54 protein-coding genes and 1 pseudogene (1 of these 55 only partly in view) are annotated in these 55,797 nt (G+C 71.9%); 25 read left to right on the top strand and 30 right to left on the bottom strand.

All coding sequences use genetic code 11. The features are described 5' to 3' along the window. Positions 1–151, bottom strand: partial view of an ATP-binding cassette domain-containing protein gene (locus ABZ622_RS33740; protein ID WP_360549815.1) — the 5' portion only. The gene continues 788 nt to the left of window position 1, outside the view; the window shows 151 of its 939 coding nt (coding positions 1–151); it begins with the start codon at positions 149–151; the stop codon falls past the left edge of the window. A gap of 108 nt (positions 152–259) precedes the next feature. Here ABZ622_RS33740 and ABZ622_RS33735 point away from each other — a divergent pair, with 108 nt between their 5' ends. The 3 genes from ABZ622_RS33735 to ABZ622_RS33725 all read left to right on the top strand — a co-directional run bounded on the left by ABZ622_RS33735 (position 260) and on the right by ABZ622_RS33725 (position 3,519). Beyond that, complete coding sequence (locus tag ABZ622_RS33735) at positions 260–1,453, top strand: histidine kinase (RefSeq protein WP_360549813.1); 1,194 nt, start codon at positions 260–262, stop codon at positions 1,451–1,453. Positions 1,454–1,610: 157 nt separating this feature from the next. Then, positions 1,611–2,261: a response regulator transcription factor gene (locus tag ABZ622_RS33730; RefSeq protein WP_360549811.1), complete on the top strand. Its 651-nt coding sequence runs from the start codon at positions 1,611–1,613 to the stop codon at positions 2,259–2,261. Positions 2,262–2,361: 100 nt separating this feature from the next. Then, the gene (locus ABZ622_RS33725; protein ID WP_360549833.1) at positions 2,362–3,519 is read left to right on the top strand and encodes an ROK family protein; all 1,158 of its coding nucleotides are present in this window, start codon (positions 2,362–2,364) and stop codon (positions 3,517–3,519) included. 107 nt (positions 3,520–3,626) lie between these two features. Here the strand turns inward: ABZ622_RS33725 and ABZ622_RS33720 are convergent, their stop codons facing one another. Together ABZ622_RS33720 and sigJ are read right to left on the bottom strand one after the other, a co-directional pair. Further along, positions 3,627–4,394 carry a GntR family transcriptional regulator gene (locus ABZ622_RS33720; RefSeq protein WP_360549809.1) on the bottom strand — a complete coding sequence of 256 codons (768 nt, stop codon included), beginning with the start codon at positions 4,392–4,394 and terminating at the stop codon, positions 3,627–3,629. Positions 4,395–4,645: 251 nt separating this feature from the next. Continuing rightward, positions 4,646–5,560, bottom strand: coding sequence for an RNA polymerase sigma factor SigJ (sigJ, locus tag ABZ622_RS33715; protein WP_360549807.1), 915 nt, complete (start codon positions 5,558–5,560; stop codon positions 4,646–4,648). Positions 5,561–5,714: 154 nt separating this feature from the next. Here sigJ and ABZ622_RS33710 point away from each other — a divergent pair, with 154 nt between their 5' ends. After that, the gene (locus tag ABZ622_RS33710; RefSeq protein WP_360549805.1) at positions 5,715–6,545 is read left to right on the top strand and encodes an alpha/beta fold hydrolase; all 831 of its coding nucleotides are present in this window, start codon (positions 5,715–5,717) and stop codon (positions 6,543–6,545) included. Between the two features lie 75 nt (positions 6,546–6,620). Here the strand turns inward: ABZ622_RS33710 and ABZ622_RS33705 are convergent. After that, a pseudogene (locus ABZ622_RS33705) lies at positions 6,621–7,469 on the bottom strand (DMT family transporter); the annotation flags it as partial. A gap of 47 nt (positions 7,470–7,516) precedes the next feature. Between ABZ622_RS33705 and ABZ622_RS33700 the strand changes: the two are divergent. From ABZ622_RS33700 to ABZ622_RS33680, 5 genes are all read left to right on the top strand, one after another. Continuing rightward, complete coding sequence (locus ABZ622_RS33700) at positions 7,517–9,007, top strand: PLP-dependent aminotransferase family protein (RefSeq protein WP_360549803.1); 1,491 nt, start codon at positions 7,517–7,519, stop codon at positions 9,005–9,007. A 92-nt stretch (positions 9,008–9,099) separates the two neighbouring features. Beyond that, on the top strand, positions 9,100–10,680 hold the full coding sequence (locus ABZ622_RS33695; RefSeq protein WP_360549801.1) for an alkaline phosphatase D family protein: 1,581 nt from the start codon (positions 9,100–9,102) through the stop codon (positions 10,678–10,680). Between the two features lie 73 nt (positions 10,681–10,753). Next, entirely contained in the window at positions 10,754–12,127 is a 1,374-nt protein-coding gene (locus ABZ622_RS33690) for an SWIM zinc finger family protein (RefSeq protein ID WP_360549799.1), read from the top strand. Then, on the top strand, positions 12,124–14,781 hold the full coding sequence (locus ABZ622_RS33685) for a DUF6493 family protein (RefSeq protein WP_360549797.1): 2,658 nt from the start codon (positions 12,124–12,126) through the stop codon (positions 14,779–14,781). Before ABZ622_RS33690 ends, ABZ622_RS33685 begins: the two co-directional genes overlap by 4 nt. A 216-nt stretch (positions 14,782–14,997) precedes the next feature. Further along, on the top strand, positions 14,998–16,428 hold the full coding sequence (locus ABZ622_RS33680) for a GNAT family N-acetyltransferase (RefSeq protein ID WP_360549831.1): 1,431 nt from the start codon (positions 14,998–15,000) through the stop codon (positions 16,426–16,428). Here ABZ622_RS33680 and ABZ622_RS33675 read toward each other — a convergent pair. Beyond that, the gene (locus tag ABZ622_RS33675) at positions 16,396–17,673 is read right to left on the bottom strand and encodes a PLP-dependent transferase (protein ID WP_360549795.1); all 1,278 of its coding nucleotides are present in this window, start codon (positions 17,671–17,673) and stop codon (positions 16,396–16,398) included. The two genes, ABZ622_RS33680 and ABZ622_RS33675, sit on opposite strands and share 33 nt — an antisense overlap. Positions 17,674–17,732: 59 nt before the next feature. Between ABZ622_RS33675 and ABZ622_RS33670 the strand changes: the two genes are divergently transcribed. Next, complete coding sequence (locus tag ABZ622_RS33670) at positions 17,733–18,230, top strand: Lrp/AsnC family transcriptional regulator (protein ID WP_360549793.1); 498 nt, start codon at positions 17,733–17,735, stop codon at positions 18,228–18,230. 48 nt (positions 18,231–18,278) lie between these two features. Next, positions 18,279–19,964: a DUF885 domain-containing protein gene (locus ABZ622_RS33665; RefSeq protein WP_360549791.1), complete on the top strand. Its 1,686-nt coding sequence runs from the start codon at positions 18,279–18,281 to the stop codon at positions 19,962–19,964. Between the two features lie 81 nt (positions 19,965–20,045). Here ABZ622_RS33665 and ABZ622_RS33660 read toward each other — a convergent pair whose 3' ends face one another. Further along, positions 20,046–20,534 carry a rhodanese-like domain-containing protein gene (locus ABZ622_RS33660; RefSeq protein ID WP_360549789.1) on the bottom strand — a complete coding sequence of 163 codons (489 nt, stop codon included), beginning with the start codon at positions 20,532–20,534 and terminating at the stop codon, positions 20,046–20,048. A gap of 94 nt (positions 20,535–20,628) precedes the next feature. On the opposite strand from ABZ622_RS33660, the gene ABZ622_RS33655 reads away from it, so the two are divergent. Further along, positions 20,629–21,075 (top strand): Lrp/AsnC family transcriptional regulator, encoded by a 447-nt coding sequence (locus ABZ622_RS33655; protein WP_360549787.1) that lies wholly within the window; start codon positions 20,629–20,631, stop codon positions 21,073–21,075. Here ABZ622_RS33655 and ABZ622_RS33650 read toward each other — a convergent pair. The 3 genes from ABZ622_RS33650 to ABZ622_RS33640 form a co-directional block, all read right to left on the bottom strand. Further along, complete coding sequence (locus ABZ622_RS33650; protein WP_360549784.1) at positions 21,065–24,229, bottom strand: SMC family ATPase; 3,165 nt, start codon at positions 24,227–24,229, stop codon at positions 21,065–21,067. The genes ABZ622_RS33655 and ABZ622_RS33650 overlap by 11 nt on opposite strands. Further along, complete coding sequence (locus ABZ622_RS33645; protein WP_360549782.1) at positions 24,226–25,392, bottom strand: exonuclease SbcCD subunit D; 1,167 nt, start codon at positions 25,390–25,392, stop codon at positions 24,226–24,228. Before ABZ622_RS33645 ends, ABZ622_RS33650 begins: the two co-directional genes overlap by 4 nt. A 224-nt stretch (positions 25,393–25,616) precedes the next feature. Next, on the bottom strand, positions 25,617–26,243 hold the full coding sequence (locus ABZ622_RS33640; protein ID WP_360549780.1) for a YigZ family protein: 627 nt from the start codon (positions 26,241–26,243) through the stop codon (positions 25,617–25,619). A gap of 57 nt (positions 26,244–26,300) precedes the next feature. Between ABZ622_RS33640 and ABZ622_RS33635 the strand changes: the two genes are divergently transcribed. Continuing rightward, positions 26,301–26,711, top strand: coding sequence for a CoA-binding protein (locus tag ABZ622_RS33635; protein ID WP_259934561.1), 411 nt, complete (start codon positions 26,301–26,303; stop codon positions 26,709–26,711). Positions 26,712–26,782: 71 nt separating this feature from the next. Further along, positions 26,783–27,631 (top strand): AAC(3) family N-acetyltransferase, encoded by an 849-nt coding sequence (locus ABZ622_RS33630; RefSeq protein ID WP_360549777.1) that lies wholly within the window; start codon positions 26,783–26,785, stop codon positions 27,629–27,631. Positions 27,632–27,651: 20 nt separating this feature from the next. On the opposite strand, the gene ABZ622_RS33625 is transcribed toward ABZ622_RS33630, so the two are convergent. Beyond that, entirely contained in the window at positions 27,652–28,212 is a 561-nt protein-coding gene (locus ABZ622_RS33625) for a YbaK/EbsC family protein (RefSeq protein WP_360549775.1), read from the bottom strand. 44 nt (positions 28,213–28,256) lie between these two features. Beyond that, positions 28,257–28,829: an XRE family transcriptional regulator gene (locus ABZ622_RS33620; RefSeq protein ID WP_360549773.1), complete on the bottom strand. Its 573-nt coding sequence runs from the start codon at positions 28,827–28,829 to the stop codon at positions 28,257–28,259. A gap of 93 nt (positions 28,830–28,922) precedes the next feature. On the opposite strand from ABZ622_RS33620, the gene ABZ622_RS33615 reads away from it, so the two are divergent. After that, complete coding sequence (locus ABZ622_RS33615) at positions 28,923–29,789, top strand: DMT family transporter (protein WP_360549771.1); 867 nt, start codon at positions 28,923–28,925, stop codon at positions 29,787–29,789. Between the two features lie 6 nt (positions 29,790–29,795). On the opposite strand, the gene ABZ622_RS33610 is transcribed toward ABZ622_RS33615, so the two are convergent. Then, positions 29,796–30,551 (bottom strand): acyltransferase, encoded by a 756-nt coding sequence (locus ABZ622_RS33610; RefSeq protein ID WP_360549769.1) that lies wholly within the window; start codon positions 30,549–30,551, stop codon positions 29,796–29,798. A gap of 182 nt (positions 30,552–30,733) precedes the next feature. Between ABZ622_RS33610 and ABZ622_RS33605 the strand changes: the two genes are divergently transcribed. Beyond that, the gene (locus ABZ622_RS33605; protein ID WP_360549767.1) at positions 30,734–31,264 is read left to right on the top strand and encodes a gamma carbonic anhydrase family protein; all 531 of its coding nucleotides are present in this window, start codon (positions 30,734–30,736) and stop codon (positions 31,262–31,264) included. A 60-nt stretch (positions 31,265–31,324) separates the two neighbouring features. Here ABZ622_RS33605 and ABZ622_RS33600 read toward each other — a convergent pair whose 3' ends face one another. Both ABZ622_RS33600 and ABZ622_RS33595 read right to left on the bottom strand, forming a co-directional pair. Next, positions 31,325–31,978 (bottom strand): DedA family protein, encoded by a 654-nt coding sequence (locus ABZ622_RS33600; protein WP_360549765.1) that lies wholly within the window; start codon positions 31,976–31,978, stop codon positions 31,325–31,327. 158 nt (positions 31,979–32,136) lie between these two features. Continuing rightward, positions 32,137–32,574, bottom strand: coding sequence for a DUF4442 domain-containing protein (locus ABZ622_RS33595; RefSeq protein WP_360549829.1), 438 nt, complete (start codon positions 32,572–32,574; stop codon positions 32,137–32,139). Positions 32,575–32,726: 152 nt separating this feature from the next. Between ABZ622_RS33595 and ABZ622_RS33590 the strand changes: the two genes are divergently transcribed. Both ABZ622_RS33590 and ABZ622_RS33585 read left to right on the top strand, forming a co-directional pair. Next, entirely contained in the window at positions 32,727–33,794 is a 1,068-nt protein-coding gene (locus tag ABZ622_RS33590; protein WP_360549763.1) for a hypothetical protein, read from the top strand. Between the two features lie 60 nt (positions 33,795–33,854). Then, a complete protein-coding gene (locus ABZ622_RS33585; RefSeq protein ID WP_360549761.1) occupies positions 33,855–35,153 on the top strand; it encodes an MFS transporter in 1,299 nt (432 codons plus the stop codon). Here ABZ622_RS33585 and ABZ622_RS33580 read toward each other — a convergent pair. From ABZ622_RS33580 to tuf, 3 genes are all read right to left on the bottom strand, one after another. Continuing rightward, complete coding sequence (locus ABZ622_RS33580; protein WP_360549759.1) at positions 35,115–35,960, bottom strand: fused MFS/spermidine synthase; 846 nt, start codon at positions 35,958–35,960, stop codon at positions 35,115–35,117. The genes ABZ622_RS33585 and ABZ622_RS33580 overlap by 39 nt on opposite strands. Before the next feature lie 22 nt (positions 35,961–35,982). Beyond that, positions 35,983–36,828, bottom strand: coding sequence for a patatin-like phospholipase family protein (locus ABZ622_RS33575; RefSeq protein WP_360549757.1), 846 nt, complete (start codon positions 36,826–36,828; stop codon positions 35,983–35,985). Positions 36,829–36,902: 74 nt separating this feature from the next. Then, positions 36,903–38,090, bottom strand: a complete 1,188-nt coding sequence (gene tuf, locus ABZ622_RS33570; protein WP_360549755.1) for an elongation factor Tu — start codon at positions 38,088–38,090, stop codon at positions 36,903–36,905. Between the two features lie 412 nt (positions 38,091–38,502). Between tuf and ABZ622_RS33565 the strand changes: the two genes are divergently transcribed. Both ABZ622_RS33565 and ABZ622_RS33560 read left to right on the top strand, forming a co-directional pair. Further along, entirely contained in the window at positions 38,503–39,216 is a 714-nt protein-coding gene (locus tag ABZ622_RS33565) for a VTT domain-containing protein (protein WP_360549753.1), read from the top strand. Positions 39,217–39,427: 211 nt separating this feature from the next. Further along, entirely contained in the window at positions 39,428–40,300 is an 873-nt protein-coding gene (locus ABZ622_RS33560) for an undecaprenyl-diphosphate phosphatase (RefSeq protein ID WP_360549751.1), read from the top strand. Between the two features lie 43 nt (positions 40,301–40,343). Here the strand turns inward: ABZ622_RS33560 and ABZ622_RS33555 are convergent, their stop codons facing one another. Together ABZ622_RS33555 and ABZ622_RS33550 are read right to left on the bottom strand one after the other, a co-directional pair. Further along, a complete protein-coding gene (locus ABZ622_RS33555; protein WP_360549749.1) occupies positions 40,344–40,598 on the bottom strand; it encodes a DUF1049 domain-containing protein in 255 nt (84 codons plus the stop codon). A 128-nt stretch (positions 40,599–40,726) separates the two neighbouring features. Further along, positions 40,727–40,996, bottom strand: coding sequence for a hypothetical protein (locus ABZ622_RS33550; protein ID WP_360549747.1), 270 nt, complete (start codon positions 40,994–40,996; stop codon positions 40,727–40,729). Between the two features lie 323 nt (positions 40,997–41,319). On the opposite strand from ABZ622_RS33550, the gene ABZ622_RS33545 reads away from it, so the two are divergent. From ABZ622_RS33545 to lnt, 3 genes are all read left to right on the top strand, one after another. After that, a complete protein-coding gene (locus ABZ622_RS33545; protein WP_360549745.1) occupies positions 41,320–42,177 on the top strand; it encodes a universal stress protein in 858 nt (285 codons plus the stop codon). Positions 42,178–42,245: 68 nt separating this feature from the next. Then, on the top strand, positions 42,246–42,743 hold the full coding sequence (locus ABZ622_RS33540) for a nuclear transport factor 2 family protein (protein WP_360549743.1): 498 nt from the start codon (positions 42,246–42,248) through the stop codon (positions 42,741–42,743). Between the two features lie 139 nt (positions 42,744–42,882). Further along, positions 42,883–44,469, top strand: coding sequence for an apolipoprotein N-acyltransferase (gene lnt / locus ABZ622_RS33535; protein WP_360549827.1), 1,587 nt, complete (start codon positions 42,883–42,885; stop codon positions 44,467–44,469). A gap of 36 nt (positions 44,470–44,505) precedes the next feature. On the opposite strand, the gene ABZ622_RS33530 is transcribed toward lnt, so the two are convergent. The 3 genes from ABZ622_RS33530 to ABZ622_RS33520 all read right to left on the bottom strand — a co-directional run bounded on the left by ABZ622_RS33530 (position 44,506) and on the right by ABZ622_RS33520 (position 47,072). After that, complete coding sequence (locus ABZ622_RS33530; RefSeq protein ID WP_360549741.1) at positions 44,506–44,853, bottom strand: hypothetical protein; 348 nt, start codon at positions 44,851–44,853, stop codon at positions 44,506–44,508. Between the two features lie 85 nt (positions 44,854–44,938). Then, entirely contained in the window at positions 44,939–45,838 is a 900-nt protein-coding gene (locus ABZ622_RS33525) for a Gfo/Idh/MocA family oxidoreductase (protein ID WP_360549739.1), read from the bottom strand. A gap of 13 nt (positions 45,839–45,851) precedes the next feature. Further along, a complete protein-coding gene (locus ABZ622_RS33520) occupies positions 45,852–47,072 on the bottom strand; it encodes an FAD-dependent monooxygenase (RefSeq protein WP_360549737.1) in 1,221 nt (406 codons plus the stop codon). Between the two features lie 138 nt (positions 47,073–47,210). On the opposite strand from ABZ622_RS33520, the gene ABZ622_RS33515 reads away from it, so the two are divergent. Together ABZ622_RS33515 and ABZ622_RS33510 are read left to right on the top strand one after the other, a co-directional pair. Next, on the top strand, positions 47,211–47,816 hold the full coding sequence (locus tag ABZ622_RS33515) for a TetR family transcriptional regulator (protein ID WP_360549735.1): 606 nt from the start codon (positions 47,211–47,213) through the stop codon (positions 47,814–47,816). Between the two features lie 90 nt (positions 47,817–47,906). After that, positions 47,907–48,359 (top strand): hypothetical protein, encoded by a 453-nt coding sequence (locus tag ABZ622_RS33510; RefSeq protein WP_360549733.1) that lies wholly within the window; start codon positions 47,907–47,909, stop codon positions 48,357–48,359. Between the two features lie 51 nt (positions 48,360–48,410). Here ABZ622_RS33510 and ABZ622_RS33505 read toward each other — a convergent pair whose 3' ends face one another. The 8 genes from ABZ622_RS33505 to ABZ622_RS33470 all read right to left on the bottom strand — a co-directional run bounded on the left by ABZ622_RS33505 (position 48,411) and on the right by ABZ622_RS33470 (position 55,471). Then, positions 48,411–48,896: a hypothetical protein gene (locus ABZ622_RS33505; protein ID WP_360549731.1), complete on the bottom strand. Its 486-nt coding sequence runs from the start codon at positions 48,894–48,896 to the stop codon at positions 48,411–48,413. A gap of 148 nt (positions 48,897–49,044) precedes the next feature. Further along, positions 49,045–49,728: a uracil-DNA glycosylase gene (gene ung, locus ABZ622_RS33500; RefSeq protein WP_360549729.1), complete on the bottom strand. Its 684-nt coding sequence runs from the start codon at positions 49,726–49,728 to the stop codon at positions 49,045–49,047. An 87-nt stretch (positions 49,729–49,815) separates the two neighbouring features. Next, positions 49,816–51,396, bottom strand: a complete 1,581-nt coding sequence (locus tag ABZ622_RS33495; RefSeq protein WP_360549727.1) for an ABC transporter substrate-binding protein — start codon at positions 51,394–51,396, stop codon at positions 49,816–49,818. Positions 51,397–51,514: 118 nt separating this feature from the next. Next, positions 51,515–52,270: an SDR family oxidoreductase gene (locus ABZ622_RS33490; RefSeq protein ID WP_360549725.1), complete on the bottom strand. Its 756-nt coding sequence runs from the start codon at positions 52,268–52,270 to the stop codon at positions 51,515–51,517. 20 nt (positions 52,271–52,290) lie between these two features. After that, positions 52,291–53,052 (bottom strand): 3-oxoacyl-ACP reductase FabG, encoded by a 762-nt coding sequence (gene fabG / locus ABZ622_RS33485; protein WP_124719058.1) that lies wholly within the window; start codon positions 53,050–53,052, stop codon positions 52,291–52,293. Between the two features lie 231 nt (positions 53,053–53,283). Further along, positions 53,284–53,667 (bottom strand): DUF3037 domain-containing protein, encoded by a 384-nt coding sequence (locus ABZ622_RS33480; RefSeq protein WP_360549723.1) that lies wholly within the window; start codon positions 53,665–53,667, stop codon positions 53,284–53,286. Beyond that, entirely contained in the window at positions 53,664–54,518 is an 855-nt protein-coding gene (locus ABZ622_RS33475; RefSeq protein WP_360549721.1) for a HipA family kinase, read from the bottom strand. Before ABZ622_RS33475 ends, ABZ622_RS33480 begins: the two co-directional genes overlap by 4 nt. Before the next feature lie 125 nt (positions 54,519–54,643). Further along, entirely contained in the window at positions 54,644–55,471 is an 828-nt protein-coding gene (locus ABZ622_RS33470) for a PhzF family phenazine biosynthesis protein (RefSeq protein WP_360549719.1), read from the bottom strand. Positions 55,472–55,797: the final 326 nt, after the last annotated feature.

The following is a 55,797-nucleotide window of genomic DNA, read 5'->3' as shown; positions in this document are numbered from 1 at the left end:
CGAGGACGAGTCGCATGGTGGTGGACTTGCCTGCGCCGTTGGGGCCGAGAAAGCCGGTGACACGCCCCGGTCGCACACTGAACGTGAGGTTGTCCACGGCACGGGTCGTACCGAATTCCTTGGTGAGTTCATGGACGTCGATGCTGGTCATGTCCTCAGCCTGGCGGCCACGCCCGGGTCCTCGCCTCCCCCGCGGGTGGGGACCATCTCCCTCTCCCGGGGGAGCCTCCGGGCGGGTGCGGCCTGACACGATGGAGGCATGTTCCGCCTCCTGCGCCCGCTCGCCGCGTCTGTCACCTACACCCGATGGCTGCACCTCCTCATTCCGGGTGCGGGCTACAGCGTGTGGATGTTCATTTCGCCGGAATCCCCGTGGGCGCCCATGGTCTTCGCCGTTCCGGTCGGCTTGGTGCCCGGGATGCGGCTGGCAGAAGGGGTACAGGCACAACTTCTGCTCGCTCCGGACGAGCGCGGCAGAGCCGATGCCAGTATCTCCGCGTCCTCGGCGGCCACTTGGGCCGACCGCTGGAGAACCGTGCTGTGGCTGGAGACTCGGATGTTGCTCGCCGTTCCCGTGGGGTACGCGACGGTGTGGCTGTTGGCCACCGCGGTGGACCTTGTTCTCACCGCCGTCGGCAACGGGCCGAGCGATCAGTGGCTGGTCCGGGGGGTGGAGCCGCACTGGTGGCATGCCCTGCTCGCCCCCCTGCCCCTCCTGGTAATGCTCGCCGTCGTCGTGTTGAGCGGCCGGCTGATCACCGAGGCCGCCAAGCGGCTTCTCGGCCCCTCGCCGGTGCAGCGGCTGACCGCTCTGGAGGAGCGCACCGAGCAGCTGTTGGAGCGCAACCGCATCGCACGTGAGCTGCACGACTCGATCGGGCACGCGCTGACGGTCGCGGTGGTACAGGCCGGCGCGGCCAGGGCGGCACACGATCCGGATTTCACCGAACGGGCACTGGCCGCGATCGAGGAGACGGGCCGGGACGCGCTCGACGACCTGGAGCGGGTCCTGCGGGTGCTGCGCGAGTCGGGGACGCCGGTGGGGCAGCGGCCGACGCTGGTGGAGGCGGACCGGCTGCTGGACTCCGCGCGTGGTTCGGGCGCGAAAATCGACGCGGACGTGTCAGGTCCGCTGGAGCGGGTTCCGGGTGCGGTCTCCCGCGAGGGGTATCGCATCCTTCAGGAGTCCCTCACCAATGTGCTGCGTCATTCGGGGACGGTCCCCGTCCGTGTGCGGATCGCCATCGCCGACGGCCGGCTGGAGTTGGAGGTGACCAATCCGCTCAGTGACTCGGCAGCTGATCCGGCGGCCGTTCCGGGTGGCGGAAGCGGGCTGCGGGGCATCCGGGAGCGGGCGGCCCTGCTGGGCGGGAAGGCCGAGACGGGTCCGCACGAGAGGGAATGGCGCGTTCACGCGAGGCTTCCGTTGGACGGGCTGAGGGCTGCCCCGTAGTCCTGGGAAACCAGCGCGCGGTGTCGAATGCGGCACGGCGCGAGGCAGGGGACATCGGTACCGCGGATGTGGGCGGGTACCGCGGCAGCGCGGCAAGCCGCCCCAGCCCTCGTCGTAGGCACACGAGAGGGCGCGGGACAGCCCTTAGGGTGGCCCAATGCCGGTTAGCGTACTTCTGGTCGACGACGAACCCCTCGTCCGCGCGGGGTTGCGTGCGGTCCTTGAGGCTCAGCCCGATATCGAGGTGGTGGGCGAGGCGGGCGACGGCGCCGCCGTGATCCCGCTGCTGCATCAGCTGCGCCCCGACGTGGTGGCCATGGATGTGAGGATGCCGCTGATGGACGGTATCGAGGCCACGCGGGTGGTGCTGCGCACGGTTCCGAACCCGCCGAAGATCCTCGTGGTGACCACATTCGAGAACGACGAGTACGTCTATGAGGCGCTGCGTGCCGGTGCGGACGGCTTTCTCATCAAACGTGCCCGGCCCTCCGAGATCGTGAACGCGGTGCGTCTGGTGGCCGAGGGTGAGTCGCTGCTCTTCCCGGCGGCGGTCCGGCAGCTCGCCGCCGAGTACGGGACGAGCAAGGCGCGTGCGGCCATGGACCGGGCTTCGCTCACCGAGCGGGAATCCACAGTCCTCCGGCTGATGGCCCGGGGCCTCTCCAACGCCGAGATCGCCGCCAAACTCGTGGTCGGCGTCGAGACGGTGAAGACCCATGTCAGTGCGGTGCTGGCGAAGTTGGGTGCCAGGGACCGCACCCAGGCGGTGATCGCGGCGTACGAATCCGGGTTCGTCGCCCCGGGCTGAAGTCCCCGCCCGGGGAAACCCAGCGCGGCCCATGGTCGCCCCGCACCTGGGCAACGAGTACCATCCGCCTGACATGGCGCTAGAGCTGGGAGGACACACCGTGGGCCGGCTGACCGGTGGGGATCCGTCGCTGTTGCGACGCATCAATTCCGCGGTGGTGCTGCACGCTCTGCGTGGCGCCGACTCCCCGACGCTGACGGACCTGACCCGGATCACCGGGCTGTCCCGGCCGACGGTCGAGGGTGTCATGGAGGGGCTCTTCGAGGCCGGGCTGGTCGTCGAGTCGGTGCCCGACGGTGGTGAGACCCGACGTCAGGGGCGGCCGGCCCGCCGGTTCCGGTTCCGTGCCGAGGCCGGGCATCTGCTCGGCGTCGAGATCGGCCCGCATCGCGTCTCAGCGCTGCTGTCGGGGCTGGACGGCCGGATCATCGGTGCGGGCGCACGCGAGGTGTCGGAAACCGCCGGCGCCGACGACCGGCTCGACAAGGTCAGAGCCGTGGTGGCGGACCTTCTGCGGCGGACGGGCGTGGCCAGGAGCAGTCTGCGCGCGGTGGGTGTCGGCAGCCCCGGCATCGTGGAGGCCGACGGGACGGTCCGGCTGGGAACCGCGCTGCCGGGCTGGACGGGTCTCGCGCTGGGCGAGCGGCTGAGGCGTTCCTTCCGCTGCCCCGTCCTGGTGGAGAACGACGCCAATGCCGCGGCGGTCGCGGAGCACTGGAAGGGTGCGGCCACCGAGTCCGACGACATCGTGTTCGTCCTGGCGGGGCTGAGCCCGGGGGCCGGTTCGCTGATCGGCGGGCGGCTGCACCGTGGATTCGGTGGTGCGGCGGGCGAGATCGGCGCGCTGCATCTGCTCGGGCGAGAAGTGACCCCGGAGCGGCTGCTGTCCACGACGGACACCCCGCTGGATCCGCTGGACGAGGTCGCGGTCGCCGAGGTGTTCGCGCAGGCCCGGCGCGGCGACGTCCGGGCACAGGCGGCGGTCGAGCGGTTCATTCAGCGCCTGGTGCACGATGTGGCGGCGCTGGTGCTGGCGCTGGACCCCGAGCTGGTGGTCGTGGGCGGCTGGGCCACCGCGCTGGACGATGTACTCGATCCGCTCCGCAGCGAGCTCGCCCGCTACTGCCTCCGGCCGCCGCGGGTCACACTGTCGCTGCTCGGTGAGGCGGCGGTGGCCACCGGTGCGCTGCGGCTGGCTCTCGACCACGTCGAGGAGCAGCTCTTCGCGGTGGAGGGAACGGTGACGGCCCGCCGCTGAGAGCGACGGGCCGTGCGTACCGACGGAGCGTGCCTGCCGACGGATGGTGCGCGATGAACGGATGGTACGTACCGACGGACGGTGCGTACTGGTGGAACCGGCCCCGGTCAGGAGGCCTGGCGCTCCTGGTCGTGGTGGCTGATCTCCAGGTCGCCCGAGTCTCCGAAGGTGAGCCGGCAGGTGTCGGCCCGGTACGTGGCGACGGAGAGCGCGGCGGTGCCGCCCGCCGCGAGGTAGCGGGTGGTGACGACGAGCACGGGGGCACCGGGCAGCCGGTCGAGTTCCTTCGCGTCGTCCACGCGTGCCGAGCCGAGCTCCACCGACCGGTCCTGGCCCTCGAGGCCGAGGCGGTGCAGTTCGCGAAGGACACGGCGGGCCCGGGCAGGGCCGGACGGGGCGTCGATCGCGGAGAGTTCGGGCACGGACGAGGAGGGGACGTACAGCAGCTCCGCCGCGACGGCCTGCCCGTTCGTCGCCCGGATCCGGCGCACGATGTGCACGGTCTCGTCGACTTCCACGTCGAGCACGGCCGCCACTGACGACGGCGCGACCGCCGCCGAGCAGTCCACCGGCTGCCAGGTCTCCGCCGGACCGCCATCGGACCAGTCCCGCTGGGCCGTGGAGACAGCGACCCCGACGCGCGGCGGGGCGACGGTGGTCCCGACGCCACGGCGGCGTTGCAGCCTTCCTTCGAGTTCGAGCTGTTCCAGAGCCTGCCGGAGCGTGGCTCGGGCGACTCCGAACCGGGCGGCGAGCTCGCGCTCGTTGGGCAGGATCTCCCCCACCGCAAAGTCCGAGTCGAGTGCCTCACTGAGCACGGTCTTGAGGTGCCAGTACTTCGGCTCCTGCACCGATTCCAGCTGCGTGGTCCCCACCCTGTCCTCCGCAATCACCCAGCGGCTATTCCGCGACGTTATTTATTAAAGGTTCCTGTCTTAACGTTGAGACCATAGGACGGTACACACCCTTGGTCAAGACCAATCCTCGGTCGGTGACGCAGCGGAACGGGTCTCTGCCGCAGAGCGTTCACAGGACGTTCGTGGCGCCGTGAGGCGAGCGCAGCAAACAGCCCCGCGGCCGGGCAGGACGCGGGGCTTCGAACCGGGGACGGCACGGGGACCGGCGGTCAGGCTCTCGCCGCTCCTCCGGACTGCTCCGGGAGGTCGGTAAAGCGAGTGAGTTTGTCAGGGTTACGCACGATATATACGCACTGAATGAGCCCGTCCTCGATGTCGAGCTGAACGACCGAGTCGACCTTCCCGCCCAGGAACAGCAGCAGGCCCGGCCCGCCGTTGAGTTCCAGCAACCGGAAGTCGAGCTTCTCGACCTGTTCGTGGGCAACGGCGAAGAGGAAGCGCCCGACCTTGTCGGCGCTCTCGATGATCCGCAGCGGCGCCCTGGACTTTCCGCCGCTGTCCCCGACGAGCCGCGCGTCGGGCGCGAGCAGGGCCAGCAACTCCTCGATGTCGCCGCCCGCCGCCGCGGCGAGGAACCGTTCGGTGAGGTCACGGCGGTGCGCCGGGTCGACGTCGTACCGCGGCTTGCGCTCCTCCACATGATGCCGCGCACGTCCGGCCAGCTGGCGCACCGCGGCCTCGGTGCGGTCCAGCGCGGTGGCGATCTCCGCGTACGGGAAGCCGAAGGCCTCGCGCAGTACGAAGACGGCTCGCTCCAGCGGCGAAAGGGACTCCAGGACGACCAGTACGGCGACCGACACCGAGTCGGCCAGCACGGCCTGCTCCGCGGTGTCGGGCACGGCGGGGCCGAAGTCCGTGACGACCGGCTCCGGCAGCCACGGCCCGACGTACGACTCGCGCCGTGACTGCACCTGCCGCAGCCGGTCGATGGCGAGGCGGGTGATGATCCTCACGAGAAAGGCGCGCGGCTCCCGTACGTCCTCGCGGGGTGCGGAGGTCCAGCGCAGCCAGGCCTCCTGCACCACGTCCTCGGCATCGGCGATCCGGCCCAGCATGCGGTAGGCAACGCCGGTGAGCACGGGGCGGTGGCTCTCGAAGACATCGGTCGCGGTGTCGGCTGTCACTTCTCCATCCCAGCCGACCCGCCGCACGCTGTCCAGCGCGAATCGCCCGCCCCTCTTGAAGTGCCGGCTACTGAACGGTAATTGTTATTGACGAGACGTCTAAGTCGCCTTCAGGCATGGCCCCTTCATGCCGGATCAACCCGGGAGCACCAGCATGGCCACCACGGTCTCGTTCAGCGTCGACTCACCGCAAGGACCTCGGACGGTGTCCGTGGCGTATGAACGGACCGGTGCCGGCGAGCCGCTGCTCCTGCTCCACGGCATCGGCCACCACCGTCAGGCCTGGGATCCGGTGTTGTCCGTGCTCGCCGTGGAACGGGATGTGACAGCCGTCGATCTCCCCGGATTCGGCGTCTCGCCGGATTTGCCCGACGGACTGACGTACGACCTGCCGACGATGGTCAAGGTGCTCGGCGCCTTCTGCGAGGAGATCGGTCTGGACCGGCCGCACGTGGTGGGCAATTCGCTGGGCGGACTGCTGGCTCTGTCGCTCGGACGGGAAAAGCTCGTGCGGTCGGTGACGGCGCTCTCGCCCGCCGGTTTCTGGACCGAGGGCGAGCGTCGCTATGCGTTCGGGACGCTGCGGGCCATGCGGCGGGCCGCGTTGTCGATGCCCGTGTCGCTGATCGAGCGGCTCTCGCACAGCGCCGCCGGGCGCACGGCGCTGACCAGCACCATCTACGCCCGGCCCGGCCGCCGTTCACCCGATGCCGTCGTCGCGGAGACCCTCGCGCTACGCGAGGCGACCGGATTCCACCGGACGCTCGCCTCCGGGGGAAGCGTCGCCTTCACCGACGACGTGCCGGGGCTGCCGGTGACCGTCGCTTGGGGCAGCCGGGACCGGATACTGCTGCGCCGGCAGGGAATCAGGGCCAAGCACACCATCCCAGACGCCCGGCTGGTCCGGCTTCCCGGCTGCGGCCATGTGCCGATGAACGACGATCCGGCGCGGGTGGCGCGCGTCATTCTCGACACCAGCCGCTGACGGTGTCCCGGGGGCCGGATCCGTACCCCGGGGCGCTGCGCTCCGGGACAGCACACCCGATCCGAGGGCGACCCCCAGCCCGACCAGCAGGCTGCCGCCGACCTGTGCGACGCCGTACGAACCGGCGTCGACCAGCGGTGCGGTGAGCGCGGCGGAGACCGGGATCAGGCCGGAGAAGAGTGTGGCGCGCTCGGCGCCGATGCGCTGCATGCCCATGTACCAGCAGACGAAACCGATGACGGTGACCACGACCGCCTGCCACAGCAGTGCGACCGCCTCTGCCTCGGTGGGCGTCCGCAGGGCCGCGCCGCCGTCCAGGACGAGGCCGAGGCACACCGACTCGGCGGCGGCGAGGCCGCAGACCGTGGCGGACAGCAGCTTCGGTCCGAGCGGCCGCAGGACCGGTACGGCGATGACGGCGAAGCCGACCTCGCCCGCCAGCGCGCCGACCGAGCAGAGGATGCCCGCCAGGTCCGTGCGGCCCCAGCCCTGGACGACGAAGGCCCCGGCGGCGACGAGCGCGGCCGCACACAGAACCGTGCGGGTGGGCCGACGGCGGTCCATGAGTGGTGCGAGTACCGCGACGAAGATCGGTGCGCAGCCGACGAACACCCCTGGAACGGCGGGTTCCGCGGAGCGTTCCGCGCCGAGCACGGCAAGGTTGAAGCCGACCATCCCGACGGCTGCCAGCAGCGCGAGCCGTCCCCACTGACGCCGGATCACGGTGCGCAGCACGGCGGCCGGCCGGGACCGCTTGTCGCGGGCCAGGAGGAGTACGAGCAGAAGTGCCGCGAGACCGTAGCGCAGCGCCTGGCCGCCCGCGTACGGATATTCGCCCAGGACACTGTTGGCGGTGAAGGACGCACCCACGAGGATGCAGGCGAAGGCGGCCAGGAGCGCCCCGCGCAGAGAGCTGATGTTCATGGCATCGACGCTAGGCAGCCGGGCGGTCCGGTTTAAGGTCCACTTTCATGATGTCTTCGGGGACCAATTCGCGGCCGAACCGCTCTCAGGGCGGGGAGTTCGGCACCGCCGCCTGGGAGTTGCTGCTACCGGCCGCCGCGGCGCCGGCCCGGCGACGTGGCCGTGCCCTGCAGTCGGCCCTGCGCGAAGCCGTACGCTCCGGTCGTCTCGTTCCGGGTACCCGGCTGCCGTCCAGCCGTGCGCTGGCCGCCGATCTGCGGGTGTCGCGTGGGCTGGTCACCGAGGCGTACGAGCAGCTCACGGCCGAGGGCTATCTGCGCAGCGGGCGGGGCGCGGGCACCTGGGTGAGCGAGGCGGTTCGGGCTCCGGTGCCGGGGGCGCGTGATCTCGCTCCGCGGGCCGAGGACGTGCGTGTGGACTTCCGGCCCGGCACGCCCGATCTGTCGCTGTTCCCGCGCAGTGCCTGGGCCGCGGCCCATCGCTCGGTGCTCGGCCGGCTGCCGCACGGCGCGCTCGGCTACCCCGATCCGCGCGGGCTGCCCGTCCTGCGGGAGGCCCTGGCCGCGCTCCTTTCCAGGCGCCGTGGCGTGGTCGCCGATCCGGAGCGCCTGGTGGTGTGCTCCGGCGTGGCGCAGGCGACAACTCTGCTGGGGTTCGTGCTGCACGGGCGGGGGATGCGGTCCGTCGGCGTCGAGGACCCCGGGAGCCCCGAACACTCCGCGCTGTTCGCCTCCGCGGGCATCACCACCATCGGCCTGCCGCTCGACGACGAGGGGCTGGCGACCGAGCCCCTCGTACGCTCGGGCGTGCGCGCCGTCGTCACCACACCGGCGCACCAGTTCCCCACCGGGATCGCCTACTCGGCCGCCCGCCGCGGCCGGCTCCTGGAGTGGGCGCGCGCAACGGACGGGCTGATCATGGAGGACGACTACGACGGCGACTTCCGCTACGACCGCGCACCCGTCGGCGCGCTTCAGGGGCTCGACCCGGAGCACGTCGCGTACACCGGCTCGGTGAGCAAGTCGCTGGCACCCGGGCTCCGGCTGGGCTGGCTGCTCGCGCCGACGGACATGACCGACGAGATCGTCGCCCGCAAACGCACGATGGATCTGGGCAATCCGGCCGTCGATCAGGCGGTCCTCGCCGACTTCATCACCCGCGGCGGCTACGACCGGCAGTTGCGCCGCTGTCAGCGCGCCTATCGCGAGCGCCGCGACACGCTCACATCGATGCTGGCGGAGCACTTCCCCGGAACCGAGGTGAGCGGGATCGCCGCAGGTCTCCACATCATCGCCACGCTGCCCGAGCGGTACGGCCCGGAGGCGGCGTTCATGGCGCGCGCGGCCGATGCGGGTGTCGCGCTGCGTCCGCTCGGCAACTACGGCACCCTGCCCGGCGAGGACGGGGCGGTGCGGCTGGTGCTCGGTTACGCGCATCTGGCTCCGGCCGACATCGAACGGGGCGTACGCCTGCTGGCGGCGGCGCACCGGGGCGCGAACGGACGGGCTGCCGGCGGCGGTGGCCGGGTGTTCATCTGAGGTTGGTGTGCCGGCCGCCGACGGGAACAAGGGTGGGGACGCCAGAGCGGTCACCCGTTCGTTCCGCTGACCACTGCCCCGGAGGCGCCTCGATGTCGTACCGTCCACGATTCCCGTCCCCCGCCCGCCGCACTGTGCTGCGCGGTTCGCTCGCCGCGTCGGCCGCACTCGCGCTCCCCGCGGTGGGTGCCGCGGCCCCCGCGTTCGCGCTGTCCGGGCGGCCGCGCGCGGCATGGGGTGTGCAGGTGGGTGATGTCACCTCGTCGTCCGCGCTGGTCTGGGTGCGGTCGGACCGGCCGGCCCGGATGATCGTGGAGACTTCGGCGACGGAGTCGTTCCGGCGGGCCCGCACCTGGCACGGTCCGCTCGTCGGATCCGGCACCGACTTCACCGGCACGACCCCGCTGTACGGGCTGCCGCCGGGCGAGCAGGTGCATTACCGGGTGACGCTCGCCGATCCCCACGACCCCCGCCGCACCGGCGAGCCGGTGCACGGAACCTTCCGGACGGCGCCTGCCCGGCGCCGCGACGGGGTGCGTTTCCTGTGGTCGGGCGACATCGCGGGACAGGGCTGGGGAATCAACCCGGACATCGGCGGCTATGCGGTGTACGACGAGATGCGCCGCCTCGATCCGGACTTCTTCCTGTGCAGCGGTGACAACATCTACGCGGACGGGGTGATCGAGCCCAGCGTGACGCTGCCCGACGGGCGGGTGTGGCGCAATGTCACCACCGAGGAGAAGTCGAAGGTCGCCGAGACCCTTGCCGACTACCGCGGGAACTTCCGCTACAACTTGCTCGATCACAACCTCCGTGAGTTCAACGCGCAGGTCCCCTCGATCGTTCAGTGGGACGACCACGAGGTGCGCAACAACTGGTATCCCGGGCAGATCCTCGACGACACCCGGTACACCGAGAAGAACGTGGATGTGCTGGCGGCCCGTTCGATGCGGGCGTTCCGCGAGTACTTCCCGGTGTCCACGCCGCATGTCTCTTCCGGGGAGGGCCGGATGCACCGTGTGGTGCGGCACGGTCCGCTGCTCGATGTGTTCGTCCTCGACATGCGGTCCTTCCGCAACGCCAACTCCCCCGGTCGGCAGCCCGACGACACGACGGGCATCCTCGGTGCCGAGCAGCTGCGTTGGCTCAAGCACGAGCTGTCCCGGTCCCGCGCGGTGTGGAAGGTGATCGCCGCGGACATGCCGCTGGGACTGGTGGTCACCGACGGTGCGACGGACTTCGAGGCGGTCGCTCAGGGCGATCCCGGGGCGCCGCTCGGCCGTGAACTGCAGATCGCCGAACTGCTGCGGTACATCAAGCACCGCCGGATCACCGGCACGGTCTGGCTGACGGCGGACGTGCACTACACGTCGGCGCAGCACTACGAACCGGAGCGTGCGGCGTTCAAGGACTTCGCGCCGTTCTGGGAGTTCGTGTCGGGGCCGCTGGCCGCCGGTCAGTTCCAGGCGAACGAGCTCGACGCGACGTTCGGTCCCGACCGGGTCTTCGTGCGGGCCCCGGACCGGGCGAACGTGTCGCCGATGGAGTCGCCGCAGTACTTCGGGGAGGTCGACATCGACGGCGACAGCGGCGAGTTGACCGTGCGGCTGCGGGCGCAGGGCGGCTCCGTACTGTTCAGCAAGGTGCTGCGGCCGGGGCGCGTCGGGCAGTGAACCGACGCCCGGCGACGGGCCCCCGGGTGATGGCCGGGGGCCGATTGTCAGTGGTGGGATCTACGGTTTTTCCATGACCCGATCCGTTCAGGCATTGGCCTACGCACGCCCGTCAGCCCTGGAGTCCACTCAGACGGGGCAGCTCCTCGGGCTGGAGACCTCCGGTGGTCTCACACCTCGGGGCGCCGAGTCCCACCCCCGGTTCTTCTCCGGCTTTCTCACGTCGCCGGGGATCGCCGCCCGGGGCCTGCTGGCCGTGGCGGACGTGGCGTCCACGCGCTACTACCAACGCACCCTGCCCTCGTCGCTCGATCCGGTGGTGACGGGCAATGGCGACCGGCTGCGCTTCGAGTCGTTCTCCGGCTGCTGCGGGGTGTACGCACGCCTCGACGTGCTGCAGGACGGTCTGGACGGTGCCCGGACGGGGCACGGCACGACGAATGTGGATGTCAACAATCCGCTGCGGGAGGCGCTTTCGCGGATAGCGGGGGACGATCCGCTGCATCTGCGGGTGGGCCCGGACGAAATGGCCGTCACCACTCTGGACGGCCCGGTCGTGGAGAAGAAGGTGCCGCTGCCCGACCGGTGGCTGCGCGGCTTCGCCGAGGCCCAGGTGGTGTCGGTCGGTTTCGATCTGCGGGCCGAACTGCCGGCCGCCGAGGCCGTCCGGTTCCTCCGTTCGCTGCCGCGTTCGTCGGGGAACGCCTCGCGGGGTGCCCGGTGGGTGGTTCCCACCGGGAAGACACTGCGGCCGACGACCCGGCCGGTGGCCGGGGCGGTGTGTCTGCCGGGACCGGAGCGGCTGGTGGCGTTGCAGCGGGTGCTGCGTCATGCCACGTCGTTGCGGGTGTACGGGCCGGTCGCCGACGGGGCGGCGACCGCGAGTGCCTGGGAGGTCGTGCTGCCGGGCATGCGTCTGACCCTGACGCTCTCGCCCGATGCCGCGCGCGGTTTCTCGGGCGAGGGCGGCGTGCTCGACGCGCTGGCCACCGATGACGCCGCGGCCGACGCCGAGCTGGTGTCCGTGCTGCTGGCCTGGGAGCCCCGCATCGACACCGCCGATCTGGCGGAGCAGTCGGGTCTCACGGTGGAGCGGGTACGGGCCGCGCTCACCCGGCTGGGGACGGCGGGCCGGGTCGGCTACGACCTCGCCGACGCGGCCTACTTCCACCGCGAGCTGCCGTACGACGCCGACCGGGCCGAGCGGCACAATCCGCGCCTGGTGGCGGCCCGGCAGCTGGCCGGCTCGGGTGCGGTCGTGCTCGACGGGGACGTGACGACCGTGATCTCGGGAGAACGCCGCTATCAGGTGAGGGAGCCGGACGGCATGCTGAGTTGTACCTGCCAGTGGTGGGCGGACTATCGCGGGCGGCGGGGCCCGTGCAAGCACGCGCTGGCCGTCCGTATGGTCCGTCGCGGTGCGCTGGTCGCCGGGGGTGTGCGATGAAGGAACTCCTCACCGCGGTACGGGAATCGCGCGCGCACGACGTGCCGGACCTGCTGGCCGGGATGGACCGGGCGGAACGCAGAGCGGCGCTGGCCGAGCTGAGGACGATCCGGAAGGAGGTGCGCGACCTGTCCTGGGACAAGCAGGACAAGGTCCGCAAGGCCCTGCTGGTGGCCGGTGCGGGCTGCCACACGGGCGCCGCGGCGTGCGCCGCCTGGATCGGCAGCCGGGATCTGGCCGGCTGGGGCCGCTCACCCTTCCCACTGGTCCTCGCGGTCCTGTCGGACCGTGACCCGGAGTGGCTCGGTGATGTCGCGCACCGGCTGGCGGCCCGGCCCGCGACCGCGGAGACCACGTACGAGCTGATCTCCGGGCTGGTGAAGAAGGCTCAGTGCCCCGTGCCCACTACGGAAGGCTTCGTGCGGGGCTGGGCCGAGGCGATCTCGACCGCACAGTGGCATCGTCGCAAGACACGGCCCCTCATCGAGACGCTCCGTACCGACCCGTTCGCGGCCACCCTGCTGCCACGGATCTTCGAGGTGACGGAGCTGCCGTCACAGATGCTCTGGCCCGACGATGCGAGCGATCCGTGCAGGTGGTCCGACACGCTGGCCGCTCTCCCCGAGGAGGGCCTGCTGGAGCGGCCGGTGCTCGTAGAAGCCTGTGTGACCCGGCTGTTGCGCGGTGGCAAGCTCAACGAGCTGCGGTTCTTCCTGAGTATTCTGCGCAAGCTCGAACTGACCGAGCAGGAGGAGACCGAGCGGGTCGCGGACTGGACCGGCATGGCCGCGGACGGCATCTCCACCGTGGCCGGTCACGCCCAGGGGGTGCTCGCCCGGCTGGACGGGCGCGGTGAGCTTTCCGTACGGTCCCTGGCGGACATCTCGGCGTCGGTGCTGTTCCGCACCGAGAAGAAGCTGGTCCGGTCCCAGCTCGTGCTGCTCGGGAAGGTACTGCGCCGCGATCCGTCGGCGGTCGACGAGCTGCTGCCCGTCGTCGCGGGTGCCTTCGAGCATGAGGACATCGACATCCAGGAGCGGGCTCTCAAGCTCGTTGCCCGGTACCTGCCCGCCGCCGGGGCCCGGGTCCGGGAAGAACTCGCCCTGTCGGCCGCGCTGCTGGGTCCGGCTCACCGCACGATGGTGGCCGAGGTCTTCGGCGGTCCGGTTGCCGGGCGGTCCGGGACAGAGGAGTACGAAGAGCTGCTGCCCCCGGTACCGGCACCGCAGCCTCTCGATCCGGCGCCTGCGACTCTGCCCGAGCTGGTCGAGGAGGTGGTGGCCCTGATCAGATCGGCGACGACGGACGTCAGCGCCTTCGAGCGGGCCCTGGACGGGCTGGTGCGCCATGCCCACAGCGACCGGTCGGCGCTGACCGACGCATTGCGTGACGCGCTGGCGGGTGAGTGGTGGGCCGAGGGCGAACCGCCGTCGCAGACCGAGCGGTATCTCCGCTCGGAGACAGACATCAGGGTCGTCGTGGCCACGCTGCTCGGACGGGTGTCGGCACGGGCGGTGAAGGAGGAACGTGGCTCCTGGACCGGCACCGGGACGTGCGTCCACGCCGCGCTGAACGGCATCCTGAAGGCCCGGCTGTGGGAAGCGGCCGACGCGGTGCTGACCGGCGGCACCCCCTTCCTGCTGGCCGTCCCCACCTGGCACACCGGCTCGCTCGACCCGGCTGTGCTGGTCGAGCGGCTGCGCACCTGTCAGCTGCTCGGGGTCCGGCCCGGTGAGGCCGACTTCGCCCAGGCCCTGCTGCGTGTGCGGCGCGGAGATCAGCACGGGGCCGCCGAGGCGGCGGCACTGCTCGGCACCCCTGAAGGCGACCGGCTGGCGGCATGGCTGCGGGCCGACGAACCGCTCGCGCGGGTGTACCGCTTCGATCTGGAGAAGAAGGTCCGGCAGGGGCAGACGGTCGTCCGGTCGTCGCGCGCGCTGATGGCCAGCCGGGAACGCCCGTTCATCGAGGAGGAGTTCCCTCGTGCCTTCCACTGGCTCGGCCGGCCGCACGTCCCGGCGCACAGCCACTGTTACCACTGGGACGGCCGTCCGGACCAGTGGACCGCCACCCTGCCCGAGGACGCCGAGACACTGGCCGCCTGGCTGTTGCCGAACATCGCGACCGGTGTGGTCGAGGAGATACGCGACACCCTCCGGCCGCTCCTGCTGCTGGCCGAACACGAGGCACCCGCGGGCGAGGCCGTCCGTCTGATGGTGGCGTACGGGCTGGGGGCCCGGCATCCGGAGGACCGGCTGCTGGCGGTGGACTCCCTGCTGATACTGGCCGCCCGGCAGCAGCTCGACGCGGCGCTGCTCGGCGAGCAGTTGGCGACCCTCCTCGGAAGCGGTCTGATCAAGCCCAACCGCCTCGCGGATTCCGCCCGTACCGCCGCCGCCACCGGCGCGTACCGGACGGTGCTGTCCGCGCTGACCGGCGCCCTGCCGGGGCTGCTGGCGCGGGAGAAGGCGCCTCGCGGACTGAGCGACCTGCTCTCCGTGGCCGCCGAGTGCGTGGAGCACTGCGGTGCGGTGGGCGGCGGTGAGCCGATACCCGGCCTCGCCGAAACGGCCGGGCGCGGCGGATCGTCGCAGCTGGTACGTCAGGCGGTACGTCTGAAGGCTGCCTGGGAGCAGGCCCCGGGACGGGTGTGACGGCCCGGGGCAGGTGCGGCCACAGCGCAGTCCATCGATGCGGCCGCACCGCACCCCTCCGATGCGGCCGCGATCCAGCCCTCGAACAGCACCGCATCGCAACCCCTCAATGAGGCGAAAATGGTCAATAAGGGACTAGATCCACACTTAACCCATCAGTCACAGAGTGTTCGCGGTCAGGCAACAACGCTCGGTCAGAGTGAAGCCATGACTGATGTGACATACGCGAAGACCGCCCGCCGCCCCCACCACTGGCGGCGGGACATGATCGAGCTGGCCGCACTGTTCACCGCGGTCGCGGTGGCCGACGCCATCGCGAACCTGATCGGGCACCAGCCGGACGGACCGTACCTGCTGATCGCCTCGGCGGTGGCTCTGGCGGTCACGGCCGCGTTCCACACCTGGTGGGCCCGGCGGCACAGCCATGCCCCGCCGCCGACCGGCTCCGGCCTCGTCGCCGAGGGGGACGGCGCCGCAATGGGCCACGGCACCGACGTCGCCGAGCCCGCGCTGGTGGACACGCCCACCGCCGCGGGTCCGGCCGCCTCCCCCGAGGACACGGCGCTGTGGCGGATGCGGACCACGGTGCGGGACACCCCCGGCAGCCTGGCGGCTCTGTGCGGGGCCCTCGCCCGGCACCGGGTCGACATCCTCACCCTGCAGACGCACCCGCTGGCCCGGGGCACGGTCGACGAGTTCCTGCTGCGCGCGCCCTCCCGGCTCCAGGCTCAGCAGCTGAGCCGGGCGATATCCGTCGCCGGGGGAAGCTCGACCTGGATCGAGCGGGCCGACACACACGATCTGGTCGACGCACCGACGCGCGTGCTGAGCCTCGCCACCCGTACCGCGCTGGACGCGGCCGAGCTGCCCCTCGCGCTGCGGCAGCTGCTCGGCCGTTGCACCATCCATTCGCTGCCCGCCGTCTCGGTCACGGGCCGGGCGACCGGTGAGTCGGCACCCGTCGAAGGGGTGCTGGAGGAGACGGTGATGCGGCTGCGCGACCCGTCCGGAGGTGCCATCACCATCGAACGGCCCTATCTCCCGTTCACGCCCACCGAGTTCGCCCGGGCCCGTGCCCTGGTCGAGCTCGACGCCCGGCTCGGCCCGCGCGTGCCGCGCAGCCGCCACGTGCTCACCCTGCCTGAGGGCAACGAGATCACCGTGCGCCGCGCGGACGGCGGCGACCTCGAAGCAGCACGTGCGATGCACGACCGCTGCTCCGACCGGACGCTGCGGATGCGCTACCACGGGCCGGTCCACGACGCCGACCGTTACCTGGACCACCTGCTCAGTCCCCGCTTCGGCCGCACGCTCGCCGTGCAGACGGCCTCGGGCCGGCTGGTCGCGCTCGGTCACCTCCTCTGGGACGGCGACGAGACCGAAGTCGCCCTCCTCGTCGAGGACGACTGGCAGCGCCGCGGCATCGGCTCCGAGCTGCTGAGCCGCCTGGTGGCACTCGCCGTCGAGGCGGGCTGCGAGAGCGTCTATGCCGTGACCCAGTCGTCCAACACCGGCATGGTCGCGGCCATGCGCGCCCTGTCCCTGCCGCTGGACTACCAGATCGAGGAGGGCACCCTGGTCGTCACCGCCCGCCTGGACACGACGCCGGTCCGGTCACTGCCCCCGTACGAGGAGGCCGGTCGCTGACTCCTCGGCCGCAGAAGGCCCTTCGGCCCTGGAGGGCTCCCCGGTCGCGGAGGACTCACCGGCCGGGGACGGCTCCCGTCCGGCCTCCTCGGAGCCGAGTGCCTGACACAGATCGGCCCACAGGTCCTCGACGTCCTCCAGGCCGACCGACATCCGCAACAGCCGGTCCCCGACGCCCGCGGCCCGCCGGTCTCCCTCGTCCACGATGCGGTGGCTGATGGAGGCCGGATGCTGGATCAGAGAGTCCACGCTGCCGAGGCTCACCGCGGGCGTGATGAGCCGCACGGCCGAGATCACCCGGTGCGGATCCCCGTACACCTCGAACGAGACCATCGCGCCGCCCAGCTTCGGGTAGTGGACCCGGGCGATCCGCGGGTCGGCGGTCAGCCTGCGGGACAGTTCGGCGGCGCTCGCGGACGCCGCCCGTACCCGTACCGGAAGCGTCGCCAGGCCGCGCAGCAGCAGATACCCGGCCATCGGGTGCAGCACCCCGCCGGTGGCGAAGCGCACCTGCCGCAGCCGGCCCGCGAACTCCTCGTCGCAGGCGACGACCCCGCCCATCACATCGCCGTGCCCGCCCAGGTACTTGGTGGCGCTGTGCAGCACGATCCGGGCACCGTGCTCGACGGGCCGTTGCAGTACCGGGGTGGCGAAGGTGTTGTCGACCAGCAGCGGTATCGACCCGCAGGAGTGCGCGATCGCCCGGATGTCGACCTCGGTGAGCGTCGGGTTGGCGGGGGTCTCCACCATCACCAGCCCGGTGTCCGGACGGATCGCGTCGGCGATGCCCGCCGAATCGGTCCAGGTCACCTCCGTACCCAGCAGTCCGGCGCCGAGCAGATGATCGCTGCAACCGTAGAGCGGCCGGACGGCGACCACATGGCGCAGCCCCATGCTCGCCCGGACCAGCAGAACGGCGGTGAGCGCCGCCATTCCGCTGGCGAACGAGACGGCGCTCCCGGTCCCTTCGAGCCGGGCGAGCGCGGTCTCGAAGCGGGCGGTCGTCGGGTTGTCCAGCCTGGCGTAGACCGGCGGCCCTTCGAGCCGCGCACCGGTCGCGGCGAAGGCGTCGATCCGCTCCGCCTCGCCCCGGGAGTCGTACGAGGGGTAGGTGGTCGACAGGTCGATCGGCGGAGTGTGCAGTCCGAGGGCCGCGAGGTCGTCGCGGCCGGCGTGCACGGCATCGGTGGCCAGCGCCCTGGACCGGGTTGCCGTCGGGGGCGCCATCGAGGATTCGGTGTCCATGCCACCACTCTGAACAACCACCGGGATTCGTCGGCGATCTCCCGTGCTACGTTCGGCAAATGGCCGATTCTGTCGCTCTTGACCCGGTGGATCTGCACATTCTGCGACTGCTGCAGAACGATGCCCGGACCACCTACCGCGAGCTGGCCGCCGAGGTCGGCGTCGCACCGTCGACCTGCCTGGACCGGGTGACCAGGCTGCGCCGCTCCGGCGTGATTCTCGGCCACCAGTTGCGGCTCGACCCGGCAAGACTCGGCAGGGGCCTGGAGGCGCTGCTCTCCGTGCAGGTCCGGCCGCACCGCAGGGAGCTCATCGGCCCGTTCGTCGAACGCATCAGGACATTGCCGGAGTCCCGTGCGCTCTTCCATCTGACCGGCCCGGACGACTATCTGGTCCATGTCGCGGTCACGGACACGGCCGATCTGCAACGCCTGGTGCTGGACGAATTCACCTCGCGCCGCGAGGTGGCACGGGTCGAGACCAGGCTGATATTCCAGCAGTGGGAGTGCGGCCCGCTGCTGCCTCCGTCCGCAGATTCGGCGGAGTCGGGCCACTGAGGCCGAATGATGATGACGCGGAAGCCTCCGCCGTACGAAGATGTCCACATGTCAGACACTTCCAACAGCGCGCTGCCGCGCCAGGTCGCCGACGCCTACGTCGAGGCATTCATCGAACTCGACCCGGTCACCGGCACATATCTCGGAGTCGCGGAGAGCTCGCGCCGCCTTCCCGACTTCTCCCCCGCAGGTCAGGAAGCTCTTGCCGAGCTGGCCCGCACCACCCTGGCGAAGCTCGACGCCGCCGAACGGCTGCCCGGTGCGGACAGCGATGCCGAGCGCCGCTGCGGCCGCCTGCTGCGCGAGCGCCTCACTGCGGAACTCGCCGTTCACGAAGCCGAGGAGAGGCTGCGCACGGTCTCCAATCTCGCCTCCCCGGCACACAGTGTCCGTGAGGTGTTCACCGTGACGCCGACCGAGACCGACGAGGACTGGGCGGCGGTCGTGGACCGGCTGCGCGCGGTGCCCGCCGCGTTCGAGGGCTACCGCGAATCGCTGGCGCTCGGGCTGGAACGCAAGCTCTACGGCGGTCCGCGCGCCACCGCCACCTTCATCGGCCAGCTCGACGAGTGGGCGGGCCAGAACGGTCCGGGCTTCTTCCAGGAGTTCGCGTCCGCCGGACCCGCGTCGCTCCGCGCCGAGCTGGACGAAGGCGCCCGGGTGGCCACCGAGTCGGTCGTGGCACTGCGCGACTGGATGCGCGATGTGTACGCCCCCGCGATCGAGGGCGCGCCGGACACGGTGGGCCGTGAGCGGTACGCGCGCTGGTCGCGCTACTTCAACGGCACCGACCTGGACCTGGACGAGGCGTACACGTACGGCTGGTCCGAGTACCACCGGCTGCTCGCCGAGATGCGGACCGAGGCCGAGAAGGTGCTGCCCGGCGCCGGCCCGTGGGAGGCGCTGGCCCATCTCGATGTGCACGGCAAGCACATCGAGGGGGTCGACGAGGTCCAGGCCTGGCTGCAGGGTCTGATGGACGAGGCGATCGAGGCACTCGACGGTACGCACTTCGAACTCGCCGAACGCGTACGGAAGGTGGAATCCCGCATCGCCCCGCCCGGCGGAGCCGCGGCCCCGTACTACACGGGCCCCTCCGAGGACTTCTCGCGCCCCGGCCGCACCTGGCTGCCCACGATGGGCGAGACCCGGTTCCCGGTGTACGACCTGGTTTCCACCTGGTACCACGAGGGCGTGCCGGGCCACCACCTCCAGATCGCGCAGTGGACGCATGTCGCCGACAGTCTGTCCCGCTACCAGGCGTCGATCGGCGGGGTCAGCGCCAACGCCGAGGGCTGGGCGCTGTACGCGGAGCGGCTCATGGACGAGCTGGGCTTCCTGCCCGACGCCGAGCGCCGCCTCGGCTATCTGGACGCGCAGATGATGCGCGCCTGCCGGGTGATCGTGGACATCGGCATGCACGCGGAGATGGAGATCCCGGCGGACTCCCCGTTCCACCCCGGCGAGCGGTGGACCCCGGAGCTGGCGCAGGAGTTCTTCGGCAATCACAGCGGCCGCCCCGCCGACTTCGTGGAGAGCGAGCTGACCCGCTATCTCTCGATGCCGGGACAGGCCATCGGGTACAAGCTGGGCGAGCGCGCCTGGCTGCTGGGCCGGGAGAACGCCCGCAAGGCCCACGGCGACGCGTTCGACGCCAAGGCCTGGCACATGGCCGCCCTGTCGCAGGGACCGCTCGGTCTCGACGATCTCGTCGACGAGTTGTCCAGGCTCTGAGGCGACAGCCCGGCGGCCGGGCCCGGTTCACCCCATGAGCCCGGCCGCCGGGCACCACCACAGCCGGCACGGCCGGGCCGGTCAGCAGCCGCAGTCGTCGGAGCCGGCCGGCGCGGTGAGCGGGTCCGCGTCGCGCCGCTCCCGCCCCTCCCAGGTCTCGAACGCGAAGCCCTCGCGCACCCAGTACTCGAAGCCGCCGAGCATCTCCTTGACCCGGTAGCCGAGTTCGGCGAGGGCGAGCGCGGCACGCGTGGCGCCGTTGCAGGCGGGGCCCCAGCAGTACGTGACGACGGGAACCGCCGGGTCGAGCAGGTGGTGGGCCTGTTCGGCGATGAGCGCGGTCGGCAGGTGGACCGCGCCGGGGACGTGCCCCTGGTTCCAGGACTCGGTGGAGCGCGAGTCCAGAAGCACGAAGCCCGGATCGCCGTCGGCCGCCAGCGCGGCGGCGACGTCGGAGACATCCGCGTGGAAGGCGAGCGAGGCGCCGAAGTAGGCGACGGCCGCCTCCGGGGAGGCCGGCGGGACGCGCAGAACGGGATGGGCCGCGACGGCGGCGAGCCGGGATGTCATGCCCAGAAATCTACGGCCGGTGATCCGCCCCCGGAAGATGAGATCCCCGGCACAATGCTTGCCCTGCCGGGGATTTCCCTGTTGTGTCCCGGGCATGACCGACTATTCCCCGGACGCCACCGACTGGCGCATCCTCGATGTCCTGCAGCGCGACGGGCGCGTGTCGTTCGCCGAGCTGGCGCGCGCGGTGGCGATGTCCCCCAGCGCCGTGACCGAGCGGGTGCGCAGGCTGGAGGAGGCCGGAGTGATCAGCGGTTACGCCGCCGTGGTCGACCCGGAGCGGCTCGGGCTGCCGATTCTCGCCCTCGTACGGCTGCGCTATCCGAACGGCCATTACAAGCCGTTCCACGATCTGCTCGACACCACTGCGGAGATCGTGGAGGCCCACCATGTCACCGGTGACGACTGCTTCGTACTGAAGGTCACCGCCCGCTCGATGAGTCATCTGGAGGAGGTCGCGGGCAGGATCGGCGCCCTCGGCTCGGTGACCACGAGCGTCGTCTACTCCTCGCCGCTCCCCCGCCGCGCCATCAGCCGCTGACCTCGCCGGTGGTGCGGTGCCGCACCGCCGATCCGTGCCGTTCCTTCACCACTTCCAGCTGTGCGGGGATGCGGCGGCGGAGATCGGCGACATGGCTGACGATGCCCACACTGCGGTCCCGCTCGCGCAGCGAGTCCAGCACGTCGAGCACCTCGTCGAGGGTCTGGTCGTCCAGGCTGCCGAAGCCCTCGTCGATGAAGAGGGTGTCCAGCCGTACCCCGCCCGCCTCGTCGGTGACGACATCGGCGAGACCGAGCGCGAGAGCGAGCGAGGCGAAGAACGTCTCACCGCCCGAGAGCGTGGCCGTGTCGCGCTCCCGGCCGGTCCAGGCATCGACGACATGCAGTCCGAGGCCCGATCTGCGGCCTCCGGTGCGGGCATCGGAGTGGACGAGTGTGTAGCGGCCGGACGACATGCGCCGGAGCCGTGCGGTGGCCGCGGCGGCGACCTGTTCGAGCCGGGCGGCGAGCACGTACGACTCCAGCCGCATCTTTCGTTCGTTGTCGGCGGAGGTACCGGCGGTGAGTCCGGCCAGCCGTGCCACCCGGTCGTACTCCTCGCGCAGCGGACCGAGTCCGCGCACCTCGTCCGCGGCGCGGCGGGAGAGCCTGCCGAGTTCGGCGCAGCGCTCGCGCGCGGCCGCCAGTGCGGCGGAGGCGTCCCGCAGCAGCCGTTCGGCCGTGTCGTACGCGGTCCGCGCGGCGTCCACCGCGGCCGGCGGGCGCTCGGCGGCGGCCCGGGTCTCCGTCTCGGCCAGGCGGTCGGCCACCGCCGCCGCCTCGGACTGCCAGGCATCGACGAGCCGCTGGAGCTCGCGCTGCTCGGCATCGGGCAGGAGGGTCTCGGCCGCGGCCCGCGGGGTGTCGAACCCGGCCCGGAACGCGGCGTCCGCGAGCCGGTCGTCGGCCTCCTTGCGGTGCTCTGCGGCCGTCTCCTCCGCACGTACCGCCTCGGCGGCCGCGGCGAGCAGCCCGACCCGGCGCTCCAGCAGCGCGGCGTGCTCGGCCACACTGCCGGACTCGCCGCGGACGGCCGTCAGTTCGGCTTCCAGCGCGGCCTGTTCGCGGTCCAGCCCTTCGCGCAGGGAGGTACGGGCCGCGGCCCGGCGCTCGGCGAGCTGCCGGCCTTCGAGACGTTCGGCCTGTTCCCGCTCGGCGGCCGCGAGGGCCTCGCGCGCGGCGTGCATGCCCGCCGCGGTGCGGTACGCCTCGACGTGCATGCCGGTCAAGCGGTCGACGAGAGCGCCGAGTTCGGCGACGGTCGGGTCGGCGTCGGGCACGGTACCGGCCGGGCCGGCGGCGATCGAACCGGTCCCGGCCGCCGGCGGCGGCCCGGCCGAACCAGCGGCGGCGCTCCCGGTCACCCGTGCCGACGCGGCCGGATCGGCGGCATCGGCACCGTCCCTCGGCTGCGGCACCGCCGACTGTGCGGCCGCGCGGGCGGCGGCGTGCTGCTCGCGTACGACACCGAGCTCCCGGTCCGCGTGCGTACGTGCCTGATCGGCCCGGCGGTGGGCGTCGAGCGCCCGTTCCTCGGTGGCCCGGTCGACATGCCCGTCGGCCGCGCGGGCGGGGTTGGGGTGGGCGGGCGAACCGCAGACCTTGCAGTCCTCGCCGTCCACCAGCTCGGCCGCCAGCTCCGCCGCGATGTCGCGCAGTCGCCGTTCGCGGAGCTCCAGCCACGACTCGTGGGCCGTGGCGGCGTCCTCCCGGGCGAGGGCCAGCCGCTCGGCCGCGGCCGACACCCGGTCGGCCAGCGCGTCGCGGCGGCGGGCCGCGTCCAGCCGGGCACGGGCGGGCTCCAGCCGGCCGGCCAGTTGTTCCGCATGGGTGGCGGCCTCCTGGGCCGCCTCGATGCGGGCCCGCAGTCCTTCGCGGCTGGACTCCCAGTCGGCCAGCCAGACTTCCGCCTCGCGGATCAGCTCCTCGTCGGCCCTGGCCTGGCGCTCCAGTCCGGCCCGCTCGGCGTCGATCGCCGCGCTGCGCAGTTCCGCCCGCTTCGCGGCTTCGAGCCCGCCGAGCTCCTGCCGGAGCCGTCGTTCCAGCTCCGCGAGCTGTTCGGCACCGGCGTCCGCCAGGGTGCCGGGCAGCTCCGCGCGGGCCCGGTCCCGGGCCTGACAGGACAGGCGGTAGGCGCGCTCGGCCTCGTCGCGCAGGTCCAGCGCCGGTGCGACGAGGTCCGCCTTGCGGGCCCGTGCGAGTCGCTCGTGGTATCGGTCGCGGTCGGGGCGCCGGTCTTCGAGCACGGCGGCCCGGCGGCGCGTCTCCTCGTACCGCTGCTGGAGTGCGGCCAGTTCGCGTTCGCTGTCGAGGGCCTGGTGGGCGGCCGACTGCCGGCCCTCGGCCGTGGCGAGGACGCAGGCGGCGATGTCGAGGCGTTCGCGGGCGCCGCTGCGGGCCGTGGCGGCCCACTCCAGCACGCCCTCGGCGAGGCCCGGTTCGCCGGGCTGGATGTCGGGGAGCGGCGCTTCGCGGCCGGCGGGTCCGGCGGCCTGGGCAATTCGCTGGGCGACCGCGAGGACCCGTTCGTCCCCGGCCCTGACCCTGGTCTCGGCGCCGCGGCGCAGTTCGGCCAGGCGCTCCTCGACGGCGGCGAAACGGCGGGTGTCGAAGAGCCTGCCGAGGAGTTTGCCGCGTGCCTCGGCATCGGCGCGCAGGAAGCGCGCGAAGTCCCCCTGCGGCAGCAGCACCACTTGGCAGAACTGTTCCCGGCTCATCCCGATGAGCTGGGTGATCTCCTCGCCGATCTCCTGGTGCGAGCGGCTGAGCGCCCGCCAGCCCTCGTCCGGGTCGTACTCCCGCAGCCGGCTCTGCGCCTTCTCGGTGGTGAAGCCGCTGCCCTTCTTCTTGGGGCGGGGCTGCGCGGGGCTCCGGGTGAGTTCGAGGCGGCGGCCGCCGACGGTCAGTTCGAGTGCGATCCCGGTGGCGAGCTCCGCCGGGGCGTGGTCGCTGCGCAGGGAGGTGCCGGGGCTCTGGCGGGCACCGGGCACCGCACCGTAGAGGGCGTAGCAGACCGCGTCGAGGACGGAGGTCTTCCCGGCGCCGGTCGGCCCGTGCAGCAGGAAGAGGCCGGCCGACGAGAGGGCGTCGAAGTCGATGGTCTGGGTGGTGCCGAACGGTCCGAAGGCGGTGATGGTGAGCCGGTGGAGTCTCAACGGTTCACCTCGCGCACGCCGTCGTCCACCCGGACGTGGTCGAAGGCGCCGCGCAGCACCGTGCGTTCCTGTTCGTCGGCTGCGGAGCCGCCCCGCACATGTGCCACGAAGTCCTCGGCGATCTGCTGGTCGTCGCGCCCCTTGAGGCGCCGGGCGTACGAGGCGTGCGGGTCGTCGGGGGCCCGGTCGGGTTCGAAGACCAGGCTGAGGGTGTGCGGGAACCGCTCGGCGAGCCGGGCCATCGGCTCGGCCGGGCGCGCCGGGTCGGTGAGGGTGGCCTCGACCCAGGACTCCCGGTGCTGCTCCAGCGCGGGTTCGTCGATGAGGTCGTCGAGGCGGCCGCGGAGTCTGGCGAGGGGGCGGGGCACCGGGCAGTCGAGGCGCTCGGCCGTGATCGTGCCCGAGGCGTCGAGGTCGATCAGCCACATCGTCTTGCGGTGGGCGGCCTCGGAGAAGGAGTACGCGAGCGGCGAGCCCGAGTAGCGGACGCGTTCGGTGACGGTCTGGCAGCCGTGCAGATGGCCGAGCGCCACGTAGTCGACGCCGTCGAAGACTCCGGCGGGCACGGCGGCCACCCCGCCGACGGTGATGTCGCGCTCACTGTCGCTGGGCTCGCCGCCCGCGACGAAGGCGTGGGCGAGCACGACGGAGCGGGTACCGTCGGGGCGTTCCGCCAGGTCCGCGCGTACCCGTTCCATGGCCGCGGTCAGTACCGCTTCGTGCCCGGCGCGCTCCGCCTTGAGGGCGTCCTTCACCAGGGCCGGTTCCAGGTAGGGCAGCCCGTAGAACGCCACGTCGCCGTGCGCGTCCGGCAGGACGACGGGGGTGGCGCAGCCGGCGGGGTCGGTCCGCAGGTGGATGCCGGCCCGCCCGATCAGTCCGGCGCCGACGCCCAGCCTGCGTGCCGAGTCGTGGTTGCCGGAGATCATCACGGTGGGCACCGCGGCGGCGGCGAGCCGGTGCAGCGCGTCGTCGAAGAGCTCGACGGCGGCCAGTGGCGGTACGGCCCTGTCGTACACGTCGCCTGCGACGAGGACCGCGTCCACCTCGTGCTCGCGCACCGTCGCGACCAGGTGGTCCAGGTAGGCGGCCTGGGCTTCGAGCAGGGAGACCCGGTGGAAGGAGCGCCCCAGATGCCAGTCGGACGTGTGAAGAATTCTCAAGAGCCGGCTCCGACCTGCATCGTTCGCTTCCTCCGCCCCCGGGGCCGCTGTCGGCCGTGCTCCGTGATCGCGCCGGGCCGGAGTCCGGTTGCCGGCCGCATCGGCGGTGGTGAGTCCCTCGCTTCTCACCCCTCACAGTCTCGCATCACCGGCCGCCGTGTCCGGGCCTTCGCCCCGGAAGATCGATCCGGGCGGGGAAGGGGCCGTACGGGCGCGGGACCGGGTCAGGCGTCCCCGTACGCCTCGCCGCCGAGCTCCAGCCCGGCCTCGCCCGCGGTCGCGTCGGCCAGCCAGCCGCGGAATGCCTCGACGTCGGCGTCCGGAAGCCCGATCTCGATGACGACGGCCTCCGTGTAACGCACCTCGCGCACGGTGCGGCCGGTGGCGCGCAGGTCGTTCTCCAGTTTGCCCGCGCGCTGGTGGCCGACGGTGATCGTGGCGAGGCGGTACCGCCGGCGGGTGATGGTGCCCAGTGCGTCGAGGGCCTCGCCGACCACTCCCCCGTAGGCCCTGATCAGTCCGCCGGCGCCGAGCTTGACCCCGCCGTAGTAGCGGGTGACGACGGCGACGACGTAGCGCATCTCACGTCGGGTCAGCATCTGGAGCATGGGTACGCCCGCGGTGCCGCCGGGTTCCCCGTCGTCGCTCGCCTTCTGTACGGAGGCGTCGGCGCCGATCACATAGGCGAAGCAGTTGTGGGTCGCGGTCGGGTGCTCCTTGCGGATGCGTGCGACGAAGTCCTGCGCCTCCTGCTCGGTGGCGGCGGGGGCGAGCGCGCAGATGAAGCGCGACCGGTTGATCTCGGTCTCGTGCACGCCCGCTCGGGCGACTGTCCGGTACTGCTCCTGCATCCGGCCACCCTACGACCTCACGGGAATGGTCCGGGGCCCCGGCCCGTTGTGCGGATCATGTACGCAGACGAAGAGACGATCCGCAGGATTCTCCTGGACAGCGGCGACACCTGGGCCGTGGTGGGCCTGTCGAACAACCGGTCGCGCGCGGCCTACGGCGTCGCCGAGGTGCTCCAGCGCTTCGGCAAGCGGGTGGTCCCGGTGCATCCGAAGGCGGAGCGGGTGCACGGCGAGGACGGCTACGCCTCGCTCGCCGACATCCCGTTCCCGGTCGATGTGGTGGACGTCTTCGTCAACAGCGAGCAGGCGGGCGCGGTGGCCGGCCAGGCGGTCGCGGCGGGCGCCCGGGCCGTCTGGTTCCAGCTCGGTGTGGTCGACCCGGAGGCGTACGCCCGCACGCGTGAGGCCGGGCTCGACATGGTCATGGACCGGTGCCCCGCCATCGAGATCCCCGCCCTCGACCGCTGAACCGCACCCGGGTCCCTCGCGCGCATGTGCGTGGTGTCGTACCCGGCGTCCGGCTGGGAGAATGGCCCGCTGTGACCACTACCACCGCACCGACCGACGTTCACAGCCGCAGCCGGCTGGCCGGGCAGCTCACCGAGTTGGGTGTGGAGCGCGGCGGCGTCCTGCTGGTGCACGCGTCGATGAGCGCGGTGGGTCCGGTCAGGGGCGGCGTCCGTGCGATGGCCGGTGCGTTGCGGGACGCCCTCGGGTACGGCACGCTCGTCGTCCCCGCCTTCACCCCGGAGAACTCCGACACCTCTCCGCACTACCTGAACCGGGTGCGCGGGCTCGGTGACCGGGCCCGGGAAGCCGTACGGGCGAGCATGCCGCCGTTCGACCCGGCGACTTCGGCCGCGCCGTCGATGGGCCGTCTCGCGGAGGCCGTGCGGCTCTCCGGGGGAACGGCGCGCAGCGGGCACCCGCAGACGTCCTTCGCCGCGCTCGGTCCGCTGGCCCGGAAGCTGATGGCGGGTCACAGCCCCGACTGCCACCTCGGCGAGGAATCCCCCCTGGCCCGGCTCTACGATCTGCGGGCCCAGGTGCTCATGCTGGGCACCGGTTTCGACACCTGCACCGCGTTCCACCTCGGCGAGTACCGGGTTCCCGCCCCGCCGCGCCGGAGCTACCGCTGCGTGGTGACGGCCGGGGGCCGCCGCCAGTGGTGGGAGTACGAGGACGTCGCGCTGGACGACAGCGACTTCGCCGCCCTGGGCGCGGACTTCGCCGGGCCGGAGGCGGGAGCGCCGGTCCGTACGGGCCGGGTGGGATCGTCGACGAGCCGGCTCTTCCGTATCGACGAGGCCGTCGACTTCGCGTCCGGCTGGCTGCCGTCCCACCGGGCCGGCGCACCGGCCCGGGCACTCTGTCACTCGCCCGGCTGAGACCCGGGCCCCGCAGGGGATCAGCTTCTGATGCCGAGCCCCTCGACGACCGCCGCGCCCGGCAGCGCCGCCAGTGCCTTGCCCGGGACGATGAGCTTGCCCCGGCGGCTGCCGCTGCCGATCAGCACCCATTCCTGGTCGACGACGGCCGGGTCGATCAGGAGCGGCCACGAGGCGGGCAGGCCGATGGGGGTGATGCCGCCGTACTCCATGCCGGTCTCGCCGACCGCCGTGTCCATCGGGGCGAAGGACGCCTTGCGGGCACCGAGCCGCTTGCGGACCGCGCCGTTCACATCGACGCGGAAGTTGGACAGGACGAGGCAGGCCGCGAGGGTCACGTCGCCGCCGCGCTTGCCCGCCACCACGACGCAATTGGCCGACCGGTCGAGCAGGTCCGCGCCGTGGTGCTCGGCGAAGACCGCCGTGTCGGCGATGGCCGGGTCCGTGTCGACGTGGATGATCTGCTCGGCGGGGAAACCTCCCCAGCCCGCGGTCACGGCCGCGGCGACGGGGGCGGTGAGCAGGTCGAGGCGGTCGGCCGCCGGAGCGGCGTTCTCGAAGGAGCCGATGGGAGCGCGCATGCGCCTCACGCTAACAGCGGTCCAGGACCCTTCGGCCGCTCGTCTCACCGTACGGGCGGGATGGAGACCGCCATGGTCACCTCGACCGGTTCGGCGCCGTCGTTGCGGTAGGCGTGCGGGTGGTGCGCCTCGAACGAGGCGGAGCCACCGGCCGGTACGGCGTACGGGGTGCCGTCGACGACCAGGGTGAGTTCGCCCGCGGTGACGTGGAGCAGTTCGACGGTGCCCTCGGGGTGCGGATCGGAGGCGCTGCTGTCGCCGGGCATCAGGCGCCAGGACCAGAGTTCGAGCAGTCCCCTGGCGTCCGTGCCGACGAGCAGGGTGGTGGAGCTGCCCGCTTCGGTGGACCACATGCGTACCGCCTGGTTCTCGGGCACCAGCCGGACCGGCGAGCCCTGCTCGTAGTCGAGCAGGGTGGCGATGCTTACCCCCAGTGCGTCGGCGAGCTTGACCGTGGTGCCGACGCTCGGGTTGGTGCGGGCCTGTTCGATCTGGATGATCATGCCGCGGCTGACTCCGGCGCGGGCGGCGAGAGCGTCCAGGGTGAAGCCGCGTTCCCCCCTCCAGCGCTTGAGATTGCGCGCGAGCGACTGAGTGAGCTGATCGAGGTCGGACACATTCCGTCCAATATTTTGGATGACAGGGTCGAAAAAACTGCACTACGGTGTGGTGCACCCCACCGTTCATCGCACTGTACTGCGAGGCCTGCAATGACAGCACTGTTCGCGCTGGCCACGAGCCTGCTCTGGGGGCTGGCCGACTTCGGCGGCGGGCTGCTCACCCGGCGCGTCCCCGCGCTCACCGTGGTCGTCGTCTCGCAGGCCGCCGCGGCCGTGGTGCTGGGGGTCGTCGTGGTCGCGACCGGCGGCTGGGGTGAGGCGGGTCCGCAGTTGTGGTTCGCGGTGGCGGCGGGTGTCGTCGGGCCGATGGCGATGCTGAGCTTCTACCAGGCGCTGGCGCTCGGCCCGATGGGAGTCGTCTCCCCGCTCGGATCGCTGGGCGTCGTGGTGCCGGTGAGCGTCGGGCTCCTGGCCGGGGAGCGGCCGGGGCTGCCGCAGTTCGCGGGGGTCGGCATCGCCGTGGTGGGCGTCGTGCTGGCGGGCGGTCCGCAGCTGCGCGGGGCGCCGGTGCAGCGCCGGGCGGTGCTGCTGACCCTGGTGGCCGCGCTCGGCTTCGGGGCGGTGATGTCGCTGATCTCCGAGGCGTCCACGACGGTGACCGGGCTGTTCCTGGCGCTCTTCGTCCAGCGCCTCACCAATGTCGCGGTGGGCGGTGCGGCCCTGTACGCATCGGTGCGCCGCGGGGCACCGGCGCTGCCCGAGGAGGGCGGGGCCGCCGTGGTGCTCGCCGCGCTGCCCGCCCTGGCGCTCGTCGGACTCGCGGACGTCGCGGCCAACGGCACGTACTCGGTCGCGGCACAGCACGGGCCGGTCGTGGTGGCCGCCGTGCTCGCCTCGCTCTATCCGGTGGTCACCGCCCTGGCGGCGCGCGGCGTGCTGAAGGAGCGGCTGCGCGGGGTGCAGGCCGCCGGGGCCGGCCTCGCCCTGGTGGGTACGGTGCTGCTCGCGACCGGATGAGGCCCGTCAGCCGGCGGACGGACCCGACGTCTCGCCCGGTTCCGTCAGGGCCAGCAACTGCTCGGGCGTGACGCCCGTCGGGATCGGCACCGGAGCGGGGGTGCGCAGCGGCGGCTGCCAGCCCTTCTCGGGATCCCAGCTGCGCACGACACGGGCGGGGGCACCGGCCACCACCGCGTGGTCGGGCACCTCGCCCCGTACCACCGCCCCTGCGGCGACCACCACATTGCGGCCGAGTGTGGCCCCCGGGAGGATCACCGCTCCGGTGCCGATCCAGCAGCCCGGCCCGATGGCGACCGGTTCCATGCGGGGCCACTGTCTGCCGACCGGCTCGTGCGGATCGTCGTAGCTGTGGTTGGTCGACGTGATGTAGACGTACGGCCCGCAGTACGTGTCCGGGCCGATGGTCACCGTGGTGTCGGCGACCACATGGCTGCCCCGGCCGAGCACCACCCCGTCGCCCAGGGTCAGGATCGGATCGGGGCCGAGGTCCAGGTCGGGCATGAGTCCGGCCGTCAGCGTGACCTGTTCACCGATCACGCAGTGCGAGCCGAGCTCGATCCATCGCTCCCCGAAGACCGTGCCCTGCGGGAAGGCCAGCCGGGTGCCCGCGCCGATGCGTCCGAAGCGCAGCGCGCCGGGGCGGTCCGCGGTGACGGCGCCCGACTCCTGCACCCAGCGCCAGCCGCGATGGACGGCCCGGGACAGGGCGCGTCGCCGCCAGGCGGCGAGGGAAGAGAACGTGTTCCTGTTCTTGGGCACTCGCACACGGTAGTCGGCGGCGCCCGGGCCGATCACCGCGGTGCCTTGTGATGTTCACCCCACTCGGTCCGGGTCCGGCGGCCTTCGCTTACCGTTCCTGTGGCGCGACGGAACAGCCGCGGCCGGGTCGCCGGAACCGGACGACCACGGCCGCACCACCCCTGAGCACGGAGGAACGGGCGATGGCAGAGCAGGCGTTGATCACGGGAATGGGCGGCAAGGAGCCGGACATCGACGTGGATGCCTTCACGGCACCGACCTCGGTCGTCATCGGTGAGATCACGATGGCCGCGGGCTCCAGCGTCTGGTACCACGCCGTGCTGCGCGCCGACTGCGGCCCGATCGTCATCGGCGCCGACAGCAACATCCAGGACAACTGCAGCGTGCACGTCGACCCCGGGTTCCCCGTCACGGTCGGCGAGCGCGTCTCGGTCGGGCACAACGCCGTGCTCCACGGCTGCACCGTCGAGGACGACGTCCTGGTCGGGATGGGCGCCACCGTCCTCAACGGCGCGCACATCGGGGCCGGTTCGCTGATCGCGGCGCAGGCGCTGGTCCCGCAGGGGATGCGGGTGCCGCCGGGTTCGCTGGTCGCCGGGGTCCCCGCCAAGGTCAAGCGGCAGCTGACCGAGGAGGAGCTCGAAGGCATCAGGTTCAACGCGGTCGGCTATGTGGAGCTGGCCAAGGCGCACCGGCAGGCCCACGAGGGCTGAGAGCGCGACGGACCGGGCGGTGCGGGGTCGCACCGCCCGGTCAGTGCCGTCCCCGTACGGTCAGTCGGTGGCCGCGACCGCCGCCGACTCGGGCGCCGGGGCGGCCGACGCCGCGGCCTTCTTGGCCCGGTTCTTGACGATGAGCATCGAGGCGACGCCGACCAGCACCGCGGCCACAAGGCCGAGGTAGGAGAACCGCTTGAGCCAGGCCTCGGCGACCACCCCCACCGAGTAGATGACGGCCGTGGTGCCGCCCGCCCAGACGATGCCGCCGAGCACATTGGCGATCAGGAACTTCCAGTACGGCATGTGCAGTACGCCCGCCAGCGGGCCCGCGAAGATCCTCAGCAGCGCCACGAAGCGGCCGAAGAACACCGCCCACATGCCCCACTTCTCGAACGACCGCTCCGCCATGGCGATCTGGCTCTCGCCGAAGTGCTTGGGGAACTTCCCGCCCAGCCGGGCCAGCAGCGGCCGTCCGCCCTTGCGGCCGATGGCGTATCCGATCGAGTCGCCGATGATCGCACCGGCCGAGGCGCAGGCGCCGACGAGCCACGGGTTGATTCCGTCGTGTCCGGCGGACAGGAGCGCCGCGCTGATCAGGACGATCTCGCCGGGCAGCGGAATACCGAGGCTCTCCAGCCCGATGACGCCGGCCACCAGGGCGTAGACGCTGACCGCGGGGATGGTCTCCAGCCATTCCTGGATGTGCAACGCCGGTTCCTCCCGTAGCTGATGCCTGTTGCCCGCCGGGCAACTCCTCGGCGCACGGCGGGAATCCTACCTGTCCCGCCGACGGCCCGAACAGCTCGAAAAGCCGCCACGCGCCCTCCCTCGGGGCGTGTGGCGGCTCTTCGCGGAACCGGCCGGAATCAGGCGTTGGGCCGCAGCGTCCAGACGACCGTCATCTCGCCCGTCACCGCGCCGTCCGCGCGCTGGATCTCGATGCCCACGGGGAACTCCGGCCGCTTGCCCTCGTCGAGTTCGGCGATGACCTCGGCCACCGGGCGGCCCAGGGTCGCCGTCGCTGTGACGACGCCCTTGGCCAGCTTCTTGTACCCGATCTCCGCCTTCACCGCGAGCGGCACGGCGCGCGACATCTGGTCGCCGAAGGCGGCGATGACGATCGCTCCGCTCGCCGATTCCGCCAGCGTGAACATCGCTCCGGCGTGCGGTCCGCCGATGTGGTTGTGGTACTCGGCCTGGTCCGGGAGCCGGACCACCGCGCGCTCGGCGGTCGTCTCCAGGAATTCGAGGTTGAGGGTCCGGGCCATCGGGACCGTCGCGACGAGCATCTCGCCCACGGTCATCTGTTCAGCGCTCATGGCCAGATGTTACTCATGGGTAGAACTTTTTGGCCATACCCGGAACCCCCGGCGGGCCTCGCCGATCACTTCCTTCACCGTCCACACACGGGGGCGGGCGTAGCAGACCGGCCACCGCCCCTCTATCGTTACTCGCCATGTGGCCAGGACAGCAGCCGCCCGGGGGCGAGCAAAACCCGCAGGACCAGAATCAGAACCCGTATCAGCAGCCGGGGTACCAGCAGCCGAATCCCTATCAGCAGCCGGGATATCAGCAGCAGGGCGAGCCCGGACAGCAGCCGGGGTACCAGCAGCAGGGCCAGCAGCCCGGCTACGCACAGCCGAACGCGTACCAGCAGCCAACGGTGCCGCAGTACGCGGTGCCCGGTCCGCCCGGTGCTCCGCAGCCCGGCGACAACAACAAGAAGAAGACCACCGCCGTCGCCATCGTCGCGGCCACCGCCGTGGTCGTGGCCGCCGTGGTGACCGGTGTCGTCGTGATGAACAAGGACGACAAGGACAAGGACGTCGCCGACGGCAAGCAGTCGTCCGCGCCGGTCAAGCCGTCCGGATCCGCTTCCTCCGCCGAGGCGAACCCGCGCGGCGACGACGGGGATCCCAAGCCCCTCATCCCCGGCTGGAAGGTCGTCACCAACCCCAAGTGGGGCACGCAGTTCGACGTGCCCGGCGACTGGGAGGTCGGGAGGCCCGGCACAGGCTCGTACTTCGAGGACGAGAAGAAGGGGGACGGCTCGCCCCTCATCCTCTTCTCCGCGCCGGCGTTCTTCCAGAAGAAGTGGTGCGTGGACGACCCCGACAAGGACGGCGTCAAGGAGGACATGAGCCTCGCGAGCGCCGGTACCAGGGGCGCCCAGGGCGCCACCGACGCCGCCAAGAACGCCCACAGCGAGGCCGGTACCTGGGTCTGGGCCGCCTACGCGCAGCACATGCCGCAGAGCACCATCAAGTTCACCGACGCCAAGCAGTACACCACCAAGTCGGGACTCACCGGCCAGGTCGTCACCGCCACCGCTCCGAACGTCACGAAGAAGGAGAAGTGCGACAGCGACGGCAAGGCCATCGCCTTCACCTTCAAGAACAAGAAGGGTGACTTCGCTTCCTGGGTCCTGTACGGAGCCGACTCCGTCAAGGACGAACTCCCGGACACGACGATCCAGAAGATCCTGAGCACCGTGCGGCTGGTGGACGTCACCCCCGCTCCCTGACCCGTTCCCTCCCCGGGAAAGCAGTTGGCACGGCGGGGGTGCGGCGGCGATAGTCCCCTGGTGACCACCGCCGCCGCATCCCGCCTGCCGCATCCCGGCCGCAACTACCGTCTGCTGACCGCCGCCGCGATCATCACGGGCCTTGGTACCCATGGCGCGCTGATCGCGGCGGCGTTCGCCGTTCTGAACGCGGGCGGTGACGGCGGCGACGTCGGTCTGGTGGCCGCCGCCCGGACCGCGCCCCTGGTGCTCTTCCTGCTGATCGGCGGCGCGATCGCGGACCGGCTGCCGCGCCACCGGGTGATGGTCGCGGCGAACGCCCTCAACTGCCTCTCGCAGGCCGCGTTCGCCTGGCTGGTCCTGGCCGGTGATCCGAAGCTGTGGCAGATGATGCTGCTCACCGCGTTGTGCGGCACCGGGCAGGCGTTCTTCAACCCGGCGGCCGAGGGCATGCTGATGTCCAGCGTCGGCCGGGAGCAGGCGAGCCGTGCCTTCGCGCTGTTCCGGATGGCCATGCAGGGCGCGACGATCGGCGGCGCGGCGCTCGGCGGCGCCATGATCGCGGCGATGGACCCGGGCTGGGTGCTGGCCGTCGACGCCGCGGCGTTCGCGGTGGCGGGTGGGCTGCGCGCGTTCCTGGACGTCGGCCACATCCCCCCGCGCGAGCCGGGCGGCGGTCTGCTCGCCGACATGCGGGACGGCTGGCGGGAGTTCATCGGCCGCCCCTGGCTGTGGAGCATCGTGGCGCAGTTCTCGGTGGTGGTCGCCGCGGTGGGTGCCGCCGAGTCGGTGTACGGTCCGCTGGTCGCCCGGGACGAGCTCGGTGGCGCCCGCCCCTGGGGCTTCGCGCTCGCCGCGTTCGGGGCCGGCACCCTGGGCGGGGCGCTGCTGATGACACGTTGGAAGCCCCGGCGGCTGCTGCTGGCGGGCACGCTCTGCGTCTTCCCGCTGGCGCTGCCCCCGGCGGGCCTCGCGGTGCCGTTGCCGGTGGGCGTGCTCTGCGTGGTGATGTTCGTCAGCGGCGTCGCCATCGAGGTGTTCGGGGTCTCGTGGATGACGACCATGCACCAGGAGATCCCGGAGGAGAAGCTCTCGCGCGTCTCGGCGTACGACTGGTTCGGCTCGGTGGCGATGATGCCGGTGGCCACCGCGCTCGCCGGTCCGGTGGAGTCGCTGGTCGGGCGGAGCGAGGCCCTGTGGGGCTGTGCGGCGCTGATCGTGCTGGTCACCGGGGCCGTGCTGTTCGTACCGGAGGTACGCCGGCTGGCCCGGGCCCCCGAGACCGCCGGGGTCGCGACGGGGAAGGACCTGGGGCCCGCCTCAGCCGATGCTGAAGGCTCCGTCGGGCGGCTCGGGTGAGGCGACCGCCTCACCGTCGCCGACCGGCTCGGCGCCACCGGCCAGCCGGTCCAGCGCGGCACCGTACTCGACCCGGGCGGGGAAGGCGTCGGCGGCGCAGCGGCGGGTGAGCGCAGCGGTGTGGATGAGGCTCGGGGAGGCGACCAGGACGAGGTTGCCGAAGCGCCGGCCGCGCAGCACCGCGGGTTCGGCGATCAGCGCGAGTTCCTCGAAGACGGCCGCGAAGGTGGCCAGTTGAGAGCGGATGAAGCCGAAGGGCGCGCCGTCCGCGAGGTTCGCCGCGTAGATCCCGTGGCCCCGCAGCGAACGGCGGGCGGCCCGTGCGTACTCGACCGAGGTGAGGTGGGCGGGCACCCGCGAGCCGCCGAAGACGTCCGCGATCAGGAGGTCGAGGGAACCGGGCGCGGTCCGTTCCAGCAGCCCACGGGCGTCCGTGCCGTGCACGGTGATGCCGCTGCCCGCGGGGACCGGCAGCTGTTCGGCGACCAGTTCGAGGAGCCCGAGATCGGCCTCGGCCACATCCTGGCGGGAGCCGGGCCGGGTCGCGGCGGTGTAGCGGGGCAGCGTGAGGGCACCGCCGCCGAGGTGGAGTACGTCCAGCTGGGCGCCCGGTGCCGCCGCGCAGTCGACGACATGGGCGAGCCGTCGCGCGTACTCGAACTCGATGTGGTCCGGCGCGTCGAGGTCGACGTAGGACTGGGGCGCGCCGTCGACCGTGAGCAGCCAGGCCCGGTCCCGGTCCACGTCGGGAAGGAGTCTCGCGGTGCCCTGGTCCACGTCCCGGATGACGGGTATCGAGTCGTTCACTCCCCCATTGTGGGGTGCCGGATCAGCTGCTCAGGACCGCGGCGACGGCTTCGGCGTGCGCCGCCGACTGATCGAGGCCGGCGCGGGCCGCCGCCGCACGGTGGCTCGGGTCGAGGGGGTTGCGGCCGAAGGCCTTCTTCGCGGCCGTGTCCGGGGTGATGACCTCGACCCGGGCACCGTTCGCGGCGAGTGCGGCCGCCTGCGCCCGCGGGGCGGCGATGGCCCTGTTGCCGCCGGCCGAGGGCGCGATGACGACGACGCGGCCGTATCCGGCGGCGAGCTGTGCGTTGGCCGTGGAGTGCACCCCGCCGTCGATCCAGCTCCGCCCCTCGATGCGGGCGACGGGCCATACGCCGGGGACCGCGCAGCTCGCGGTGACGGCGTCGGCGAGGGGTACTCCGCTGTCCTTGTCGAAGGTGCGGAGTTCACCGGTCGTGGCGTCGACGGCGGTGACGAGCAGCGGGCGGCCCGGCCACTCGGGCGACAGGAGCCGGCTCGCGATCGCCGCGCGCCGTTGCTCCTCGGTGACGCCGGGGCGGGCGTCGTTCGCGATCCGGCCCAGCTTCCGGCCGTAGGCCTCGGGGGTCCGTGCGGACAGTACGGCCGCCGCGTACCGCAGCAGCGTGGCCGGGCCGAGCCTGCCGCCCGTCATGTCCTGCGGGTCGGCGAGCTGGAGGTCGTAGAGCCCGGGGAGGCCGAGCAGTCCCGAGGCCAGCTGCGCGCCGACCACCGCTCCCGCCGAGCTGCCGATGATCAGATCCGCCGCGCCGAGGTCCACGCCCGCCTTCGCGAGCCCGTGCAGGATCCCGGTCTCCCACGCACTGCCGGTGACCCCACCGGAGCCGAGCACCAACGCTGTGTCTGTCATGCCGTCAGTCTTGCGCACGGCAGCGGGCCCGCCTCCCGTGGGGTACGGGAGGCGGGCCCTCGGTGCGCGGCGGTTCAGAGCAGTCCGGTGACCGTTCCGGCGCCGACCGTGCGGCCGCCCTCGCGGATCGCGAAGCCGAGTCCGCTCTCCAGCGGGACGTCACGTCCCAGCTCGACGGTCAGGTCGACCGTGTCGCCGGGGCGCGCCACCGCCACCGCTCCGAGGTCGACGTCGCCGACGACGTCCGCGGTGCGGATGTAGAACTGCGGCCGGTACCCGGTGGTGACCGGGGTGGTACGGCCGCCCTCCCGCGCCGACAGGACGTACACCTGCGCGGTGAAGCGGCGGCTGGGCGTCACGCTGCCCGGCGCCGCGACCACATGGCCGCGGCGGACCCGGTCCCGCTCCACCCCCCGGAGCAGCAGGGCCACGTTGTCGCCGGCCTCCGCGGACTCCATCGGCTTCCCGAAGGTCTCCAGGCCGGTGACGACGGTCTCGAGGTCCTGGTCCGGCCCGAGCACCGACACCCGGTCGCCGGTCCGCACGGTGCCGCGCTCGACGGCTCCGGTGACGACGGTGCCCCGGCCGGTGATGGTCAGGACGTTCTCCACCGACAGCAGGAACGGCGCGTCGGTGTACCGGACCGGCATCGGCACGTAGGTGTCGACGGCGTCGAGCAGCGCCTCGACGGCCGCGGTCCAGCGCGGGTCGCCCTCCAGAGCCTTCAGGCCCGACACCCGCACGACGGGTACGGAGTCCCCGCCGTAGCCGTGCGCGGAGAGCAGCTCACGGACCTCCAGCTCTACCAGGTCGGTCAGCACCGTGTCCTCGCCGTCGTCGACGGCGTCCGCCTTGTTGAGGGCGACGACGATGTGATCGACACCGACCTGGCGGGCGAGCAGCACGTGCTCGGCGGTCTGCGGCATGATCCCGTCGAGCGCGGAGACGACCAGGATCGCCCCGTCGAGCTGGGCGGCACCGGTGACCATGTTCTTGATGTAGTCGGCGTGCCCCGGCATGTCGACGTGGGCGTAGTGGCGGGTGTCGGTCTCGTACTCGACGTGCGCGATGTTGATGGTGATGCCGCGCTGCGTCTCCTCCGGAGCCCGGTCGATCCGGTCGAACGGGACGAACGTGCCGGTCCCCCGGTCGCTGAGGACCTTGGTGATGGCGGCGGTCAGGGTGGTCTTGCCGTGGTCGACGTGGCCCATGGTGCCGATGTTGAGGTGGGGCTTGGTGCGCACGTATGCCGTCTTGGGCATGGTTCATTCCTTGGTGTTCGAAGCTGAGGGAGAAGACCCCGGGGCCCGGCCGACCCTCCCCTTGCGGGGTCCGCCGGACTGTCGGGGGAGGGTCAGCTTCGGGCGCCGCCGATGAACGCTGCGACAGCGGTGGGCGCTGCTGCGACAACCGCCGCGGTGACGGGGTTCACGGCAGCCTTCGGCGCGTCCGCGACTGCGGACGGCGCTGCGGGGAAGGCGTACCGGAACATGGGTCCGATCATGTCCGACGGGCCCGGCCGCGTCGAATGGTTTTCCGGCGCACGCCGCGGTCCCGGCAAGGGAGTTCGGCCCGCACCGGGGATCGGTGCGGGCGGTGCGCGCGGGGCCGGCGGACCGGTTCCCGCCACCTGCGATACGGCGATCACACACCGGCGTCGGTTACTCTCCCGGCATGCTCGACCCCGTCCCCGCAGCCCGGCCCGCCACCGGCCTCGCCGTGCGCTGCACAAGGGCCCTGCTCTCGCCCTGGTCCCGGTTCTCGCTGCTCGTGGCCGTGCTGCTGGGCGCCGCTGCGACGATGCTCCTCCTCGAACCCCAACGCCTGCTCGCCACCGGCTGGCCCACCCGGCTCAGTGGTGGTGCCGTGGCGGTGATCCTTTTCGGTGTCGCGTACGGCGTGTGCACCGTGGCCTTCGTTCCGCGCCCGCTGCTCAATCTCGCCGCCGGCGCGCTCTTCGGTACGCAGGCGGGGCTGGCCGCCGCGCTGGCGGGGACGGTGCTCGGCGCGGGCATCTCGTTCGGGCTGGGCAGGGTGCTGGGGCAGGACGCGCTCCGTACGCTGCTGCGGGGGCGCTGGCTCAAGGCGGCGGACGGCCAGTTGAGCAGGCACGGGTTCCGCTCGATGCTGGCGCTGCGGCTGTTCCCGGGAGTGCCGTTCGCGGCGGCCAACTACTGCGCGGCGGTGTCCCGCATGGGGTACCCGCCGTTCCTGGTCGCCACCGGGATCGGCTCGATCCCGAACACCGCCGCGTATGTCGTCGCGGGCAGCGAGGCCTCCTCGCCGACGTCGCCCGCGTTCCTGGCCGCGATGGGCTTCATCGTGCTGACGGGGATCGGCGCGGCCGTCGTCGCCTGGCGCAAGCGCCACCGGCTGGCCGCCGAGTGAACCGGTGCGCCCGGCGACCGGCCCGGACGCGACGGTGGGCCCAGGGGTACGCGTAACGCTGTTCATCTGAGGGCGGTACCCTGCCCGCGACCGACCGAAGATCTCCGGGCCCATCACGGCCCTTCCCTCAATTGACCGCAATGCGCACGCTGCCGACGGCTCTCGCCGCCCTCGGCCGATGCACGATCACCTCCGGGATGGCCAAAGCCCCATGAGCTGGTTCGAATCGTTCGTCCTGGGCCTCGTTCAGGGACTGACCGAGTTCCTGCCGATCTCCTCCAGCGCACATCTGCGGCTCACCGCAGCTTTCGCCGGCTGGCACGACCCGGGTGCGGCGTTCACCGCCATCACCCAGATCGGCACGGAGGCGGCGGTCCTCATCTACTTCCGCAAGGACATCGTCCGGATCGTCTCGGCCTGGTTCCGTTCGCTGACCGACCGGTCGATGCGCAGCGATCACGACGCCCAGATGGGCTGGCTGGTCATCGTGGGCTCCATCCCCATCGGTGTGCTCGGGGTGACGTTCAAGGACCAGATCGAGGGCCCGTTCCGCGATCTGCGGCTGATCGCCACCACGCTGATCGTGATGGGCATCGTCCTCGGCATCGCCGACCGTCTCGCCGCCCGCGACGAGGCGGGCGGGAAGCACCGGGCCGGCAAGGAGCGCAAGACGCTCAAGGAACTCGGTGTGAAGGACGGCCTGATCTTCGGCTTCTGCCAGGCGATGGCGCTGATCCCGGGCGTCTCCCGCTCCGGAGCGACCATCAGCGGCGGTCTGCTGATGGGCTACACCCGGGAGGCCGCGGCCCGGTACTCCTTCCTGCTCGCGATCCCGGCGGTCCTCGCCTCGGGCGTCTTCGAACTGAAGGACGCGGGCGAGGGGCATGTGTCGTGGGGGCCGACCATCTTCGCGACCGTCATCGCGTTCGGCGTGGGGTACGCGGTCATCGCCTGGTTCATGAAGTTCATCACGACCAAGAGCTTCATGCCGTTCGTGATCTACCGCGTGCTGCTCGGCGTGCTGCTGTTCGTGCTGGTGGCCGCCGGTGTGCTGAGCCCGCACGCGGGTGAGTCGGCGGGCTGAACCGTCCCGTGGTCCCGGTGGGCCGGCCGGCCCACCGGGTGGATCAGCGCCTGGCGCGGCGTCGGGCGAGGTATGCGCCGAGCACCACCCCGGCGACCAGGGTCGCGGCCAGCACCGCCCAGAGCGGCAGGGCGACGACGGGGACCCACAGCCGGATGGCGACCGAGCCGGTGTTCACGGCGATGAACCAGATCGCAAGCCCCATCAGAACCACGATCCCGATGGTGCGGATGCGTACGTTCCGGCCCCTGACGGTCAGGGTCGGCGGGGCCTGTGGCCCGGACGTGTTCTGTACCATACGTCCAGTATCGAGTGGTTCGGCCGATCAGTCCTGACGGACCGCTCCCGCCGTGCGCACGGGCGGGGAGTGGTCGACAATGCCCGGCCGCACCCCGTACGCCCCGGGACGGGGCCCGCCCCGACGGGTCAGAGTGTGTCGCCCCGCCAGTCCCAGCGGTCGGGATCGCCTTCCCTCGGCCCGTACTCCGCTCTGCCGCCCGGGCCGAATCGCCCTATCTCCGTGTTCAGCGCCGCGCCCTCGCGCAGCGCCCGGTCCGTCCAGCCCGTCACGTCGAGCAGCAGGCCGTCGAGCGGGCCGCCCACCAGCTCCCGGTAGACATGTCCCGGCCGGGGCCCGGGGTCCGGATCGTCGTGGTCGGCGCCGTACACGCGCCGCTGCCGCATCAGCTCGTCCATGGGGGCAGGATCGCACCCGGCACTGACACTCGCCGGGGCCGGAACCCTCCCCCGCCCTCGCGGCCCCATGCCCGTCATCGGCGCGCCAGGTGCTCCTCGATGCCCGCGACCGTCGCCGTGCCCCCTGCGCACAGGAGCCCTCGCGGGCCGGCCGCCTCCGGGTCCGCCCCGAGGGGAGGGCCAAGGACCGAGGTACGCCTCACTGCCCGACACGGGTGGCGGTGCGTCCTGGATCTTCCGGGCAGATAGGGTCGAAAGTCCCTGCCGTTCGCTGTTCACGCGTACCAGCCTGGGACATCCACCGCCGGAACCTGGAGGCAATCATGACCAGCACAGACCGTCCCGTGATCGCCGCGGTCGACGGCTCGTCGCACAGCCGCGAGGCACTCGACTGGGCCGCCCACGAAGCCGCACGCCGGGGGCTCGGGCTGACGATCGTGCACGCCCGTACGCCCGACCGGCGCGTCGAGCAGGAGACGCTGCGGCGCGAGGCGCAGGAGCTGCTCGACCGGTCCGTCCGCCGGGTCACCGAGCTCGCTCCGGAGCTGCACCCGTCGACGCTGACACCGCTGGACTTCCCCTCGGCGGCGCTCACTTCGCTCAGCCGGAACGCCTCGCTGGTGGTGGTCGGTTCACGCGGTCTGGGCGGATTCCGGTCCCTGCTGCTCGGCTCCAACAGCCTGGCCGTCGCGTCGATGGCCTCGTGCCCCGTGGTCGTGGTCCACGGCGGGCCGTCGGACGAGGACGCGCCGGAGGAAACACATTCCGACATCGTCGCGGGGGTGGCCGCCGACGAGAGCAGCGAGGGGGTGCTGGAGTTCGCCTTCGAGACCGCCGCCTCCCGGCCAGGTGCGCGGCTGCGGATCGTGCACGGCTGGACGATGTTCTCCTCGATGCTCTCCGGCGGCCCCGTCTTCGACCGGGACGCGGTGGCGAACGCCGCCGAACGCACCCTCGCGGAGCTCACCGCCGGCTGGCGGGAGAAGTACCCGCAGGTCGAGGTCGTCAAGGAGCCGGTCGGCGGCTCCGCCTCGCGCACCCTGGTCACGGCCTCGGCGACCTCGGCGCTGACCGTGATCGGGCGGCGCCGGGGCGGCGAGTCCCTCGGGCTGGGGCTCTCCCCCGTCGCGCAGACCACGCTCACCCACGCACTCGGCCCGGTTGCCGTGGTGCCCTGCTGACCGCCGCCCCGCCCCGCCGTGCGTGCACGCCCCTTGGCCTCGCACGCCGGCGGGCGGACACTGACCCGATGACGCAGCGCGTGGACCTCGCGACCGTGATGGACCGGCTGGCCATCGATGCAGTGATCACCGGCTACGCGGTGGCGGTGGACGACGGTGAATGGGCGGACTACCGGGCCCTGTTCACGGCGGACGGCCGTGCCGACTACCGCGGTGCCGGTGGTGTCGAGGGGCCGGTGCACGAGGTCGCCGAGTGGCTGGCGAGGACCATGCGGCTCTTCCCCGTACGCCAGCATCTGGTCGTCAACCGCCGGATCGAGTTCCAGGACCTCGGCGGCTACCCGGGCGACCTCGCCGAGGTGTGGGCCGACTATCTGAACCCGATGCGTCTGGAGACCGCCGCGGACGGTGCGAGGGGGCCGGAGGCACCGGCGACCGCCCCGAACTTCTTCTCCGGCGGGCGGTACGCGTTCTCGCTGTCGCGTACGGACGGCGGCTGGCGGATCCGTACCGTGACCGTCCACGAGAAGTGGCGCGGCCGGGCAGCCCCCTCCCCCGCGGGCTGAGCCGGGCCTCCGGTGCTTCCGCTTTCCCGCGCCGGGCAGGAACTGCGGAGCCGGGAGCAAGGGGGCAGACTGCTCATCAGGCGGGACGAGGAGGCGCGGCATGCGGATTCCGGCCGGTCGGAGCGGACAGTGGTCGCGGATGCCACGGTCCGGCCGGTGGCACGGCTGGCTGGCACTGCTCGCGGGCGCGTTGCCCTCGCTCGCGTTTCCCGCCCCTGCCCTGTGGTGGCTCGCCGGTGTCGGTCTGGTTCCTTGGCTGCTCCTGATCCGGTCCGCCGGCTCGGGTCGCCGGGCGGCGCTGGACGGCTGGCTCGGCGGCACCGGCTACCTGCTCGCGGTGCATCACTGGCTGATGCCGAGCCTCCATGTCTTCATCCTGGTCCTGGCGGCCCTGCTCGGCCTGCTGTGGGCTCCGTGGGGGTTGCTGGTCTTCCGGATGCTGGGCGGTCCGGTGTCCGCCGCGGCCGTCGTCTGCGCGGTCGTCGTGGTGCCCTGCGGCTGGCTGATGATCGAACTGGCCCGTTCCTGGGAGGCGCTCGGCGGCCCCTGGGGGCTGCTCGGTGCGAGCCAGTGGCAGGTGGCCCCCGCGCTCCGGGTGGCGTCCGTGGGTGGGGTGTGGCTGGTGAGCCTCGTGGTGGTGGCGGTGAACACCGCTGTCGCCCTGCTGTTCGTGGCCTCCGCCGCCCGTGCGGTGGCCTCGGTGGGCATCGTGGTGTGCGGTCTGGCCGTGGGGGCGATGGCGAAGTGGGCGCCGCAGCCCGAGGAGTCGGGAGTGGCCAGGATCGCCGTCGTACAGCCGGGTGTGTTCAGCGGGATGGACAGCGCCGAGCGCCGGCTCGCCGTGAGTGAGCGGCTGACCGGCTCGCTGGCCGGGCGCGATCTCGATCTGGTGGTGTGGGGCGAGAGCAGTGTGGGGGTGGATCTCGCCGCGCGCCCGGACGTCACCGCCAGGATCGCCGCGCTCTCGCGCCGGGTGGGCGCGGATGTGCTGGTCAATGCGGATGCCCGGCAGACCGACCGATCGGGCCGGACGGGGATCTTCAAGTCGGCGGTCCTGGTGGGTCCGGACGGGCTGACCGGCGACCGCTACGACAAGATGCGGCTGGTGCCGTTCGGCGAGTACGTCCCGGCACGCTCGGCGCTCGGCTGGGTCGTCTCCATGGGCCGGGCGGCCGGCGAGGACCGGTTGCGGGGCACCCGGCAGGTGACGATGTCGCTGCCCGGGGCCGATGGCGGGAACGGACTGCGCGTCGGGCCGCTGATCTGCTTCGAGTCCGCGTTCCCCGACATGAGCCGCCGGCTCACCCGGGACGGCGCGCAACTGCTGATCGCCCAGTCGTCGACCTCCTCGTTCCAGCACGGCTGGGCGCCCGCGCAGCATGCCTCGCTCGGGGCACTGCGGGCCGCCGAGAACGGCCGCCCGATGGTGCATGCCACGCTCACCGGCGTCAGCACGGTGTACGGGCCGCAGGGCGCGCGGGTCGGGGCTCCGCTCGGTACGGACGCGAGCGGAGCCGCCGTGTTCGACGTACCGCTGGCGACGGGCACCACGCTCTATGTGCGGCTGGGCGACTGGCCGGTGCAGGTGGCGGCGGCGGTGCCGGCCCTGTACTGCGCGTTCGGAGCGGCCCGGTCCCTCATGGGGCGTGACCGGGTCGGGCCGGCCGGGGCGATCGGCGAGCCGGCCACCGCGGCCGCGGAGCCGGTCGCCCGCTCGGGACCATGAGCCGGACGCGAGCAGCCGCGTCGGGCTCGTCCGGGGCTATCCGGGGCCGTTCACCGAGACGATGTCGCCCCGGGCGTCCACAGTGAGCGAGACCCGCTCGACCTTGTTGGTCACCGCCAGCACCAGCCACACGGCGCCCCAGAGGAAGCAGGTGAAGACCATCAGGATGGCGTGCAGCACATGGTTCAGCGGGTTTCCCCGGACCATGACGGCCTGTGTTCCGCAGCGCGATTCCACCCGCCAGCCCCCGGCGATCCGCTGGTTGACCGCCCAGTCGAGGATCAGACCGCGCTGCGTCGTGTCCGGCGGCCGCCCGTCGGCCGCGTAGTAGCCCGGCGGCGGCTGAAGCGCCCCCCAGCCCTTCGGTTCGTCGTGAGGTCTCACGAGGTCACCTCCACGGGCCGGTGGTCCATCACCCCAGCCTGCATCGGAGCGGGTCCCGACGCATCCGGAAGCCGCCGGGCAGCTCTCAGGCGCAGTCCAGGTCGAGCAGAACGCGCTCGCACAGTTCGTGTGTCCGCAGGGCGTCCTCGGCGCTCAGTACCTTTCCGGCGCGGACCGCGTCCAGGAACGAGAGCACGCTCTGCTCGATGCCGCGCTGGCGGGCCACCGGCACCCAGTCGCCGCGCCGCCGCACGCTCGGCTGCCCCTTGTGGTCGATCACCTCGGCGAGGTTGACGACCTCGCGCTTGGTGTCCTGGCCGGAGATCTCCAGCCGCTCCTCCGTCGAGCCGCTGAGCCGGTTCATCGTGCCGATGGCGGTGAATCCGTCACCGGACAGCTGCAGCACGACATGGTGCATCAGGCCCTCGCGGATCCTGGCCTGCACGACGGTGTGCTCGACCGGGCCCGGCGCCAGGAAGCGGAGGGTGTCGACGACATGGATGAAGTCGTCGAGCACCATGGTGCGCGGGTCCTCCGGCATGCCCACCCGGTTCTTCTGCATGAGGATCAGCTCGCGCGGGTGCTCGGCGCACTGCGCGTAGCCGGGCGCGACCCTGCGGTTGAAGCCGACGGCGAGGCTCGTTCCGCGCTCCTCGGCCAGGCTCACCAGCCGCTGGGAATCGGCGAGTTCATAGGCCAGCGGCTTGTCGACGTAGGTGGCGACGCCGGCTTCCAGCAGCCGGGCAACGATCTCCGGGTGCGCGTCCGTCGGGGCATGGACGAACGCGGCGTCCAGCCCTTGGGCGATCAGCGATGCGAGGTCGGTGTGGCACTGCCCGGCCGGGATGCGGTGGGCCTCGGCGACCTTGGTCAAAGTGGCGGGCGTACGGGTCTGCAGATGCAGTTCGACCCCGGGCAGGGTGGTCAGAACCGGCAGATATGCCTTCTGCGCGATGTCGCCGAGCCCGATGCAGCCGACCTTCACAGGGGTCTCCCTCTCACTGTTCGGCGTCCACCGGCTCGGTGTCCGCCTCGCGAGGGGCAGCATACGTGTGCTGCGGCGGCCGCCAGTCTGCCGTCCCGTCGAAGGTGCGCAGGACGAGGGCGGGACCGAAGCGCGAGACGGTGGAGAGCAGCGCGTCACGGGTCGCGACGGCGGGAGCGCTGGTCAGCCGCATCAGACGCGCGGTCCGGGCGGACTTGCGGACGATGGCCGAGGTGCGCGGCAGCCGGTCGGCGGTGTACGCCGCCGTCCCGGCGCCGAGGTCACCGCCCGGCGTCAGGCGGTGGGCGAGCACGATCGCGTCCTCGATGGCCTGGTTGCCTCCCTGGCCGAGGTTCGGCGCCATCGCGTGCGCGGAGTCGCCCACAAGTACGGTGCGGCCCCGGTGGAAGGACGGCAGGGGATCGATCAGGTGGTGGACGTCGTTGCGGAGCACCTGGCCGGGGTCGGCGCCGGCGATGATCGCCGGGATCGGGTCGTGCCAGCTGCCGAACCGGCGCATCAGCTCCGCCTTCTCGTCGTCGGCGGCGTGGGCCCCGGCCGGGGCGACGGCGGCCCCGTAGGCGTAGATCCGGCCGTCCTTGAGCGGCTGGGTGCCCCAGAGGGCGCCGCGCCCCCAGGTCTCGTGCGGGGCGAAGGGCCGCTCGGGCGCGGGGACGACGATGCGCCAGGTGGTGAATCCGGCGTACGAGGGTCCGGGGTGGTCCGGGAAGAGTGCGCGTCGCACGGCCGAGTTGATGCCGTCGGCGCCGATGACGAGGTCGGCCTCGATGCTCCCGGCCGCCGTGCCGACCACGGCGGGCGGGCCGGCTGCCGTCCCCGGGTCCAGCAGCTCCGCCGCGGTACTGGTGCGGACGGTGCCGTCGGGCAGCCGGGCCAGGAGGAGGTCGACGAGGGTGGCCCGGTGCAGCAGGACGATCGAGCCGCCGAACCGTTCGGCCGCGACGGCGCTGTCCGTACGGGAGAGCCAGCGGCCGCCCGGAGTACGCAAGCCGCCCTCGCCCTGCCAGGCGGCGAGGGCCCTGATCTCGTCGCCCAGGCCGACCACGTCCAGGGCACGCTGGGAGTTGGGGGCGAGGGAGATGCCGGCCCCGACGGGCTCCAGCGAGGCCGCGCGCTCCAGGACCGTGACCCGCCAGCCGCAGCCGTGCAGGGCCACCGCCGCGGTGAGGCCGCCGATCCCGCTGCCGATGACGACGGCGTGGGGCTTGTCCATGACTCCTCCAGCAATCCGCGAACCCCGGTGCTCCCGGGCTCCGGCAAGCCGGAGATCCGGGATCCGCAGCACCGGAACTACACCCGTAGTGACAGCTTCACCGTACTACGGATGTAGTTGCGAAGGTAGGTTGGCCCCATGTCCACACGCACGACCGGCACGTCCCGGGCCGATCTCATCGCCGATGCCGCCCTCGCACTCCTCGCCGAACGCGGCATGCGCGGGCTGACCCACCGCGCGGTGGACGAGCGCGCCGGGCTCCCGCAGGGCTCGACGTCCAACTACGCGCGGACCCGGCAGGCCCTGCTGGAGGCGGCGGTACGACGGCTCGCGGAACGCGAGGCGCGGGTCCTCGCCCCCGCGGAACTCCCGGCTCCGGTGGCCGGACCGGAGGGGCTGGTCGCCGGTCTCGCGCTGGCGCTGCACCGCTATCTCACCCGCCATCCCGAACTGCTCGTCTGCCGTTACGAATTGGCCCTGGAGGCCACCCGACGCCCGGAGCTGCGGGAGTTCTTCGACACGACGGGACGGCAGTTCCGCGAACCGCTGATGGCGCTGATGACGGCCGCCGGATCGGCCGAGCCCGAACGGCACACACTGTCCCTGGTGGCCTGGTGCGAGGGGCTGATGTTCTCGTGCGCCGCGGGGTCGTTCAGCCGTTCCGTACCGAGTGAGGAGGAGCTGCGCACCGGCTTCGCCGAACTGCTCTCCGGGATGCTGGGACCGCGCTGGGCGCTCCACTGACCGTCGCGCTCGGCGGCCGGTGTCACTCTTGCGGGCCAATCCCTCTCCCCCGGCACCCCGGAGCCGGCTCCGCACAGCAGAGTTGATCAGGTGCAACGAACCAGAATCACCGTGAACCTCCTGATGGGCGTCGCCGTCACGGCGCTGTCGGGCTGTGTGTCCGTGCAGCCGCAACCCGACGTTCCGCCCCGGCCCCGGGTCAGTGGGCCGGCCCAGGACCTGACGCCGCAGATCGTGCTGCCTCCGGTCCACGACTCCCTGGGGGCCGTACCGGCCCCCACGCCGTCCGCCTCCGCCTCCCGCCTCGCCCGGGCCGCACCGCCGGACACCCGGCGCTCCGTGCCCCGCGCACCCCGTCAGCAGTGGCGCCCGGCCGCCCCTCGGCCCCGGCCGCACGGCACCCCGCCCGCCGCGACCGTACCGGCCCCGGCCCTGCCCGCCCCGGTCGCCGGGAGTGACGTCTGCGCGCTGGGGAGAGGGTACGGGCGCTGGCCCGCGGGCAGCCCGCAGTCCCGGATCTGCGACGACACCTACGGCCACTGAGCCCGGACGGGAGAAACGAGCAGTGGCCCGTCCACCGTGGACGGGCCACCCTCACAGCTCGCGCAGCCGCAGCTCCAGGCGCTCGATCGCCGCGCGCACCCCTTTTCCGTACCCGTCGTCCGACCCGTCGTCGGCGAGCACCCCGGAAGCGGCGCGCGCCCGGTCCAGATGGATCCGGGCGGCATCGGGGCGCCGGAGCTTCACGTAGTCCGCCGCGAGATTGAGATGGAGCGAGGGGTAGAAGGCCCGCACCGCCGGCGCGTCGGGGTGCTGCGCCGCACGCTCGTCACTCAGCCCGCCGGCCGCGGTCAACGCCCGGAGGTCCCAGGCAAGTTCATCACCGGGGTCGTCCTGGGCATCGGCCATGTAGTGGGCGAGGGTGCACCGGTGCAGGGCGTCACCGTCCTCGCCGATCTCCGACCAGAGCTCGCCGAAACGATTGCGGGCCTCCTCGCGGTCTCCCGCGTGCAGCAGCATGATCGCCTGGCCGATCCTGGTCATGACGGCGTCCTTGAACGCCTCCCGCTGCTCCGTCACTGCGACCTCCCTGCGCTCCCGTCCCCCCGTTCCCCGTCGACGCTAGCCGCAGCCGGCCCCGATCCCGCTGAGGCTCGGGCGGGCGCCCCGAGGCTTGTCCGCGATCCCGCCGGACGCCCGTCGCCGGCCGGGGCCGGGAGCCGCCGTCTCAGCCCAGGTCGGGGATGCGCCAGTCGATGGCGTCGTGGCCCTGTGCCGCCACGGCCTCGTCGATCTGCGTGAACGGACGGGAGCCGAAGAACTTCTTGGCCGAGAGCGGCGAGGGGTGCGCCCCCTTCACCACCACATGGCGCTCCTCGTCGATCAGCGGGAGCTTCTTCTGGGCGTAGTTGCCCCAGAGCACGAAGACCGCCGGGTCGGGGCGCGACGCGACCGCGCGGATCACGGCGTCGGTGAACTTCTCCCAGCCCTTGCCCTTGTGCGAGTTGGCCTCGCCCGAGCGGACCGTCAGCACGGCGTTGAGCAGGAGCACACCCTGCTCGGCCCACGGCATCAGGTATCCGTTGTCCGGGACCGGCAGGCCGAGCTCCTCCTTCATCTCCTTGTAGATGTTCCGCAGGGACGGCGGCGTCTTCACACCCGGCCGCACGGAGAAGCACAGCCCGTGCCCCTGCCCCTCGCCGTGGTACGGGTCCTGGCCGAGGACGAGGACCTTCACCTTGTCGTAGGGCGTGGCCTCCAGCGCGGCGAACACCTGGTCGCGCGGCGGGTAGACCGGCCCCTTGGCCCGCTCCTCCTCGACGAACTCGGTGAGCTCCTTGAAGTACGGCTTCTGCAGCTCTTCGCCGAGGACGCCGCGCCAGGACTCGGGCAGCAGGTCGGTGTCGGTCACTTCAACAACCTCCGGTAAGCAATCAGCTTTTCAACCGAGAACCTACCGGGGGCCACTGACAACGCGCCCCGCCGGTCCGCCTCCCGCCTACCAGCTGGCCTTGCGGTAGAACTCCCACATCTGCATGACGACCTGCGGGTCCAGGGCGCGCTCGCCGCCGCCGATGTCCTCGCCCGAGGCGACGTACAGCTTGCCCTGCCACAGCGGCAGCATCCGCACGTCGTCGACCAGGATCTTCTGGGCGCGCTCGAACTGCTTGCTGACCGCGCCCCGGTCGCTCTCCTTGCGGGTCTGCGGCAGCAGCTCCTGGGTGATCTCGTTCTTGATGTACGGCATGCCGGTGACGCTGTTCTTGCCGACGAACGGGGCGATGAAGTTGTCCGGGTCCGGGAAGTCCGGGAACCAGCCGCGGCCGAAGACGGGGTACTGGCCCTTGTTGAAGCCTTCCTGGAACTCCTTCCAGGGCTTGCTCTTCAGCGTGATGCGGAACAGTCCGGAGCTCTCCAGCTGCCGCTTCAGCTCGTCGAACTCCAGGGCCGTGGAGGAGCCGTACCGGTCGGTCGTGAACCAGAACGTCATGCTGACGGGCTTGGTGATGCCGGCCCGGGTCAGGATCCGCTTGGCCTTGGCCTTGTCCGGCTCGCCGTAGCTGTCGAAGAAGCTGGTGGTGTGTCCCGCGATGCCCTTGGGGACCATGGAGTACAGCGGCTCGGCCGTGCCCTGGTAGACCTTCGCCACCAGGGCGTCACGGTCGACGAGCTGGGCGATGGCCCGTCGTACGGCCACATTCCCGGCCGCCGGGTCCTCGGGGTTGAAGACCAGGAAGCGGATGTCCGCGCCGACCGACTCGACGATCTGGAGGTGGCTGTCCTGGTCCCGGTTGTTCTCCAGGTCGACGACGTCCTCGGCGGTGAGGCCGCGGTAGATCGCGTCGATGCTGTTCTTCTTCAGGGCCCCGACCACGGTGACGGAATCCTTGAAGTAGCGGATCGTCACCGCGTCGTTCTTGCGGTTGGCGAATCCCTTGTAGTCGGGGTTCTTCACCAGTTCCGCCCGGTTTCCCGGCTTGTACGAATCAAGGAGGTACGGACCGGATCCGGTGATCTTTCCGTCGCCGCGTATCTTGTGCTTCGAATAGTCACTGGGGGCCACCAGCGACATGGCCGGCGTGGCGAGGATGAAGGGGAACGTCGCGTCCGGCTTGGTGAGGTGGAAGACGACCATGTCGTCCCCCTTGGTCTCGACCCGGTCGAGCGAGCCGAGCATGCCGACCGGGCCGCCCTTGACGTTGAGCTCCGAGATCCGGTCGATGGAGTACTTCACTGCCTCGGCGTCGATCTTGTCCCCATTGGAGAATTTCAGACCCTCGCGGAGCTTGCACCGGTAGGAGGTGCTGGTGGTGTCGGTGAATTTGCACCATTCCGCGGCATCGGGCTCGGGGCTCGTACTGCCGGTGGGGAAACTCACCAGGGTCTGGAAGACGTTCCGCATCAGCTCCCAGGAGTTGTCCCACGCCGCCGCCGGATCGAGGGTGGAGGGCTCACTGGTCGTACCGACAACAATCTTCTGCTCGGCTTTCGAGCCGCTGTCGGAAAGAAGTCCGCAGCCTGCCAGCAGAGAAAGGGAAGCAAGGGCTGCAGCGGCCTGCAGACTGGCCCGGTAGAACACGTGAACGCTCCTCGATCAGCCATGGGTCGGCAGACCATACCGCAGTGCCCCGTCGGGTCAATCCACAGGCCCGACAGGGCACTTGAGTCAATCAGGGCCAAATCCGCTCAGGCTGTTCTCAGCCCACGCCCGCATTCAGGAAAATTCCGCCGTCGACCACCAGGGTCTGTCCCGTGATCCAGTCGGACTGGCTGGATGTGAGGAACGCGGCGGCCCCCCCGATGTCCTCCGGCATTCCCAGCCGGCCCAGCGGGTAGGCGGCCGCGGCCTCCTCCTCACGGCCCTCGTACAGCGCCTGGGCGAACTTGGTCTTCACGACCGCGGGTGCGATCGTGTTGACCCGGACGACCGGCGCGAACTCGTGCGCCAGCTGAAGGGTCAGATTGACCATGGCCGCCTTGCTGATGCCGTACGCGCCGATGAAGGGCGAGGCGGAGACCCCGGCGACCGAGGCGATGTTGACGATCGCCCCGCCGTTCTCCTTCTGCCAGGCCTTCCAGGTCAGCTGCGCGAAGCCGAGCGCCGAGAGCACGTTCGTCTCGAAGACCTTGCGGGCCACGTCGAGGTCGAGCTCCGCGATCGGGCCGAAGACCGGGTTCGTCCCGGCGTTGTTGATCAGGAAGTCGACCCGGCCGAACGCCTCCATGGTGCGCTCGACGGCGACCACCCGGTGCGCCTCGTCGTGCGCCTTGCCGGGCACCGCGATGGCCCGGTCGGCGCCCAGCCGCTCGACGGCCGCCTTGAGGGCGTCCTCGCCGCGTCCGGTGATGCAGACCCGGTCGCCGCGGGCCACCAGTGCCTCGGCGATGCCGTAGCCGATGCCCCGGCTCGCGCCCGTGATGAGCGCGACCTTCCCGCTGTCCTGCACAGTCATGATGTCCGTAGCCCTTCGGGTCAGTTGAGCGGTCCGCCGGCGACGTACATGACCTGACCGGAGACGAAGCCGGCCTCGTCGCCCGTGAAGAAGGCGATGGCGTTGGCGATGTCCTCGGGGTGGCCGACCCGCTGCACCGGGATCTGGGTGGCGGCGGCGGCCTGGAACTCCTCGAAGCCCATGCCGACCCGGGCCGCGGTCTGCGCGGTCATCTCGGTGACGATGAAGCCGGGAGCCACGGCGTTGGCCGTGATGCCGAACTTGCCGAGCTCCTTGGCGAGGGTCTTGGTGAAGCCCTGGAGACCGGCCTTGACGGCGGAGTAGTTGGCCTGGCCCCGGTTGCCGAGCGCCGAGGAGGAGGAGAGCGAGACGATCCGGCCGAACTTGGCGTCCACCATGTGCTTCTGAACGGCCTTGGCCATCAGGAACGCGCCCTTGAGGTGCACGTTCATCACGGTGTCCCAGTCGGACTCGGTCATCTTGAAGAGCAGGTTGTCGCGGAGCACGCCCGCGTTGTTGACGAGGATCGTCGGGGCGCCGAGCTCGGCGGCGACGCGCGCGACCGCGGCTTCCACCTGGGCGCTGTCCGACACGTCGCAGCCGACCGCGAGGGCGGTGCCGCCGGCGGCGGTGATCTTCTCGACGGTGTCCTTGCAGGCCGCCTCGTCGAGGTCGAGTACGGCGACGGCGCGGCCCTCGGCCGCCAGGCGTACCGCGGTGGCGGCGCCAATGCCCCGCGCCGCTCCGGTCACGATGGCGACGCGCTGCTCGGTGGTGGACATGCTTGGTTCTCCTCGCCCTTGGATCGCCGCTCAGCGGACGTCGGGGGCCCCGGCGCGGAATCTCGTGCGCGTGGAGCCTTCCCAATAGCTGAGCAACCGCTTAGTACCTTCAGCAGACGAGACGCTAGAAGCCCTGGCACCCGGTGTCAACGGCCCACGGCCGCCGGGACGCATGTCACACCCCGCGGCGCCGCCCGGACCGTGGTCACGGGCGGCGCCTCGGGCGGCGGATCAGCGCACCAGTAGTTCGAGCAGCCGCTCGACCTCGGCCGCCGGGTCGGCCGTGAGGCCGCTGTGCACGGGGCTCGGCTGGACGACGGTGGAGCGCGGCGCGATCAGCCACCGGAAGCGGCGGCCGGCGTCGTCACCGGCCGCCTGGCCCGCGTCCGTGCCGCCGCGGCACACTCCCTCGGCGGCGTGCAGGGCGGCCCGTACGCCGGTCACGTCGGCGGTGGGGTCCAGGGCCATCAGCTTGGTCTCGTCGAGATGGGTGCGGGCGGCCACGAAGCCCCGCGCACGGCAGTAGACGACCACGCCCGCGTTGAAGAACTCGCCGCGCTGCACCCGCGGCACCACGCGCAGCAGCGCGTACTCGAAGACATCGCGCTCGCTCAACGCCGGCCGTCCTTGTCGTTCTTCTTGGTGGGGTGCGGCCAGGGGGTGAGGTGTTCGGTGAGCCAGCCGGGGGCCTGGGACGGCTTGGGCTCGGTGGGGCCCTCCATCGTGATCCGCTCGTGGATGGTCGCGGCGCGCGGCAGCAGCGCCTCCACGTAGGCCCGGCGCAGTTCGTCGGTGGTGTCGAAGCCCGGTTCGTCCACCAGCCATTCGTCGGGGACGTCGGCGGCGACCTCGGTGAGCAGTTCCTCGGTGACCAGCGGGGCCAGCTCGGCGGCGGCCGCGGCGATGTCGGGTGCGAACGGGGCGAGCGCGTGGTCGGAGGCGTTGTACGGCTTGGCGGCGGACGCCTGGGCGCCGGGCCAGTTGTGATGCCAGATCATGGTGGCGCCGTGGTCGATGAGCCACAGGTCGCCGTGCCAGACCAGCATGTTCGGATTGCGCCAGGACCGGTCGACGTTGTTGATCAGCGCGTCGAACCAGACGACCCGTCCGGCCTCGCGCGGGTCGACCTGGTAGGCGAGCGAGTCGAAGCCGATCGAGCCGGGCAGGAAGTCCATCCCGAGGTTGAGCCCGCCGCTGGCCTTCAGGAGCTCCTGCACCTCCTGGTCGGGCTCGGCGAGCCCGATGACCGGGTCGAGCTGGATCTGTACGAGGTCGGGGACCCGCAGCCCGAGCCGACGGCCGAGCTGCCCGCAGATGACCTCCGCGACCAGCGTCTTGCGCCCCTGTCCGGCGCCGGTGAATTTCATGACGTACGTGCCGAGGTCGTCGGCCTCGACGATCCCGGGGAGCGATCCACCCTCCCGCAGGGGCGTGACGTAGCGGGTCGCTGTGACTTCGGTGAGCATTGGCCCAGGCTATCCGGCGAGGTCGCCCCACGATCCGCGGACGACGGGGCCGGCGGAGGTCGAGGTGTGCCATGCCGGCCGCGGGCGCGGGGGTGGCCCTCACCCGGTCCGCCGGACTCGGCTCCTCAGACGTGCAGCGTTCCGTCGAGGACGGTGACCGCGTACCCGGTGAGGTGGACGCGGTCACCGTGCACGGCGGTCCTGACAAGGCCGGTGCGCGCGGATACCTGCAGGCCGGTGAGCCCGTCGCGGCCCGTCCGCGCCGACCAGTAGGGGGCCAGGGCGGTGTGGGCGCTGCCTGTGACCGGATCCTCAAGGATGCCTTCGGCAGGTGAGAAGAAGCGGGAGACGAAGTCGTACTCCAGGCCGGGTCCGGGCGCCGGGGCCGTGATGATGACGCCGCGCAGGCCTTCACGACGGGTCAGGTCGGCCACCGCGTCGAGGTCGGGCGTCACGGCCCGGACGGTGGCCTCGTCGGGCAGGACGGTCAGCAGGTCCCCGAGCGCACCGGTACGGAAGGTGGCTTCCGGCTTCACTCCCAGGGCCTCCGACAAGCCCTCCGGCACCGGGACTTCAGTGCCGGGCGCGGCCGGGAAGTCCAGGGTGATGCTGCCGTCCTCGTGCGCATGCGCGGTGAGGATGCCGCTGAACCGGCTGCGGAACCGCAGCGCGCCGACCACCCCCCGCTCCCGTCGCAGCGTGTGCGCAGCGGCCAGTGTGGCATGGCCGCACAGATTGGTCTCGACGAGTGGGGCGAACCAGCGGATCTCCCAGTCGGCGTCCTCGTCGGCGGGGAGCTGCCGCACGAAGGCGGTCTCCGAGTGATTCAGCTCGGCGGCGACCTGCTGCATCCAGGCGGCGTCAGGCCAGTCTCCGGCATCGAGCAGGCACACGCCCGCAGGGTTTCCGGCAAAGGGGCGGTCGGTGAAGGCGTCTACGACGTGGATACGCATACCGCGAAGATATCGACGCCAATCACGGCCGAACCAAGTCCAATCCGAGAAAAGTGGACTGAATTCTCGTCCCGGGTCTCCGCTGACCCGCACACCACGGCGGCGACGCGACCGGTTGCGCCGACGGCTGTGGCCGGCGCATCGCGGGTACCGCGCCGTGTCCGGCGCGGCGCCCGGTCCCCGCGGGCGCCTTCGCGCACCGGGGGCCGGACGTCCTGGGCGGTGTGCCGCTACGCGTCCTCGTCGTTGACCCAGCTCATGAGCTTGCGCAGCTCGCGGCCGGTGGTCTCCAGGAGGTGGTCGCTGTCGGCCTTCTTGTACTCGTT

Source organism: Streptomyces sp. NPDC007164, assembly GCF_040634135.1.
GTDB lineage: Bacteria > Actinomycetota > Actinomycetes > Streptomycetales > Streptomycetaceae > Streptomyces > Streptomyces sanglieri.
This window is presented reverse-complemented; position numbering and strand designations above follow the sequence as displayed.

Bases quoted from the DNA above. Each gene is read 5' to 3' on its own strand.
- ABZ622_RS33735 (WP_360549813.1), top strand. From the start codon at position 260: ATGTTCCGCCTCCTGCGCCCGCTCGCCGCGTCTGTCACCTACACCCGA.
- ABZ622_RS33730 (WP_360549811.1), top strand. From the start codon at position 1,611: ATGCCGGTTAGCGTACTTCTGGTCGACGACGAACCCCTCGTCCGCGCG.
- ABZ622_RS33710 (WP_360549805.1), top strand. From the start codon at position 5,715: ATGGCCACCACGGTCTCGTTCAGCGTCGACTCACCGCAAGGACCTCGG.
- ABZ622_RS33700 (WP_360549803.1), top strand. From the start codon at position 7,517: ATGATGTCTTCGGGGACCAATTCGCGGCCGAACCGCTCTCAGGGCGGG.
- ABZ622_RS33695 (WP_360549801.1), top strand. From the start codon at position 9,100: ATGTCGTACCGTCCACGATTCCCGTCCCCCGCCCGCCGCACTGTGCTG.
- ABZ622_RS33690 (WP_360549799.1), top strand. From the start codon at position 10,754: ATGACCCGATCCGTTCAGGCATTGGCCTACGCACGCCCGTCAGCCCTG.
- ABZ622_RS33685 (WP_360549797.1), top strand. From the start codon at position 12,124: ATGAAGGAACTCCTCACCGCGGTACGGGAATCGCGCGCGCACGACGTG.
- ABZ622_RS33675 (WP_360549795.1), bottom strand. From the start codon at position 17,673: ATGGACACCGAATCCTCGATGGCGCCCCCGACGGCAACCCGGTCCAGG.
- ABZ622_RS33670 (WP_360549793.1), top strand. From the start codon at position 17,733: ATGGCCGATTCTGTCGCTCTTGACCCGGTGGATCTGCACATTCTGCGA.
- ABZ622_RS33665 (WP_360549791.1), top strand. From the start codon at position 18,279: ATGTCAGACACTTCCAACAGCGCGCTGCCGCGCCAGGTCGCCGACGCC.
- ABZ622_RS33660 (WP_360549789.1), bottom strand. From the start codon at position 20,534: ATGACATCCCGGCTCGCCGCCGTCGCGGCCCATCCCGTTCTGCGCGTC.
- ABZ622_RS33655 (WP_360549787.1), top strand. From the start codon at position 20,629: ATGACCGACTATTCCCCGGACGCCACCGACTGGCGCATCCTCGATGTC.
- ABZ622_RS33640 (WP_360549780.1), bottom strand. From the start codon at position 26,243: ATGCAGGAGCAGTACCGGACAGTCGCCCGAGCGGGCGTGCACGAGACC.
- ABZ622_RS33635 (WP_259934561.1), top strand. From the start codon at position 26,301: ATGTACGCAGACGAAGAGACGATCCGCAGGATTCTCCTGGACAGCGGC.
- ABZ622_RS33625 (WP_360549775.1), bottom strand. From the start codon at position 28,212: ATGCGCGCTCCCATCGGCTCCTTCGAGAACGCCGCTCCGGCGGCCGAC.
- ABZ622_RS33615 (WP_360549771.1), top strand. From the start codon at position 28,923: ATGACAGCACTGTTCGCGCTGGCCACGAGCCTGCTCTGGGGGCTGGCC.
- ABZ622_RS33605 (WP_360549767.1), top strand. From the start codon at position 30,734: ATGGCAGAGCAGGCGTTGATCACGGGAATGGGCGGCAAGGAGCCGGAC.
- ABZ622_RS33595 (WP_360549829.1), bottom strand. From the start codon at position 32,574: ATGACCGTGGGCGAGATGCTCGTCGCGACGGTCCCGATGGCCCGGACC.
- ABZ622_RS33590 (WP_360549763.1), top strand. From the start codon at position 32,727: ATGTGGCCAGGACAGCAGCCGCCCGGGGGCGAGCAAAACCCGCAGGAC.
- ABZ622_RS33575 (WP_360549757.1), bottom strand. From the start codon at position 36,828: ATGACAGACACAGCGTTGGTGCTCGGCTCCGGTGGGGTCACCGGCAGT.
- tuf (WP_360549755.1), bottom strand. From the start codon at position 38,090: ATGCCCAAGACGGCATACGTGCGCACCAAGCCCCACCTCAACATCGGC.
- ABZ622_RS33565 (WP_360549753.1), top strand. From the start codon at position 38,503: ATGCTCGACCCCGTCCCCGCAGCCCGGCCCGCCACCGGCCTCGCCGTG.
- ABZ622_RS33560 (WP_360549751.1), top strand. From the start codon at position 39,428: ATGAGCTGGTTCGAATCGTTCGTCCTGGGCCTCGTTCAGGGACTGACC.
- ABZ622_RS33555 (WP_360549749.1), bottom strand. From the start codon at position 40,598: ATGGTACAGAACACGTCCGGGCCACAGGCCCCGCCGACCCTGACCGTC.
- ABZ622_RS33550 (WP_360549747.1), bottom strand. From the start codon at position 40,996: ATGGACGAGCTGATGCGGCAGCGGCGCGTGTACGGCGCCGACCACGAC.
- ABZ622_RS33545 (WP_360549745.1), top strand. From the start codon at position 41,320: ATGACCAGCACAGACCGTCCCGTGATCGCCGCGGTCGACGGCTCGTCG.
- ABZ622_RS33540 (WP_360549743.1), top strand. From the start codon at position 42,246: ATGACGCAGCGCGTGGACCTCGCGACCGTGATGGACCGGCTGGCCATC.
- lnt (WP_360549827.1), top strand. From the start codon at position 42,883: ATGCCACGGTCCGGCCGGTGGCACGGCTGGCTGGCACTGCTCGCGGGC.
- ABZ622_RS33520 (WP_360549737.1), bottom strand. From the start codon at position 47,072: ATGGACAAGCCCCACGCCGTCGTCATCGGCAGCGGGATCGGCGGCCTC.
- ABZ622_RS33515 (WP_360549735.1), top strand. From the start codon at position 47,211: ATGTCCACACGCACGACCGGCACGTCCCGGGCCGATCTCATCGCCGAT.
- ABZ622_RS33490 (WP_360549725.1), bottom strand. From the start codon at position 52,270: ATGACTGTGCAGGACAGCGGGAAGGTCGCGCTCATCACGGGCGCGAGC.
- fabG (WP_124719058.1), bottom strand. From the start codon at position 53,052: ATGTCCACCACCGAGCAGCGCGTCGCCATCGTGACCGGAGCGGCGCGG.
- ABZ622_RS33475 (WP_360549721.1), bottom strand. From the start codon at position 54,518: ATGCTCACCGAAGTCACAGCGACCCGCTACGTCACGCCCCTGCGGGAG.
- ABZ622_RS33470 (WP_360549719.1), bottom strand. From the start codon at position 55,471: ATGCGTATCCACGTCGTAGACGCCTTCACCGACCGCCCCTTTGCCGGA.